Below are 57,671 nucleotides of genomic sequence, written 5' to 3' on the forward strand. Positions count from 1 at the left end.
GGGCCCAGCGCACAAAGCGCTTGTGCACGGTCTTGTACTTGCCATAGCGGTCGGGAAGGTCGCTCCAGCGCGCTCCGGAACGCAGCACCCACAGCACGCCGTTTACAAAGATACGGTTATCGGCTGCTGTGCGGCCCACATGCTCCTTGCGTCCAGGCAGAATATCCTTGATCCGCTCCCACTGCGCCTCGCTTAACTCGTACCGGCTCGCCATACTTACACTGCAGCAGCTCGACCAACGCACGCAAAGTGTATATGTCGATACAGCCTAGTCCCTAGTCCCCAGTCCCTTTTTCCCGTTGACCTTTCCCCCCAATTCTCCGTCCAACCGCCAGTCACGTTCGTGCATCGGGAAGCAGGCTTTTGGGACCCAGTTTTCCACCGCTCGAACGGGCTAGCTGACTGGTAAAACAGAAAATCGCTTCTGTTTAGCCATCAGCACCCTCGGAAATTAGGCACAACGTACCCTCGGCTTTTACAATGCAGCAGGGACCCTTCCCACCCAGCCTCTGCTAGGGAAAGAACACATACTTGGCGGCGCATGCCTTGAAGAGCACGCCGGGCCAGATGAAGGAATCGCATGAAGTTCAGGAAATTCGGCAAGGCCCTTCTGATGGGCGCACTATCACTCGGTGTCGTCCTCAGCGTTACGTCTTGCGTTCAGAGCTATACCGTTGGCTTTCTTTATGTGACCGGAACACAGACCTCCGGCACCACTGGTCAGGGCATTATCAGTGGCTTCAGAATCGACCACAATACCGGCCTATTGCGGCCTATCAACGGCATGCCCGTCAGCTCGGGAGGCTCTTATCCTGGCCGCGCCGTGCTGCTGCTCGGCAGCCGCTTCCTTTATGTCCTGAATCAGGGCGGCAACGACTGCACCACTAACACCACCGACTCGAATTGCGGCAAGGCCAACATTGTCCAGTTCTCGGTGAGCGGTAACGGTGCCCTCACTCCTCAGCAGACCTTCTTCACGCAAGGCAAGAACCCCTTCCGCCTCATTGCGGACTCCACTGGCGCGCATATCTACGTTCTCGACCACGATGTTCCGGACCCGTCCTCCTGCGCACTGGCGCTGGGTAAGGGAGTCACCTCCTGTGGCGACATCACGGCCTTTAACGTAGACCCGACCACTGGCCGCCTGAGCCTTCTGGTCAATGCACAGGTTACCTCTGCCAGCGGCACGCCACTCTCTTACTTCCCGGTTCCGTCTGACCCGATCGACTTCATTCTCTCGTCGAACTACGTTTTGACGCTCAGCGGCACGCCTAACTGCACTTCCAATTGCAACTACGTCTTTCCGTACGCCTACACGCTCGGCACAGGGCAGTTGACCGTCAGTCAGAACAGCATTCAGCCGCTCAACATCGCCAAAGCTACAGCGATCCAGGCTGGCAGCTCCTATGTCTATGTACTGGACAACGAGCCGCTCACTTATACGCCGAGCAACAGCAACTCGGCTGTGACGGTCCCGGCGCAGATTTTGCCTTACAGTGTAGGCACCGGCGGTGCACTGCAGTCGCAGACTGGCGGCGCAGTGCCTGATGTTCCGGCACAGAGCAACCCGCTGTTCCTGCTCGCCGAGAGCAAGAACAAGTGGATTTACGTTGCTAACGCCGGCGATAACTCCGACGCGACCGTCACTAACACGCAGAGCGGCATTGCCGGTTACGTGATTGACACCAGCTCGCACCAGTTGACCACCATGTCCGGCAGCCCCTTCGGTTCCGGCGCTGGTCCGGCCTGCCTGGTGGAGGATCCGTCGAACCAGTTCATCTACACGGCAAACTTCAACGACTCCTCTGTTACCGGCAAGGTGCTGGATCAGAATGCGGGTACGCTGGCGAACCTGCCCGGCTCGGCGAACAAGACCTACTCGCTGGACGGTCCGGCTGCCTATTGCCTCGTCAACGGGCGCACCAGCTAATAGCCCGGCTGTTCAAGCTTTCCAGTGCGGGTATGGCGCTTCCCTGCCAACCCGCACTGGAATCGGGTTCGGAATCCCGGGAGTATTCGGGTTCTTACAGATTTCCAGTGAGCTCCAGTTATGGCGCCCTTAGCCCTTCCGGAGCTCCTTTCAAAATAAGAAATTGCAGGCCAGCCGTTTGGCCCGCGGATGAAAGATGCGCATGAAGTTGAACAAAACAGGCCAGCTATTTGGCGCGACCGCCCTGAGCCTTGCCGCGGCAGGTCTTCTTTGCTCCTGCGCAACACTTACGCAGGACTTTGTCTTTGTCTCCAGCGCTAAAGCTGCCGGAGCCAACAATTACGGCGAAATGGACGTCTTTGAGGTCAACCGTGAATCTGGCGCAATGCGCCAGATTCCCACCTCGCCCTTCCCTTCCGGCGGCCGTAACCCCGTCGCAGAAGCCGTTTCTACCGACCAGCTAAATCTCTATGTCGTCAACCGTGACGACAACAGCATCGTCCAGTTCATCATTGGTAATGACGGTAAGCTTTATCCGCAGAACACCGTAAACACGCCGGGCATCTTCCCCATTGGCGTCGCCGTTGCCGGCAACAATCTCTTTGTTATTGATACCTATCAGCCGCTGCCCCAGTGCTCCACGCTCTCGCCCTGCACCGGCTCCATTGCCATGTATCCGGTCGAGTCCAGCAAAAACACGGCAAGCAGCACTGCAGACGTAGATGGCACGCTCGGTTCTCCTGCGGTTAACTCCACGCTGAATACCAACTACTGGCCTCTCACACTGCCTTCTGCGCCCAAGGACATCATTCTTCCCGTTGCAGTGACCGCCAACGGCAACTACGCGTATGTGGCTGCCTATGACACGACGTCAGGCCTGGGCTATGTCTTTGCTTTTGCTGTAGAGAACAATACGCTCTCGCCAATCAACAGCGGCATTCCCGTCCGGGCTGGCGTGTACCCCTCCGCGATTACCACGGACCCCACTGGCTCCTACGTCTACGTAACGGATTCCAGCAGCAGCAACATTCAGGGCTTTGCCTCCAACTCCGGCAACCTGACCACTCTGAACGGCAGCCCTTATGTTGCCGGCAACAAGCCTTCCGCCATCGTTGTGGATGCGAGCGGCAAGTATGCCTACGTTGCTAATGCGCAGGACTCGAATATCACGGCATATACCCTTTCGAGCGGCGTGCTGACACGCATTTCCTCTTACACCACGGGAACTCAGCCGGTAGCCATCGGCATCGATCCCTCGTTGAACGAGTATCTGTATACCGCCAACTTTCTGGCAGGCACGGTTTCCGGCTTCCAGATTCAGTCGGATGGTTCGCTGATTAACTCCAAGGGCATCACCTACACCGCGAACGCCAACCCGACTGCAGTAGCAGCCGTTCCGCACCAGAGCGTGTCTAAGCAATAGCGCGCTCTGCAGGGTACAGAAGTAGAAATTCCCCTGACGGGCTTTTACAATCCGTAAGGGACAACTGAAACAGATTTTCCTGAGAAGCGACAAAGGAAGCGCATGAAGTTACGTAAAATGAGCCAGCTTGCACTGGCCTCCGGAATCGGCCTGGCAGTGGCTGCAACCCTCACGGCGTGCCAGCTCGTGACCGTCGATTATGTCTTTCTAGCAGGCTCCGAGGGCATCCAGAGCTTTGCCGTTGACTCTCAATCCGGCGCTCTGCGTTATGCCAACGGCACCGGCACCAAGCCTATCTCCACCGGCGGAAACCCCGTTGCGCTGGCCGTAAGCGGCACCTATGCCGACCTGTACGCCGCCAATTCGGATAACAACACCGTGGTGCATTTCACCATTGCCACCACTGGCGAACTCACCAAGGCTGACTCGATCACCACGAGCGAAGTTCCGGTGTCTCTCGCGGTCTCTCCCGATGGCACGAAGCTCTTCGTCCTGAGCGGAACCGACTCCGCCACGCTGACCGAGTACTCGGTTTCCTCTGGCAAGATCGGCTCTGCGGTTGCGACACAGGCCCTTACGATTCCCAGCTTTGCGGGCGACTCCGTGGTTCCCACGTCCCTCGCCGTGCTGGCCAACGGCTCCGCAGTTTACGCCACCGTCTATGACAAGTCGGCTTACAACCCCGGTGGGAGCACCACCAGCACGGCTAACCCTGGCTGGGTCTTCGGCTTCGGCATTGGCAACGGCGGCGCTCTCTCGGGCACGGCCAACAGCCCCTACCGCGCAGGCGTCAGACCCTCCGCGATTGTGGCGGAACCGGCCAACCGCTTCGTCTACGTCACAGACTTTGCCTCGAACCAGTTGATTGGTTACAGCATCACGTCGGGCACTACGCTGAACTTCCTCATCAGTGGTCCGTACAAGACTGGCAACCAGCCCTCAGCCGTGGCTATCGACCCGCGTGGTAAGTTCCTCTATGTCACCAACGCACTCGATTCCACCATTTCCGCCTTTGCGATTGACCTGACGACCGGCATTCCTTCGGCAGCCATCAACACCACCGGCACCACCAGCAACGGCTCGGACACGCAGCCGAACGCGGTGATTGTGGAACCGGCGGAAGGCCGCTATGTATACAGCGCCAACACGCTCGGCAACTCGGTCTCCGGCTTCCGGCTGAATCCGAATACTGGTGTAATTGCTGCAACACAGGCTACTCCGTATCCTTCACAAAAAGCGCCCACGGCCATCGTTGCCGTGCCACATGGCAACCACTCGCTGCAGGTTGTGGCCGATTAACTCGCAACTCGTTTGCAAGCAAAAAGCCCAGCCGACTGGCTGGGCTTTTTGCTTCTTCTCTTCCCGCAATGCGGGCTCAAATCAAGACGAAATTTAGTCTCCTCCATCCCCTGGTCCCTCAGTCCCTTCGCCTGTTATGGTCAGTAGGGAAACACATGAATCCACCACCAGGAATCCGCACGGCATGCTCAAGCGTTGGCGAACTCGAATACTGCTGTTTCTCGCCGTGCTCGGCCCCGGATTTATTACCGCAAACGTAGATAACGACTCGGGCGGCATCCTTACCTACTCGCAGGCTGGCGCTACCTACGGCTACGGCCTGTTGTGGACTATCCTTCCTATCACTCTTGCGCTCATCGTGGTGCAGGAGATGTGCGCGCGCATGGGCGTGGTTACCGGCAAGGGACTCAGCGACCTTATCCGCGAGGAGTTTGGGCTGCGGCTGACGTTTGTGCTGATGATTCTGCTGGTGATTGTGAACTACACCAACGTAGTCACGGAGTTCATCGGCATTGCAGGGTCGCTGCATCTCTTCCATGTCTCAAAGTTCATTGCCGTGCCGCTCTGTGCCCTGCTCGTCTGGTTCATGGTGACGAAAGGGGATTACAAGAGCACGGAGAAGATATTTCTCGTCGCGTCGGTTGTTTACATTGCCTATATCTTTACGGGGGTGCTCTCGCAGCCTAGCTGGCACGACGCGCTGCTGGCGACCGTGCAGATGCCGCCGGAACGCATCTGGCGCAACAAGGACTACATCTACATGGCCATCGGCATTGTCGGCACGACCATTGCGCCTTGGATGCAGTTCTACCTGCAGTCGTCGGTGGTTGAGAAAGGCATTCGCGTTAAGGATTACCCTGCTTCGCGGCTGGACGTTATCGTGGGCAGCATGTTTACCGACTTTGTAGCGTGGTTCATTATTGTGGCCTGTGCGGCTACACTCTACGTGCATGGCATGGGAGAGATTACTGTAGCTTCCGATGCTGCTGAGGCTATGCGACCGCTGGCTGGGGATTACGCATTTGTGCTCTTTGCCTTTGGGCTCTTCAATGCGTCGGTTTTCTCGGCGTCGATTCTGCCTATCTCTACGGCTTATACCGTTTGCGAGGGGCTTGGGCTTGAGTCCGGCGTCAACAAGACCTTCCGGCAGGCTCCGTTCTTCTATTGGCTCTATACGCTGCTGCTGGCTGGCGGCGCTATTACCGTGCTGCTGCTGCCCGACTCCACGCTGATTAACTTCTCGGTGATGTCGCAGGTACTGAACGGTGTGTTGCTGCCTGTGGTGATTATCCTGATGCTGATGCTCATCAATCGCAAGGATCTGATGGGGGCACACAAGAACTCGCGCCTGTGGAACGTGATTGCGTGGGGAACGAGCATCATTGTTATTGGTATGACGATTGTGATGCTATGGGGATTAATGCCGGGGCACTAGGGCGCGTTGGGATAGCGCGATGTGTGGTGATGTTGGAATTTCTCCGTGGAATTCCTGTGGAGGCTCTTTCCTGAAGTGGTTTCCTTTGTTGAGGTTGTGCAGAAATGCACTAAAAAAGGAGCATGATGCCTTCTATTCTTAATGTTTTGTTGCTTATAAATCTCTCGCTGTGGATACACAACGCTGCAAAAGCATACCTCAGGGGCCTAAAGGCCCCTACTTATTCTTGTTGGCTTGATTGCCGGGGCTAAAGCCCCAGCCTACCTATTCCACGCTTCCAGCTTGTATGTTCGTACGGCATTATGTGTCCGGGCTGTCATTTCGCCGGAAACAGAACGGCCCGAATCCATGGGGATTCGGGCCGTTTTCTCTACTGATTTAAGCTTAGCAAATTCGAGATAATTGAGCGCAAAACTGGAGATGGATTTTGCACAATGGAATCAATGAGTTAGAAAATATTTTCAGTCAAAGGGCTTGACAGAGAGTTTTCCACAGGCAGCCCGTCAGTCCAGAACTACGCTCAATCCGCCATCCACAATCTTGCTTGCGTAGACCGTTGCATGCTCGGAGGGGTTCAGCTTCTCCGTGCCAGTCAGCGGGTCGAAGGACCAGCCGTGCCACGGGCAGACGATGCGGCCCTCTTCGATGGTGCCTTCGGCGAGCGGGCCTTCCTGGTGCGGGCAGACGTTGTTGAGCACGGCAATCTGGCCGTTGATGCGGGCTACGCAGAAATCGCCGCCGCCGGTGATGCACTCACGTAGCTCGCCTTCTTTGGGCAGCTCGCTCTCAGGCAGAATTTGGACCAGTCGGAACATTGTTCTCTCGCAATCTGTTTGGAATTTGCAGACATGTATTCGGATTGCGGCGGGAGTTTCCGGGTTGCCTCGGTGCCGGACAGTATCTGACAAATCCGGTTCGGGTGTATCGAGAAGAAGTCCGAGCCTATATTCAGGGGCCTGAAAGCCCATGCTTCCCCTGAGAAATCAAACTCTGATCGTCAATCTCCGCGGTAGACGCAGCCGCTTGTGCAGGTCTCTTTCACCACGACTTTGCTGAGCAACGGCAGGCCCGGCTTAAGCTTTTGCCAGAGCCAATGGGCCAGATTTTCGCTGGTTGGGTTTTCGAGGCCGGGAATGTCGTTGAGGCAGCGGTGGTCGATTGTGTCCTCAATTGGCTGAAAGGCGGCCTTCAGGTCGGCAAAATCCATTACCCAGCCGAGCTGTGGCTCTACCGGGCCGGCGACGTGAATCTCAATATGAAAGCTGTGCCCGTGCAGGCGTTTGCATTTGTGTCCTTCCGGCACGTTGGGCAGCCAGTGCGCTGCCTCAATCGAAAACTCTTTGAATATTTCCATTACCTGATTCCTACAATTTTGTGCGTCTGCAGGCTGAGCCGCCATTGCGGATGCTCCATGCAGAAGCGGACTGCCGCAGCGGTATTGGCCGCCTGAACCGGGCCGTCCATAGGCTGTAAAAAGAAATGGCGGAAGCTGAGGTCAGCAAACTTTTCCGGCAGCGCCTCCGGCTGCGGGTAAACCAGCTTCAACTCATCGCCTTCCATTTGCACCAGTGTTGTACCGGACTTGGGGCTGACGCAAACCCAATCGATATCTGCCGGGGCTGCCAGGGTTCCGTTGGTCTCGACTGCAATCTCGAAGCCTCTGTCATGCAAAGCGCAGATCAGCGGCTCATCCAACTGCAGCAGAGGCTCGCCGCCGGTGCAGACGACGAGGCGCGTGCCGCCGGAGTCCTTTGCGACCCACTCGCGGTCGATTGCGTCGGCAAGCTCGGCTGGCGTCTCGTATTTTCCGCCATGCGTGCCGTCGATGCCGAAGAAATCCGTGTCGCAGAACTGGCAGATGGCTGTGGCGCGGTCCGACTCGCGGCCGCTCCAGAGGTTGCAGCCGGAGAAGCGGCAGAAGACCGCTGCGCGCCCGGCTTGTGCGCCTTCGCCCTGGAGAGTGAAGAAGATTTCCTTTACGGCGTAGCTCATTTGACGGTCCCGGCTTTCTGGGGCTCGGCGTTGGCGTAGCTCACCGGGTCGGAGATGCCGTTTTCGCGGAAGCCCTTTTGCCGCAGAATGCAGGCGTCGCAGGCTCCGCAGGGGGTTCCGTCGGGTGCGGGGTCATAGCAACTGCAGGTGAGCGAATAGTCCACGCCCAGAGCAAGCCCGGCACGGATAATCTGCGCCTTGGTCAGTTGCATAAGCGGTGCGTGAATCCTGAGCTTCTGGTGGCCTTCCACTCCAGCCTTGGTGGCAAGGTTGGCCATGGCTTCATAGGCCGCGATGTACTCAGGGCGGCAGTCGGGATAGCCGGAGTAATCCAGCGCATTGACGCCGAGGAAGATGTCGCTTGAGCCCAGCACCTCTGCCCATGCCAGCGCGAAGGAGAGAAAAATGGTGTTCCGTGCGGGGACGTAGGTGATAGGGATGCCGTGTTCGATTTCATCCTCTGCGCGGTCTTTTGGCACGGCGATGTCCGCCGTGAGCGCGGAGCCGCCGAAGATGCGAAGGTCGATTTGCGCTACGCGATGCTCCACCGCGCCGAGCGACTGCGCTACGCGCTTTGCCGACTCAAGCTCGACAGAATGCCGCTGTCCATAAGAAAACGAGAGCGCGTAGGGCGCATATCCCTGGCTGCGCGCAATGGCCAGTACGGTCGCGGAGTCCAGCCCGCCGCTGAGCAGGACTACAGCGGGCTTTGGTGCAATTTCGTTCATATATTCATGGTAATTCAATGGGATTTTTGGTGCGCCGCTGGCACTGTGTTTCGGCCCGGGGCGATTATGCAAAGTTTTTGCAGAAAATCTTCATGGTTTTGCAATCTTTGGAGATGGTATTGTAATTTCGCGTCAAAACATCCTTATCAGGAGTTCTCTATGTCGCGTACGTCTTTTCGTCTACTTGCCCTTGCCGCACTGGCCGCGCTTCCCGCAACGCTGGTCAGCGCGCAAGTCGTGCTTGCGCCAGCCACGCCGCAAATCGGTTCCTCCAATCCTGCTTCCGCAGAACCCACTGTTCCCCGCCCCTCTACCAAGCCCTGCACTGTGCAGCTTTTTGCGAACCAGGAGTTTGCCGACTTTAATTTGAAAAGTTTTACGTATACCCCGCCCGCCGCCTGCTCCGGCCCTTGGGCGAAGGTTGTGTTTACCGCGGACTTTACCGTGACTGCCGGAGTTCAATACGACCGCAGCGCCGCGTTTTATCTTGGCAAGGCGAATATCTACTACGGCACGACTTCTGAGCCTACGTCGAACCTTAGCCCTTCGTGGCATGTGGAGCGCGACGTTACTGATTTGTCGCCGATTTTCAAGGCCGCGCAGACGGGTGAGGCTAATCTTGGCAACATCTTCAACTCCACTTATAACGGCGATATCTTTGCGAGTGCGGCGCTGGAGTTTTATCCAGCCAACTTTGTGAATCCTGCACCGGTTACGCCGGACATTGTGGTGCCGGTGAATGGCAGCGGAGGCGATGCGGGAACGCTGAACACGACCAGCGACCGGATTACGCAGACGCTTAATCTGCCGGAGAATGTCTCGAGCGTTTATCTCGACGTGATTGCGCAACCGCAGAGCAGCGATGAGTTTTACTACTTCAACGTGCCGAATGACCAGACCAACAACCTGGTGAGCAATGGCGGCACGGCCTTCCGCGAAACGGAGATTTATATTGACGGCAATCCTGCTGGTGTGGCGCCGGTTTATCCCTTCCTCTTTACCGGCGGCATCGATCCTAACCTGTGGCTTCCGATTACCGGCAACCAGACACACCAGTTCCAGCCGTATCGCGTGAACCTTACGCCGTTTGCGGGACTGCTTTCGGATGGCAAGGCGCATACGGTTTCTGTTGGCGTGTATAACGCGAACTCGTACTTTCTTGCTACGGCCAACCTGCTTGTTTACCAGGACCACCTGAGCAAGAAGGTTACGGGCGGCATTGTTGCGAATACGCTGGCGGCTGCGCCGTCGCCAAAGGTGAAGGAGAACATTCAGTACAACTCCACCACTGGCGAATATACCGGCAGCATTACCAACACCTCTTCGCGCGACTTCCTCATCAAAGGCTTTATCAACACTTCGCATGGCCGCGTGGATACTACCGTTGCGCAGAAGGTCAACTTCACCAACACGCAGGAGTTTGACGTTAATCCCACTACCTACGCACCGGATATTCAGAATGCGAAACAGAACACGACTGTGGATTCGCTGGTGACTACGCAGCAGGGATTTTTCACTTCGACAAGCGCGCAGCACTTTGCGTATCCGCTGACTGTGAACTTTGCTTATGGGTCCACATCGGACGGCGGCGTTTATGAAAATGTCAGCGTGGACCAGCAGTACCAGGCCACTACGACGAATGGCGGGTTTGGCTTTGGCTTCCTGCCTTCTGTCACTTCCACGTTTGAAGAGACCAAGTCGCAGGATGACCAGGCGGTGGATGGCTCGGGGAACTATACCGATGCTTCCAAGGCTTCGCAGACTTATCGGTCGTTTGGTCCCTTTGGGCAGTGCTACGATGTGACGCTTACGGCGGCTAATAATGCGCTGACGAACATTACCAAGGGCTGCGGCAAAAACAAGTAATCGACAACACCTTTGATGGAACAGCGCTCCGTATTGAAGAACGAAATGCGGAGCGCTGTTCTGTTCAATTCTGCAAATGAGTTGGTAATATTCCGACAATGGAGAAAAGCACAGCCGGCGTTCCTGTTTCCGAGCATGCAATCGCGTCGGCTCTGAAGCATCTGTATGACATCGAAGCGGAACAAGTTTGCAGCCTGGCGTTGGGTCATGCCAGTGAAACGTGGACATACCGCGCTATAGCGCAGCAAGACTGCTATTTTGTGAAATTGAAAAAGGTTGTTCCAGAGGCAGGCTTTGCCGTTTCGCAACTGCTGGAAGCATCCAGCTTACCTGTAGTCGCCCCAATCCGCTCAACACGCAGTAATGCGTGGGAAGAGATAGGGCAGTTCTCACTTCTTGTTTTTCCTTTCGTAGATGCAAAACCTTTGATAGGTCTATCCTGCAGGACTCGTCATGGACCAGGCTTGGAGAAATTCTTCGTGCTGTTCATAGGACAAAACTCTCCGATGCGCTTAGAAGCAAGCTTCCCTTTGAAACCTTCACCCCTTGTGGATATGAATTTTTCCAGGAAATAGACTCTTCCCTCCTGAAGCTTGATTCGGCAGAACCCTATCAAGCGAAATTTCGCCGTCTATGGGAAGCCAATCACGGACTATTCCTCGACTTCTTTTCGTTGGTTCAGCAAGCAGGCGCGAGCGCTCAACATTCAGGGCCACAATGTTGCTTATGCCACGGCGACTTTCAAGCAGGAAACATTCTTCAGTCCGCGAACGAAGACTTCTATCTTGTTGATTGGGACTCGCCAGCGTGGGCGCCACCGGAGTTGGATTTAATGTTCGTTGCACCTGATATTCCGCCTGCATTTGAAGCTGGTTATGGAAAAGTGTCCCTCAACAAATCCGTGATGGAATATCTACATTGGAATTGGCTTCTGCAGGAAGCGCTTGATTGTGCAGACCGCATTCTTTTCAGACAGCCCCCCACTGAAAAGCAATGGGCAATGAATATGCTCGAATCACTCGTTACAAAGATGAGGGATATTCTTTCTCTGAAATGAAGAAACGCTCATTTCCTTCTGTGGTGGCAATCTGATAGCGTGGGAGCACCCATGGCGATGCTTCCCGCTTCCGATTCGCAGGCTGTCTCCGTCTCGCATCCACCTGCTGTTTTTGCCGGCTTTTCTAGCTGGCTTATGGATGCTTTTGACTTCTTCCTTGTTACTTTTACGCTGACTGCGATGGCGCATGAGTTCGGCAAGAGCGATGCGCAGATGGCGCTGGTCATTACCATGACCATGCTTTGCAGGCCGATTGGAGGATTTATCTTCGGGCTGCTTGCGGACCGCTATGGGCGCAAGATTCCGCTGATGATTAACATGAGCGCCTATGCGGTGGCGGGCATTCTGACGGGCTTTGCGCCTAGTTACACTTCACTGCTGATTATTCGGGCGGCCTTTGGCATTGTGATGGGCGGGACATGGGGCGTGGGCACTTCACTTGCGATGGAAGGGGCGTCGGCGAAGCATCGTGGCCTGTTGTCCGGTTTGTTGCAGGAGGGGTATGCGGCAGGCAATGTGCTGGCGGCGGTGCTGTTCTTCTTCTTTCATGGGCTGGGATGGCGGATGCTCTTTATCCTTACGAGCCTGCCTGCAATTCCGCTGGTTTTCTTTATCCATTTCAAGGTGCGCGAGTCTGCCGTGTGGCAGCGTACGGCCTCGGTGCGGGTGCCGTGGGGTGAGCAGTTTCGCGAGATTACGCGGCACTGGAAGCTGTTTGCTTACCTGCTCGTTTTTATGACGATGATGATGTTCTCCAGTCACGGCACGCAGGATATGTATCCCACGTTTCTGCAGCGGGACTGGCATCTTGCGTCGCCGCAGCGGGCGGCGATTACTGCTATCTCCGGCGTTGGCGCGATTCTGGGCGGCATTGTTATGGGGGCTTACTCCGACCGCAAGGGGCGGCGGCGGGCTATCATCACGGCATTTGTGCTGGGTGTGCTGGTGATTCCGCTGTGGGCTTATGCGCCGAACCAAGCTCTGCTTGTTATTGGGGCGTTCCTGATTCAGTTCATGGTGCAGGGGGCGTGGGGTGTGATTCCGGCACATCTTGCGGAGCTATCGCCTAACTCTGTACGCGCGCTGTTGCCGGGGTTTGCTTATCAGCTTGGCGGGGTGATAGCCAGCTCCGTTGTTTATATTGAAGCGCTCTATGCGAGCCATACGAGCTATGCAACGGCGATGGCGTTGACGGCGGTTACGGTTTTTGTGCTGGCGTCAGTGATGGCGCTGCTTGGTAAGGAAAAACACGGCGAACAGTTTGGAAGTTAGGCGACAGGCTGTGGCGAATAGCGCTGTTATGGTGCTGAGAGCAAAGTTATAAAAGCATGCCTCAGGGCCTAAAGGCCCACTCATTCGACTGAGCCTATTGCCAGGGCTGAAGCCCCGGCCTACCTTTTGCGCATCCGAGCTGTAATTGCGGCAAATGAGTCAGTGCTGCGCAAATTACCGTGACCTGTTCCCTGTTTACTTCAGGAAGTAATATGGGTCGGGATACTTCACGGAATACTCGGCTATGGGCTTGCCCTGCAGATCGCTCCACTGATCGCCTACGTTGAGCACGATGCGATAGCCTTCGGCGCGGATGCGGCTGCGGGCGGCTGACTTGTATGCGACGGCGGTTGTGCCTTCGTCATTCTTCTGGCGCAGGACAAGTTCCTGCCAGTTGTCGAAGCCTGCCGCACGCAGGTTCTGCTCGGTGGATGCGCGCTGGCTCTCTTTGCGGCCAGTGATGAAAAACATGTGTACGCCTAACTGCTGCGCAGCTTTGTAGAGGCGCAGGGTTCCGGGGATGGCTGGGGCCTTTGCGGAATCTACCCATGCGTTGAACTTTGCATCGTCATAGGCAAAATCCACGCTGGACATCTCTTGATAGTTTGAGAGTGTTGTCTCGTCGATATCTAGCACGAGCGCCAGCTTGTCTGCGGCTTTTGCGTGCTTTACGCGGCGGTTCAGAAATGCTATTGCGCGATTGGCCTGCAGGTCGAGGTCGCGCTGATAGCAGACACTGGATGAAGTGCAATCGTGGTAGCTTTTCAGCTCGGCTTTAAATTTATCGAGGTTGCGGATGCGCTCGCCGGGGGCGACCGGGCTGACCTGCTGTGCAACGGAGACACTTGCAAAAAGAAGCAGCGTGAAAAGCATTTTCATGGCGCTTAGTCTACCGCAAGGATTGCTTAGAGCGTGGCCTGGCACGCGGTAGACTCGGGTTATGATCCAGGTTCAACGCTCCATTCCCGTAGATAAACTCAAGCTGCTTGTTTTCGACCTTGACGGAACGCTCATCGACTCGGCACGCGACCTTGTTAACAGCGTTAACGCCGCGCTCGACCACATGGGCCGCCCGCATCTCACCGACGAGATTATCTCCGGCTTTGTGGGCAACGGCGCGACCATGCTTGTGCGCCGTTCGCTTGCCGCGGAAGAAAATATTCCGCCGGACGAGGTGCACGACGATGAGATTGCCCGCGCCTATGCTTTTTTTATCGAGCACTATCATGAGCACAACCTGGATAACACCTATGCCTACTCCGGCGTGCTGGAAGCGCTGAAGGCGTTGAGCACGCGCTTCCGCATGGCCGTGCTGACAAACAAGCCCATCCGTCCGGCGCTGCATATCTGCGAGGGGCTGGGCCTGTCGCCTTACTTCACCACTATCTATGGCTGCGACAGTTTTTCGCTTAAAAAACCGGACCCGATGGGCCTGAATGCGCTGATTGCCGAGGCCGGGGTGACCGCAAACGAAACACTGATGGTGGGCGACAGCAAGGTGGATGTTCTGACGGCCCGCAACGCCGGAGCGTGGAGCCTGGGATGCGAATTTGGCTTCGGTCCGCAGAATTTGCACGAAGAGATGCCGGATATCCTGGTGGACTCCGCGAGCGACTGGACGGCGGCTCTCGATCCTGTAAAAATAAAGTAGCAATCAGGCGCGATTGGAATTCTGAATCTTAGCGGCGGCAAGCTGCGTCAGATATCCAATAGATACGCCAAAGGCGATTCCCTCATAGATGGGGAACCCAGTTGTTTTTTTATATTTGTTCGGGCAGCATCAGCAAGTGACCAATCCCCTACGGGAAGTAAACCTTTCCAGAATTGTGGAAGGGGACGACCGTTTGTTGTCTGGAGTCTTTTGATGAATCACTCTTTTGCGCTTGTTTTTTGCCTGGCTGCGCCTGCTGCGTTTGCAGCGGCACCTTATAAGCCGGCTAATTCCCTGCCCACCAGTTCTTCCGCTTCGGCTGCTCCAGCCCCTATTACAGGCGTTGTGGCGGACCCTACTGGCGCGATTGTGCCCAATGCGCAGATTGACCTGGTGGACGCCAACGGCGCGGTGGCCGGCACGTTCCATTCAGGCGGCGACGGCTCTTTCCAGGTGCAGCCTCCGCGCACTGGGAACTATACGCTTGTCATCTCTGAACCCGGCTTCGACACTACCAAGGTTCCGGTTGTTGTCAGCGCTCCACTTGCCGCCTCAAACCCGGTAGCCACGCCCTTTGCGGCTGCTCCGCTGCATGTTGTGCTGTCGATTGCCACGCTTTCCACCAACGTCCACGTCAGCGCGGAAAGCAACCAGGACCTTACTGCTTCAGAGGACAACCACGACACCAGCAAGCTAACCTCCAGCGACCTGAAGCAGTTGCCCATCTTCGACAACGACTACTCCAGCGCCATGGGCGCTTTTATGGACTCCAGCGCTACCATGACCGGCGGCGCGGGGCTCATTGTAGACGGCGTGGAGAGTGGCCGTGCAACCGTTTCGGCCTCCGCTGTGCAGGAAGTGCGTATTAACCAGGAGCCCTACTCCGCGCAATACTACTGGCCGGGCCGTGGGCAGATGGAAATCATCACCAAGTCTGCCGCCGACCACTATCACGGCCAGTTCAACTTCTACTTCCGCGACAACTCCATGAACGCGCAGAACGCGCTGGCTCCCAGCAAGCCCTTTGACCAGCGGCGCACGTACGAAGGCCATCTCACCGGCCCTGCGTTCTTCTGGAAAAACTCCAGCTTTCTTGGCTCTTTCAACCGCGCCGAAGAAGATTCCAATGCCGTGATTGACGCGACCGTTGCGCCGACGCCGGAAAACCCCAGCGGTATTTTGCAGGAGAATGCGCCGTCCCCGAATCGCGACTCAGAGTTCAGCATTCGCCTTGCGCATAAGTTCAGCGATACCGAATCTGCCTACGCGCAGTACAGCTACCAGGAGCAGACGTCGAAGAACTCCGGTATTGGCGGACAGACTCTCCCTGACGCGGGCTGGAACAGCGAAACGCACGAGGACGACTTCACCATCCACGTGGATTCGACACTTTCGCCTACCATGATTAACCAGTTCTCCGTGGTCGGCGAGCACTCGCAGAACGGTAATGTGAATACCGCTGAAGCGCCGCGCATCAACGTCAACGGCTACTACACCAGCGGCTCGGGGCAGAACGACGACTTCTTTACCACCTACAACTTCCGTCTCTTTGACATGGCGACCTGGACCCACGGCCATCACTTCATCAAGATGGGTATTGGCGTTCCAAACTTTGCGCGCAAGTCAATGGACGACAACACCAATGCGCTTGGCACCTACAGCTTTGCGCCTACGCTGGACGCCAACGGCAATGTTGTTGACACAGCCCTGGACAACTTCACCAACAATCGCCCTTCCGGCTACTCCTCTGGCTACGGCGACACGCACTTCATCTTCCACCTGCAGGAGATGGGGGCCTTTATCCAGGACCAGATCAAGGTTACGGACAGCTTCTCCATTACGCCGGGCATTCGCTACGACTGGCAGAACTTCCTTGCTGAAAAGCGGCTTGGCTTCTCGCCACGTGTCTCGTTTGCTTACGTGCTCGACCAGGATTCGCGGATGGTGCTGCGCGGCGGCGGCGGCATCTACTATGACCGCTTCGGCTCCAGCCCGATTCTTGACCTTGCTCGCTATGAAGGCGACAAGCCGCGCCGGCGCACGGTCAGCCTCTCGCTCAATCCTGCCGACCAGGCAAACGAAGGCTGCTACCCCATCTCGAACTGCTACGACATCACCACGCTGCCGGTAAACCGCGTTGAGCTGGCCGAGAACGCGCGCCTTCCCTACCAGACGCAGTATGGCTTGTCACTGGAACGCGGCGTTGGCGAAAAGGCTACCGTCACTGTCAGCGCCTATGCGGTGCGTGAAATTGGCGTCTTCCGCTCCGTGGATGTCAACGCGCCTACGCCGGAGTCGAACTACACCGAGCGCCCTGACGCTGACTACCTGCGCATCCGCCAGATGCAGCCCGCAGGCTTCATGGAAGGCGACGGCATGGATATCTCCTACGAAGGCCGCTTTAACAAGTGGTTCTCCGGCTGGGGACGCTACACCTGGTCGCACTTCGCATCTAACGCGGGCGGCATCGGCTGGTTCCCACAGAACCAGTACGACCCCAGCGATGAGTGGGCCAACACTGGCTGGGACCGCCGCAACCGCCTCGGGTTCTACGGCGTCTTTAATCCCAAGAGCGTCTTCAATCTCTCGGGCGGCATCTTTGCCAACTCCGGCTCGCCGTGGACTATCTCTACCGGCACCGACCCCTATGGCGACGATCTGTTCAATGCTCGGCCCGATGGCATAGCGCCGTACACCGAAAGCCTGCCGCCATATGTGGATATGGACCTGCGCTGGGGGCACGACTTCGCCATTACAGCCAACAAGGACGACGAAGCGCCGCACGTTGGCTTCTCCGCTTCGGCCTTCAATGTGCTCAATCATCCCAACGTCAGCGGCGTGGATACCACGGAGTACACGCCCGGTTTTGGCGAGGCTACTTCGGTCAACGCGCCACGGCGTATCCAGCTTGGCATGCGGCTGGAGTTCTAAAAAGCTGGGACAAGGGAAGAGGGACAAAAAAACACGGCCCGCTCGAATCACTTTCGAGCGGGCCATGTTTTTCGGAGGTGTGCATCCTAAAGCATTACGAAAGCGCATCGCAGCCTTGTTCCTCGTCCCTCGGAACTTTTTCTTTCCTGCCAGCGTATACTCCTGCACAAAGGGGAGACCTATGCGCCTACGCCTGCTCAGCCTCTGCCTGCTTGCCGTTACGCTGTTTGCCGCAGCACCTATGGCCCATGCCGACGATAACAACTCCGTGCAGTTTTTTACCAGCATGCACGTTGAGCCCGGTAGAACGGTGGAGAATGCCGTCTGCTTCTTCTGCTCCGTTGAAGCTGAGGGAGAAGTCAATGGCAACCTGGTGATTTTCTTCGGCAATGCGCGAATCGGGTCAACCGTTCATGAGAATGTGGTGAGCTTTTTCAGCGATGTGACGGCACTTCCGAATGCTTCCATTGAACAGAATTCGGTGAACATCTTCAGCGCGCTGCACCTGCGCAATAACGTTCACGTCGGCCAGAATGTCGTAGCCATGTTTGCTTCAACGGATATCGACCACTCTGCCGCCGTAGGCGGCAACCGCGTGCTGTTTCCCTTCTGGCTGTTTGGGATTCCGGCGCTGCTTATCGGCTTTGTAATTTATGCCATTGTGAATGGCATCCGGGAGCATCGCTACCGGGCGCACATGGCGAGCTATCCGTATCCGCCGCGGGTGTGAGGCAGGCCTTCCCTTTCGCGCAAGGAATTATTCCGCACGCAGAGCCTGCATCGGCTCGATTGCAGCGGCTCGCCGGGCCGGGAACAGGCAAGCGGCGGCTCCAACGACAAGCAGCACGCCAATGGCTCCAACAGCCAGCACTGGGTCATACGGACTCACCTGAAAGAGAAGGCTGTTGACCAGGCGCGCTGCCCCGAAAGCCAGTGAGACACCCGCAACCGCACCAGCCGCAACTGGAAACAGCCCATCGCGGAGCACCAGTTGATAAACATTTGCACGCTGCGCTCCCAGTGCCATGCGCAAACCAATTTCTCGGTGGCGCTGCGCTACCGAGTACGTGATTACCCCATAGACTCCAAGCCCGGCGAGAAGCAGCGCGCTGGCGGCGAACAGGAGCAGCAGGTTCCTTTCAAAACGCTGGTTCGCCACGGAGTCCGCAAGAATGCTGCCTAGTGCGCGCACGGTTGGAACCGGCACGTTGCGGTCAACACTCCAGATGGCCTGCCGAACCGCATCCGCCATCTCAGAGATATCCAGATGCGTTCGCACGACGATCCCGGCCTCTGATTCGCAACGGTACCAGTACGGGACATACACCATCATCGGGTCCGGCTTTGCCAGGGAGACAGTGCGGGCATTTGCGACAACACCCACGACCGTAAAGGGCTTTTCTGTGGCCGGGTCGCCGCGGCTGAACTGCTGCCCAATGGGGTTCTTGCCAGGCCACAGTGTTTGTGCGGTTTTCTCTGATACGAGCGCGAGATTTTTATCCCAGTCGCTTGGACCGAAGACCTGCCCGGCAATCAGAGGCAGATGAATTGCGGAGAAGTATTCCGGGCTTACCGAGCGGAAGCTTTCCAGAGGTAATTGCGTGAACGGACGGCTGTCTCCCGCAACCCGCGCCATGTCTCCCCAGCCGTCGCCGCTCAGCGGCAGAATACTGATAAACGCGGCATGGTCCACTCCGGGCAAATGACCGATGCGTTCGAGAACTTCCCTGTAAAACGCTGCGCGATGCTGTCCGTCTACGTAAGAACTGGACGGTAGGTTCATGGCGGCTGTGATGGTTCGCTCCGTAGCGAATCCGCGGTCTACCTGCATGAGCTTTGCCATGCTTGTGGCCAGTAATCCCGTCATCAATACAAGTACGACGCTGACGGCGACTTCAATCCCCACCAGCAGCCGACGCATGCGCCTGCTTCCGTGCGATTCACTGGCCAGACGCGCCTCACTGTGCAGAACTTCCTGCGGCGCTGTGCGGGAGACCATCCACGCCGGCGCTGCGCCTGCGAGCAGCGTTGCCAGCACGGCCAGAATCAGTGCGCAACCGGCTCCGGCCCAATCCAGATGTAGGGAGCCCCGAAAGTCCAGCGCCGGCGGAAGGTACTGCCGCATCATGGGAACAATCGCCGCTGCCAGCGCGATTCCTGCTCCGCCACCCAATACGGCCAGCACCGCGATTTCGCGAATTGCCATGCGGACCAGTTCGGCGCGACGTGCGCCCAGCGCAGCAGCGATGGCCATTTGCTGCCGGTGTCCAACAGCGCGGGCAAGCAGAAGGTTGGTTACATTGACGCAGCCCACAAGCAGGAGACCCGCCACAGCCGCCAATAGCATCAGCAACGGTTTCCGGTTGTTTCCTACCAGCATCTGCTGGAAAGGTACCAACGCGGCGGAGAGTGTCGCCTTTTCATCGGCGGGCAGATTGGCGCTGATGGAGTGCTGCAGCGCGTTTAACTCTGCCGTTGCCGCACTCACGGATACTCCTGCTTTCAGCCGGGCCAGTCCGAAGTAATTCAGGTCGCCCATCTCTTCTGCCAGCCTGTCTTTCGAGAAGGTCAGCGGCACCAGAACTCCGGCAGGCATTACACGGCTTTTGTCGCCAATTGTTGCCAGCGTGTTGATGGACGGCATTCGGAACGACCGGGGCATCACTCCGACCACTGTGTAAGAAAGACCGTCCAGCAGGATGGTTTTGCCCACAACACCGGGGTCGCTGCTGAACTGCTCACGCCACAAGTCGTACATCAGAACGGCTACATGATCGTTGCCGCGCTGCCCTTCACTCTGAGAGAAGGCCCGGCCCAACTGCGGCTGCACCTGGAGCACAGAAAAGATTCCCGGCGTGGCCCACATTGCACCGACCTGCGCGGGATGGTCTCCGGTGCCGAGTGGAATGGAGCCCTGCTCGATAAGCGCCATGGAGTCGAAGCTGCGATTGTTTCGCTGCCAGAAGGTGAAATGATTTGCGCTCACTGGCAGGGTTGGATAGAGATTGCTCCACTCCGCTACCTTTTCTTGCACGGTGACGATGCGGTCCGCCTGCGCGAACGGCAAGGGGCGTAGCATCACGTCGTAGACTAGCGTGAAGATTGCTGTTGTTGCGCCAATGCCCAGGGCAAGCGTGAGCACGATGACGGCGCTGAATCCCTGCGACTTCCATAGCTGACGGGTGGCGTAACGAAGGTCCTGAAGCAGATGTTCAGCAGGAGCCCATCCCCATGCCTCGTGAACCTGTTCGCGAACCAGAACCGGATTGCCGAATGCGCGCCGGGCAGCGTAGCGTGCCTCTTCGGGCGACAGGCCGTTTTCGCGCTGCTCTTCTTCTTCAAGCTGCAGGTCAGACTCGATTTCCCGCGCAAGGTCCGCATTTCGTTTTCCGGCTTGCCACCATCGCATACTCAGCCCTCCTCTGCGACGGGCCACATTACGCGCGCCACGGCTTCCGTCATCTGCTTCCACTGGGACTCTTCTACAACGAGCTGTTTTTTGCCTTTCTCTGTCAGGCGGTAGTACTTGAACTCGCGATTGCGGTCCGAAGCCATCTCCCACCTGGAAATGACCCAACCACGCTCTTCAAGGCGATGCAGAGCCGGATACAACGAGCCATGCTGCATCTGCAGGAAGTCGTTTGTGGTCCGCTGAATGTGCTTGCCAATCTGGTGGCCGTGCGCGGGCCCGTAAAGGAGGGTTCGCAGAATGAGCATGTCCAGCGTGCCCTGCAGGAGATTTGCGCGTTGCTGTTCTTTTTTCGCCATGGAAGACATTCGACCCTTGATGAGAAGCGATAGTAGATATTCGACCATGGATTGTCAAGCAGCCTCCTTTCAATTTTTCGCCTAATTTTCGCTTTTGCTGTATACTAATTGGGCAATGGACTTCCAATTAGTCACACAGTACAAGCCTCGCGGAGACCAGCCCAAAGCTATCGATGAGCTGGTTGGCGGCCTTGCGGCGGGAGAAAAGCACCAGGTTCTGCTTGGCGTTACCGGCTCGGGCAAGACCTTCACCATGGCCAAGGTAATTGAGGAGTGCAACCGGCCTGCGCTTATCCTGGCGCACAATAAGACGCTGGCGGCGCAGCTTTATCACGAGTTCAAGCAGTTCTTCCCCGGCAACGCGGTTGAGTACTTTGTCAGCTATTACGACTACTACCAGCCTGAGGCCTACATTCCCGCCGGCGACCTCTACATTGAAAAGGAGGCGACCATCAATGAAGAGCTGGACAAGCTGCGGCTTTCTGCTACGCGCAGCCTCTTTGAACGCCGCGACACGATTATCGTCAGCTCGGTAAGCTGTATCTATGGCCTAGGTTCGCCGGAAGCTTATTACGGCATGTTGTTGCTGCTGGAAAAAGGCCAGCGCATCAGCCGGAAGGATATTACGCGGCGGCTTGTTGAGATTCTCTACGAGCGCAACGATATGGACTTTCGACGCGGAGCGTTTCGCGTGCGTGGCGATGTGATTGAGGTTTATCCGACGTATGACGAGAGCGCTTACCGGATTGAGTTGTTTGGTGACGAGATTGAATCGCTCTCGCAGATTGACCCGCTGTTTGGCACGGTGAAGCAGAAGTATTCGCGGTTGCCTATCTATCCGAAGAGCCACTATGTGATTCAGCCGGAGCGCAAGCTGGAGGCTATCGACTCCATCCTGAAGGAGCTGAACGAGTGGGTTCCGCAGCTTGAAACGCAGGGGCGCATGGTGGAGGCGCAGCGCGTTAACCAGCGCACGCGCTTTGACCTCGAAATGATTAAGTCGATGGGCTACTGCCACGGCATTGAGAACTACTCGCGGCACTTCAGCGGGCGGCTGCCCGGCGAAGCTCCGCCGACGCTGCTGGACTACTTCCCTCGCGACTTTGTTCTCTTTATTGATGAAAGCCACGCGACGATTCCGCAGGTACATGGCATGTGGCACGGGGACCGCTCGCGTAAGCAGAACCTTGTGGATTATGGATTCCGCTTGCCTTCAGCCGTGGATAATCGCCCGCTGAAGTTTGAGGAGTTTGAGAACCGTATTCATCAGTCCATCTACGTCTCGGCGACGCCGGGACCTTATGAGCTGACACGCTCCTCCGGCGTTGTGGTTGAGCAGGTTATCCGGCCCACTGGGCTTATTGACCCGGAGGTTGAAATCCGCCCGGTCAAGGGACAGGTTGACGACCTGCTGGCTGAGATTCGCGACCGCGCCAAGAAGAACCAGCGCGTGCTGGTAACCACGCTCACCAAGCGCATGGCGGAAGACCTTGCCGGGTATTACACCGAGGTTGGCGTGCGCTGCCGGTACATGCACTCCGAGATTGAAACGCTAGAACGCGTGAAGCTGCTGCAGGGGCTGCGCAAGGGCGAGTACGACGTGCTGATCGGCATCAACCTGCTGCGCGAAGGGCTTGACCTGCCGGAGGTTTCGCTGGTCGCCATTCTGGATGCAGATAAGGAAGGCTTTCTGCGCTCTTCCGGCTCGCTCATCCAGACCATCGGACGCGCCGCACGGCATGTACATGGACGCGCCATCCTATATGCCGATAAGATGACCGACTCCATGAAGCGGGCTATCGGTGAAACTGACCGCCGCCGGGAAATTCAGAAGGCTTACAACGAGGAGCACGGCATTACGCCGAAGTCCGTCATCAGTTCCATGGAGATGGGACTGGCGCAGATTCTCAAGTCGGAATACGGCGAAGTGCTGGAAGAAGAAGCAGCCGGAATGCCGGAATTTGCCTCGCAGGAAGAGGTGGATGCCCACATTGCCAAGCTGGAAACCGAGATGCGCGAGGCGGCCAAGAAGTTCGAGTTTGAGAAGGCTGCAAAGCTCCGCGACACCATTAAAGAACTGCGAGAAAAGGAGTTCCTGTTCGGCTAAGCTCCTTGACTTGCTCCTGCCGGTGCGCCTGGCCTGAAAACGGGCGCACCGGCTTTGTAAAAGACTCCCCCAAAAAGCCCGGCTATCCCGCCCCTCCCGCAACCCTTTATCTTCTCGATACCTGCGCGAACCCCCTACTTAAAACGATTTAATTTGTTTCAGACTAGCAACCTTTTGCTACCTGGCTGGCATCGGAATAATCAGGGAGCGTAGTGTATTGAACGCAGTTGTAAAGCCTTGGGCCCTTGCCCCTCAATCCCCGGCAATTCTGCTGGTTGATGACGATCCTTTCCACTCCCATGCAAGGACGGCGGCGCTTGAGTCCGTCTACCATCGCGTGGTGCGTGCGTCAGGAGCGGCTGAGGCTTTCATTCTCGTTGACCAACCTCTCTTTGCCCGTGATCTTGCGCTTGTGATGGTGGCTCTGCATATGCCCGGCCTCTCCGGCCCGGCCTTTGTCACCGAGCTTGCTAGCCGCGCCCCGCGCGTGCCTGTACTGGTGCTCTGTCGCAAGGGCGAGTGTTCTGACCAATACGGCTCCGAGAACGTCCAACTGCTTCCCGCCACCTCTTCCACACAGGAAATGCTCCACGCTGTACGGAATATGCTCCAGCAACGCGAACTGCGCATTGCATAGAAAAGCTTTTCCGCCTCTCTCCACCAAAAGTCCGACTCGCTCTCATAGCCCCGCACTTTAATATGGTTGCGCCATCTTCCGCGCTTGCGGCAGGTGGATGAAGATGCCCTGTGATAAGGCGCACAGGGCTGTGTGCGGTTCTCCCGCTAAGCTAACTTTGCGTTGAACCGGCAAATAGAAAAATCTAGTTGCCGCGCGGAGTACCGCGCGAGTCTGCGAAAATCGAAACTGGAGTCCCGATGGCAACTTTTGGTAGTTTTGCACTGCTTGTAGCCCTGGCGCTCGCGGCCTACAACCTGCTGGCCGGAATTGTGGCCTTGCGGCTCATCGCCACCGGCCAGCCGGCGCGCATCTCGCCGGAAAGGCTGGCCGACACCGCCCGCCGCGCCGGCATCGCCAGCTTCGCCGCCGTCACCTGCGCAGCCTTCGCGCTGGTCTGGTCCGTCTTCGCCAATGATTTCTCCATCCTCTATATCCTTGAGCACTCCAACCGCGCACTGCCCGCGGCCTACAAGTTTTCAGCATTGTGGAGCGGCCAGGAAGGTTCGCTGCTCCTCTGGGCATGGCTTCTCGCGGGCTACGGCTTCATCCTCCGCCTCACGCATAAGAATGACGTCAAGCTCTACGCCTACGCCGGAACCATCCTCTCTGGCATCCAGGTCTTCTTCCTCGCGCTGCTCAACTTCGCCGCCCCGCCCTTCTCAGTTCTGAAAGGCGAGATTCCTCCGGATGGCAACGGCCTCAATCCTCTCCTCCAATACCCGGAGATGGTCATTCACCCGCCGATGCTCTACCTCGGCTACGTAGGCTTCTCCGTTCCCTTCGCCTTCGCACTCGGCGCGCTCATGATGCGCTACCCCGGTGAAAAGTGGATTCGCATCACCCGCGTCTGGACAATGGTCACGTGGACCTTCCTCACCTGCGGCATTTTCCTCGGCATGCACTGGGCTTATGCGGTGCTCGGTTGGGGCGGCTACTGGGGTTGGGACCCGGTAGAAAACGCCAGCTTCATGCCCTGGCTCGTAGCCACCGCATTTTTGCATTCGGTAATGATGCAGGAAAAACGCGGCATGATGAAGGTCTGGAACGTCTGGCTCATCTTTGCCACCTTCATGCTCACCATCGTAGGCACGCTGCTCACCCGCGCCGGACTCGTCAGCTCCGTCCACGCCTTCGCGCAGTCCTCCATTGGAACCTGGTTCTACGTCTTCCTCGGCATCGTCCTCGCCGTCTGCCTCTTCACCTTCATCCTGCAGAAAGACCACCTCAAAGCCGACAACCAGATTGAATCGCTCGTCAGCCGCGAGTCCAGCTTCCTCTTCAACAACATTGTTCTGCTCATCGCCTGCTTCGTGATTCTCTGGGGCACGCTCTTCCCCGTTCTGAGCGAATACGTGCAAGGCACCAAAGTCACCGTAGGCGCACCGTTCTACAACAACGTCGCCATCCCCATCGGCCTCTTCCTGCTCTTCCTCACCGGCGTAGGCCCGCTGCTGCCGTGGCGCTCCGCATCGCTCCGCGCCATCCGTCGCAACTTTGTCATCCCGTGCATCGCGCTCTGGGCAACAGTCATCGTCGCAATCATCGCGGGCGTCCGCCCGTGGAGAGACGGCGAATTCCAGACCGGCACCTTCTACGCACTGGTCGCATTCGCCTTGGCTGCAGCCGTACTCACAGCCATCACCAGCGAATTCCTCCGCAGCGCCGGAGTCATCTCCAAGCAGACAGGTAAAAACCTCTTCGCCTCCCTGTTCCTGCTGACCCGCCGCAACACGCGCCGCTATGGTGGCTACCTCATCCACATCGGCCTGGTCATCTCCATCATTGGCTTTGCGGGTACAGCCTTCAATCGCAACATCGAGCAGGAAATGGGCCTCCACTCCAAGATCAACCTCGGCCCCTACCAGCTTGAGTGCCTCGGCTTCTCGCAGGACTCGAACAACAATTACAACTCCGAGTTCGCCATCCTCGACGTCACCTCCAACGGCAAGCACGTTACGCAGATGACGCCGGAAAAGCGCGTCTATCTCGCCAGCCAGCAACCGCAAACCATGGTTGCCATCCGCTCCACGCCCGAGTGGGACCTGTACGTCGTCTATGAAGGCGTCAATCCCGACACCAGCCAGCCCATCATCAAAGCGATCTTGAATCCGCTCGTAGGCTGGATCTGGTTCGGCTGGACAATCATGGTCGTCGGCTCACTCATCGCACTCACTCCGTCACTCTCGCCATCCACCGCTGCCGTTCGCGCAACCGCACCCCGCGCAACCGCCACGCCCGCCCTCAAGGGAGGCGACTGATGCACGGGATTCGCAGTCAAGCCTCTTCCAAAACAAGCGTCCTCAAAACAGCTCTGGGTGCCCCATTCGTGTTCACTCATTTTGTGAACACGAATGGGAAAGCACTCCCCTACGCTCTCATCAAAGCCACACAGGCCGTCGCATTAGCGGTAGCCATCTGTTTCACTCTCGGCGCATCCAGCGCCGGCGACCGCTTCAACGACCTCGGCCGCCGCATGATGTGCACCTGCGGCTGCGCGCAGCTTCTCGGCGAATGCAACCACGTTGGCTGCCCCGACTCCGGCCGCATGCGCGACGAGCTTGCCCAGTCCATTCAGGGCGGCCAGACCGACCAGCAAATCCTCGACAACTTTGAAGGGAAATACGGCGCCACCGTTCTCGCCGCGCCCACCACCAAGGGCTTCAACCTCGTCGCCTGGATCGCGCCTTTCGCAGTATTCCTCGCCGCCGTGCTCGGAACACTGCTGGTAGCAAAGCAGTGGGCCACCAGCCGCCAGCAAACCGCGTCGCTTGCGACCGATCCAAGCCCTGAAGCCGCAGCCCTGCGCGATAAAATCCGCCGCGAAACCGGCGGGGATGGAGGTTTCTAACCCATGTCCTCAACTGCCGGACTCCTTACCGGACTCCTCTTGCTCCTCGGCACCTTCGTCTACACCTTCTGGCCGGAAAACAGCTTCGCCGCACAGCGCCAGAAGACGCGTCTCGACTACCTTCTGGAGCGCAAAGAGCAGCTTTACGAAAACCTGCGCGACCTCAACTTCGAATACCGAGCCGGAAAGTACCCCGAAGAAGATTTCGAAGCCCAGCGCTCCGCTCTCGAAAACGAAACCGCCCAACTGCTCGCCGAAATCGAGCACCTGCAACAGGCATAAGCGACAACGTAAGAAGGATTGACCGACACACAATGAACTCTTCCCGCTTCGCACTGGCCGCTGTTTCTCTCGCCCTTTCCGCCGCATTTGCGCACGCCGCCGCCACCTCCGGCACGGTCAACAACAAGACCACCGGCAAAACATCCTCCGGCGACACCGTCGAGCTCATCGACGTACAGGCGAGCATGAGCACTGTTGCGAAAACGACCTCCGACTCCAAGGGCCACTACACCCTCAACATGCCCGGCGCAGGCCCGTACCTGGTCCGCGTCACGCACCAGGGCGCGCCCTTCTTCATCGCCGCCGGCGGCCCTTCCGGCGACGTCAGCGTCTACGACGTGAAAGCCAAGGTAGACGGCGTCTCCATTGAAGACCAGATCTTCGGCATGGAAACCCAGAACGGCCAGCTCGTCGTCACCGAGCAGTTCGTCGTGCACAACACCAGTTCGCCCGCCGTCTCGCAGTTCAGCGACAAGCCCTTTGAATTTGCCCTCCCCGAAGGCGCCGTGCTCGACGCCGCCGAAGCCACGCGCCCCACCGGCATGCCCACCATGGCTATGCCCAAGCCGCTCGCGGAAAAGAACCACTACACCTTCACCATCCCCATTGACCCGGACGCCAGTGAAAACAAGATGACCATCTTCCAGGTCCAGTTCCACCTGCCTTATTCCGGTTCGTACACCTTCAAGCCCACGCTCTCGCTTCCTGTCGATAACTTTGTCGTGCAGCTCCCCAAGGCCATGAGCTTCAAGGCCGCCGACGGCCTCAGCTTCCAGCCCCTGCAACGCGACCCGTCCTTTCAGATCTTCCTGCTGAAGAGCGCAAAGCCCGGCCAGTCCATCTCCTTCACAGTCAGCGGCGAAGGCTCCGTCCCCCGCGAAGCCCAGGGCGGCGGCAATGACTCGCAAGCAGCGCAGCAAAGCGGCCCCGGCGGCGGCATCGGCGAGCCCAACAACCAGCCCGACCCGCTCACAAAGTACAAGTGGTGGATTCTGGGCGGTGTAGGCCTCCTTCTCGCAGCCGTAGCAGCCTTCCTGCTCCGCAAGCCCGCAGGTGCGCCCAACACACCCGCCACTACCGCACCCACAGCAGCCTCCGTCCCCACCCCCACCACGCCCGCGACCCAAAACGCCGCCCTGCTCACCGCACTCAAGGAAGAGCTTTTCTCCCTCGAAAGCGCCAAACTCTCCGGCACCATCGCCGAAGATGAATACGCCCAGCAGAAAGCCGCACTAGAAACCGTGCTGAAAACCGCCCTCAAGCGTAATTCATAATACAAATAGGCAAGCCGTTGTCTTTCCGGAGGGAGCAGGGGCCTTCAGGCCCCTGAATCAAGCACAAAACAAGACGTGGCTTTAGCCACGGGCCTTTCGCCCGCTCCCCACAAAAGACGAAGCCGGATGCCCCACTCATGCGCAGCTTTTGGCGCATGGGTGAGAAGGCACTCCCGCCCGTTCTCCCAATCCAGGTTCACCCGCAAAAAATAAGCCGTGTCATCCTGAGCGAACGGGGCCGCGAGCGCATTTCAGCTCGGGGGTGGTGAGTCGAAGGACCTGCTTTTTTATTTGCGATTCCACATCTCCCGCCCCGGAAACGTGGAATCACACATCCATTCCCATGCCACGAACCGCGCCGCTGGCGCAGTCCGCCGCACGCGCAGTGCTTGATAAACTAGAACTCAGTCCACACATCGGAGCCCCCGTGCACACAGCAGTCGAAGAACGCATCATCCGCCCGGCGCGCAACATTTTCGGCACCCTGCGCCTGCCCGGCGACAAGTCCATCAGCCACCGTTACGGCATGCTCGCCGCCTTCGCCGAAGGCACCTCCCGCTTCTCCAACTTCTCCACCGGAGCCGACTGCGCCAGCACCCTCGCCTGCATGCAGCAGCTGGGCGCAAAGGTCAACAAACTCGGCGACGGCGTTGTCGAAATTACAGGCGTAGCAGGAAAAGTATCGCCGTCCGCGCAGGACCTCGACTGCGGCAACTCCGGCTCATCGATGCGCATGATCTCCGGCCTCCTCGCCCCGCAGGAAGGCACCTTTACCCTCATCGGCGACGCCTCGCTCTCCAAGCGCCCCATGGGCCGCATTCAAAAGCCCCTCGCCGAAATGGGCGCAAAACTCACCCTCACCGAAGGCCATGCCCCGCTCACCATCCACGGCGGCCCGCTCCAGGCCATCGACTACACCACACCCGTTCCCAGCGCGCAGGTCAAAAGCGCCATCCTGCTAGCCGGCCTCCAAACCGCCGGAACCACCACCGTTCGCGAAGCCATCCGCACCCGCGACCATAGCGAGCTGGCCCTCCGCGCCTTCGGAGCCAACGTCGAGCGCACCTCGAACTCCATCTCCATCTCCGGCCCGCAAAAACTCCACGCCATCGAGTCCGCCGTCCCCGGCGACATCTCCTCAGCCGCCTTCTTCCTCTGCGCCGCCGCGCTTTTCCCCGGCTCCAGCCTCGTCCTCGACCTGCTGGGCCTCAACCCCACGCGCGCCACGCTGCTTGATGTCCTGACCGCCCTCGGCGCGCACATCGCCGTCCTCAATCTCGAAGAGAAAAACGCCGAGCTGGTCGGCACTGTGCAAATCACCGCCCCACCCGAAGGCCTCAGCTCCACCAGCATCACCGGCGGCCTCGCCGCGCAGCTCATCGACGAGCTCCCCGTCCTCGCCGCCATCGCCCCTTACACCAGCGGCGGCATCCGCATTCGCGACGCCAAAGAGCTCCGCGTAAAAGAATCCGACCGCATCGCCCTGGTCGCGCAGAACTTGCGTGCGATGGGCGCAGAGGTAGAAGAGTTCGAAGACGGCCTCGACGTTCCGGGCGGGCAGGCACTGCATGGCGCAACCATCGACTCCGGCGGCGACCACCGCATCGCGATGGCCTTCTCTGTCGCAGCTCTCCGTGCCGAAGGCGAAAGCCGTATTGTAGGCGCGGAATCGACGGCTATCAGCTTCCCTGAGTTCTTCACGCTGCTCGACCAGGTTGCGGAGCGGTAAAGACAGCTTCTAGCTGTTAGCTATTAGCCCAAAAATGAAAAAGCCCGGCTTGCGCCGGGCTTTTTCATTTCGTTTCACGTTCTATCGCGTCTGCTTAGCAGGCAACAATCCCGGCACCAATGGAGCTGCATTGACCTGTCCCGCAGCGGCATCGTTCAGATTGATTCCGTAGTGGTCCAGCGTGCTAGCCAGCAGTTGATAGAGCAGCGCACGGTCTTGCGCATACTGCAGGTTCGCCGCAATCAAGCTGTTCTCCGCCGTAGCCAGGCTGCTCTGCTTCTGCAGCACCGTCGTCGATGTCGAAGCTCCATATTGCAACTTCTTCTTCTCCGCATCCAGGCTCTGCCGCGCATATTCCTGCGCCGCCTGTGCCGCCTGCACCTTGGCGCGGTCGTTGGTCAGCGCATACTTCTGGTTCACCACCTGCATGCGAATCTGCGTGTAAAACTGCTCCAAGCGCAGTTCCGCCTGCCGATACTCAATCAGGGACCGTGCCTGGTCCGCCTGAGCCGTCCGGTTGCGAATCGGAATATTAAACGTGAACGCAACACCCTTATCGGGCGCGCTGCTGTTACCCAGGTTCTGCAGGACACTGCCATAACCAATCGTAGGCACCGTGTTCGGATCGCAGGGCTGACCCGTCAGGAGGTCGTAGCAGTTCGGGCTTTGCGAGCCGCCATACGCGCTGGCTCCGTAGAAAGCCTGCACGTTCAACGTTGGCAGCAAGGCATTGCGAGCGCCCTTCAGCGTAATCTCATCCTTCTTGATGGAAAGCGCAGCCTGCTCCAGCTCCGGACGGTTCTTGAAGGCCTCCTGCACCAGGTCTTCCGCACTCTGGCCCTCTTCCGGCAGTTCAGCAAGGCTCACGCGGTCTGTGGGGATAATCGGCGCAGCCACCAGCGTGGGGTCGTTCAGGTTGCGCGCAATCGCCTGCTTCAAGACAAGCTGCTGGTAGTTCAAGTTGCTCTGCGAGCTAATCAGGCTCTGCTTATCCGTTGCTACCGTGGACTGCGCGTTGACCACATCCAACGGAGCCATGGTGCCGATCTGCAGTTGCTTCTGCGTATCGCTCAATACCTGCGTGCTCTGGTCCAGCTCTTCCTGTTTGGCCTGCACGTCTTCATAGGCGCTCACCACAACCCAGTAGATGTTCTCCACCTGGTTGACCGTGGTGAGAATCTGCTGGCGGAAGGTGGAGTCTGTAATGCGACGATTAATCACAGCTTCATACATGAACCGCTTGTTGATCCACGTGCCAAAGCCCTGTAACAGCGGCTGCGTAACCGTAGCCCGGAAGTTGGAGCTGAGCTGCGGGCTATAGCTGTTGAAGTAGTTGTTACTCGTAATGCGCTCGTTGTTCCAGGTAATGCCGAGCGTCGCGCCGGTAACAAATCCCTGATTGTAGGTAAAGTTGTACTGGTCGGTATTGGTCGAAGAAGCCGGCTGCAGAGCGCTGACCGTGGGCGACGATGCTCTCTCCAACTGAATGGTCCCGGTAACCACCGGGTCACGATTGGTAGGAGCCGGTCCCGCGCCATCGCTGGTAATCACAAGACCGGAAGAACCGGCCGTAGCGCCTGCAGTGCTGCCTGGAGCGCCGCTCGTGCCCAGCGTCTGCGAAGTACCGCCGATGGTGTTCTGCAGAACCGCCGCGCCAACGCCCTTTAATCCAGAACCCGCCTTGGCACGCGCATAATCCAGATCCGCGATGTCCAGGTAATAGCGCTCAATCGCAATGTCGTAGTTGTTCTCAATCGCCAGCGCAATTGCGTCGGAAAGGCTTAAGTAAATCTTCCCGTCCTTCACTAGGTCGGTCAGACGCACCGAGTTGGCGAAGTTCGCCTTATCCACGGTGGTCGGCATGTAAGGCTTAATGGGATTTCCCAAAAGCGGTCCGGCGGGCTTGGTAAAGTCCCGCGAAGAAGGCCGCAGCCATAGTGGCTCGGTGAGCTTGGGCTGCGGCTCGACCGGCAGCGCGGAGGCCTGCTTGTCGGCAGGCGTCGTAGCAGCCTGCTGCTGGGCGTATCCGCCCGGCGCTCCCGAGGCCAATGTCAGCATCACAAGAGCCAGAGCACGCAGCTTTTCCACCGGCTGATAGTGTTTCAACACACCCGTACCTTTCAAATTCATGTTTCCTCTCCACAAAATTGTTAAGGCATGTGGGGTGCCATTCGTGAATGCGGCGGAAAGGCTTCTCCGGCCACAAAAACTCTCCCATCGTAAGCGCCAGTGCGCACCGCAGCCGGTAGCTTGCCGAGTGCCTGCTTCCCTCATCCATACGCGCCGCAACTGGGTTTCGTTCCCGAAATTTTGCAGCCGATTTTCCCCAAGAGAAGCGGATAGTTGAGTATATCCCAGTGCCGATTGCTTTACGGGAAGCAGGATCAACAGGATATTGCTGAACTTTGGACGTTGAAATTCAACAAAATCGGCGATTTTTTTAATTGACTTTCTCTGAAGCCCGATAAACCTCGCGCCCACCAACCACCGTACTCAGCACCCGCGTCTTCAAAATCGCCGGCGCATCCACCGTATACAAATCGCGGTCAACAAGGATGAAGTCCGCCTCAAAGCCCGGAGCCAGCTTGCCTCTGCGCTTCTCCGCAAACTCCGCATACGCCGAGCCCTGCGTGTAGGCATAGAGCGCCTGCCCGCGTGTCAGCTTATTCTCCGGGAAATAAGTCTTCGTGCCCGCCTCATTCATGCGAGTCACTGCGGCATAAAGTCCGCGGAAGGGCGTCACCGGCTCGACGGGATAATCTGTTCCGAAGGCAAGCGACACACCGGCATCCAGAAATGACTTCCACGCGTACGAGTAGGCCGCCCGCTGCAGTCCCAAACGGCTCTCCGCCCAGTTCATGTCGGTCAACAGGTGGTTCGGCTGCATGGAGGCGATTACGCCTAACTGCTTGAATCGTGGAATGTCGGCAGGATCCACCACCTGCGCATGCTCGATGCGGTTGCGCGCTGACGTCGAAACTCCGGGCTGCGAAAACGCATCCAGCGCCATTGCCGCGGCCTTGTCGCCAATGGCATGAAAGCCCAACTGAAAGCCGGCCTGCGCCCGCTCCACTGCAAGTTTGTTCAGCTCCGGTTGATTGAAACGCGCGAGCCCGGCGTTCTTCGCATCATCGGCAAACGGCTCCTTCATCGCCGCTGTACGCGAGCCGAGCGAGCCATCCATAAATCCCTTCAGCATGCCGGTATGCAGCAGCGGGTCATTCGCGTCATGATGCGCCCGCATCTTCTTCAGCGTGTCCAGCGGAAGCTCAAACGGTAGCCATTCCGAGATGCGCAGGCCAAGCTTGCCTTCCTTCTCCATCCGCTCAAACACGAGAAAGTCTTCCCAGTCCGACAAGTCCTGAACCGAGCTCACGCCATGCGAAAGCGCATCGTCAATGGCCAGCTCATCTCCGTGCCTGCGCTCCGCAGCGGTAGGCGGCGGAACCAGCCTTGCCAGCAGCGCCTTTGCCGTCTCGCGCAAAATCCCCGTAGGCTCACCGCTAGCATCGAGGTCAATCTTGCCGCCCTGCGGAGCGATGGTCTTTCCCGTAATCCGCGCTGCTTTCAGCGCAGCCGTGTTCGCAATTGCAATGTGCCCGTCAATGCGTTCGAGATACGCCGGATGATTCCCAGTAACTTTATCCAAATCCTGCCGCGTAGGCAGCACCGCAGGAGTCCACAAAGTATGGTCCCAGTTGCCGCCCGTCAGCCAATGCCCTGCTGGAGCCGCATCGGCAAACTTCTGCACCACGGCCAGCATCTCCGCCAGTGACTTCACGCCCGTCAGGTCCACATTGAGCTTGGTCTGCCCCGCGCTGCCCAGGTGCGTATGCGCATCCTCAAACCCCGGAAACACATACACACCCGTCCGAGCCGTATCCACATCATGCAGCCGCGTATGCGCATCCGCCAGTTGCTTGATTTCGCCGTTCGCTCCAGCCGCCACAACCTTGCCACCTGCAACAGCAATCGCTTCGACAACTTCCGGCTTGTCTTCCGCCAGTCCGTTGCCCGTGTAAATACGGGCGTTGAAATAGATATCGTCAGGGGCCGGTGTCCTGGGCGCAGATTGCGTCGACACCGTTACAGCAGCAAGCAGCAAGGCAGAAATTCGCATGCGCAAAGACTAGCAGAAAGTGACTCTCACATTGGTCACAAACAATTCTGGCAATCAGGCATCGGCTTCTGAACCCTGTTTACTGCTCTGAAGCCCATTCCGTCATCGTCAACAGCAGCAACAGAATCCGCCGTAGCGCAATCTCGCGGTTCTTATCCTCGTACCACTCCGCCAGCGTATGCGCTCCGCCGCCATCGCCGCCCGCGCCCAGCGACATTGCCTGCACTCCCCGCGACAACGGCCAGTTGGCATCGGTCGAACCAAGCCGCAGCGAAGTTGCCAATCCCAGATGCCGGTCCACAGCACGCAGCGCTATCAGCAATGCGCTCTCTTCCGGCAAACGCGCCGCAGGACGGTTTCCAATGCGCTCAATCTCAAAGGTCAGGCTGCTGCGAGCTTTCAACGCACGCTGGTTCGCATGGTCCACGGCATCTTCCACGGCGCGATAGAGAGCAACCTCCAGCCGCACCAGTTCCTCCGCGCTTGTCGAACGGAAATCAATCGCACCCGTCGCAGACTCCGGTATCGAATTCACGCTGGTACCGCCGTGAATCGTGCCAAGGTTCATCGTCGTCCTCGGTTCTTGCGGCAACCTAGTGCGCGACACATCAGCAAGCGCATCGGCAAGCGCTGCAATCGGGTTCGGCGTACCTGCATCGGTAAAGCTATGCCCACCCGGCCCTTTCATGGTCACGCGAAAACGCCTGCTGCCCAGCGCCTGTGTTACCGCACCATCCGTGCCTGCGCCATCCAGCACCACATGCGCGGCCACTCGTCCGGCCAGCTTGCTCTGCGCATAGAAATGCCGCACGCCGCGCAGGTCGCCCTCGCCCTCTTCGCCCACATTGCCAAGAAAGACCAGCGGCGCGGGCAACTGCGCTCCAACGGCGGCCAATGCATGCGCAATCGCCAGCATGCCTACAATACCTGCGCCGTTATCGCTTGCGCCGGGAACTTCCAGCCTGTCCGTGCCCTCAATGCGCCGCAAAATCGGATGCAGCGGAGTATCTGCCGGAAAGACCGTGTCGAGGTGCGCTGACAGAACGACAATCGGCCCCGTGCTCTCCGCGCTCAAATGTGGTGCGGGCAAAAAGCCAAGCACGTTGCCGACTTCATCTATCTGCACATCGACGAGCCCCGCTTCGCCAAAGCGCTCCGCCATCCATTCCGAGCGAGCCTTTTCTCCAAACGGCGGCGCGGGAATCGAAGACACTTCCGCCTGCCAGTCGAGAATCGTCTTGGGGTTCGCGTGAATCCACGCAAAGGCCGCATGCACAAAGCGTTCAGCGGCCAATGACGTCACGCGGGAAAACATAGCTGCGGCAGAATTCGGCATGCGCTCTGTCTTCAGGTTAGCAGCCATGCTTACTCCGCATACTCCACCGAATGCATAAACAATCCCCGCGCAGGAGCCGTCGGCCCGGCAGCCGCACGCGCACGCGCAGCAATCATCCCCGCAATCTCCTCAGCCCGCGTATACCCGCGCCCCACATCCAGCATTGTGCCCACCATATTCCGCACCATGTGATGCAAAAACCCGCTGCCACGCACGCGATAGATCATCAGCAGGCCATCCGTGCTCCGCTCTTCATGCCACGCCGATCCCCATACCGTGCGAATCGCGTTCTTTATCGGCTCGCCATCTTCATCCACAAGCAGGCCACGCTCCATTTGCTCGCGGCTCGCCTGGTCCGGATCCGTCGCGGTAAAGCTCAAAAAATCATGCGTGCCGAGAAACGCCTTCGCCGCTTCATTCAACGCAGCTAAATCCAAAGGCCACGGATACGCCAGCACATAGCGCGACAAAAACGGAGGACAGATGCGCCTCGGCTCATCGTTCACGCGCTCCGCAAAGACACGATACTCATACGTCTTCGCAGTCGTCGAATGCCGCGCATGAAACTCCGCCGCCACACGCTCCGCTGAAATTACGCGAATCGACTCGGGCAGCGTGCGGTTCAGCGCCCGCTGCAGATTCTCTTCCGGAATCCGTGCCTGCAGCTCAAAGCTGGCCACCTGAGCCATTGCATGCACGCCCGCATCCGTGCGCCCTGATCCTTGCGGCAGCGGAGCTTCGCCCGTCACGCGGCCCAACGCTTCCTGCAACTCGCCCTGAACCGTAACCTGCCCCGGCTGCACCTGCCAGCCTTTGTAATCCGTGCCGTCATAGGCAACAATCAGCTTCCAGTTCTGTGCCGAGGGCTCTTCCGTCAATGCCAAATCACTCACAGTTCCAGACTATCTGACCGGCTCACGACAGCAAATTACGCATGCTTTCCTGTACCCTGTCCCCTGCACCCAGTCCCCTACTCTCCGGCATCTCAATCCGCAGCGTAGGCAGCGCCTCGGGATACTCCCGCCGCAAAAACTCAATCATCTTTTCGCGCACCAGGCAGCGCAAATCAAAGTTCTCCGAAGACCCGCTCGAACTCACCAGGCAGCGAATCTCCATCGTGCGCTCGGTCAGATTCGTCACCTGCAAAACGCAAACCCGCCCATCCCAAAGCTGCGTCTCGCGCACAATCCGCGCCAACTCTTCACGCATCGGCTCCACGGGCACCATGTAATCCACGTACAAAAACGCAGTACCCAGAATGTCGGCGCGCTTCCGAGTCCAGTTTTGAAAAGGATGCTCAATGAAATAACTCAGCGGCACCACCAGCCGTCGCTCATCCCAAATCTTCACCACGACATACGTGCTGGTAATCTCCTCAATCTTTCCCCACTCGCCCTCGACAACCACCACGTCATCAATGCGAATGGGCTCGCTCATGGCAATCTGCAGGCCTGCCAGCACGTTGGACGCCGTGGACTTGGCCGCCGCCGCCAGCACCAGCGAAGCCAATCCTGCCGAAGCCAGCAACCCTGTGCCCCACTTCCACAACGTCATGTCGTGAAAGCTCCACAGCATTCCCACGGCGCCCAGCACCACCACGCCGCCAATCAGCATGCGCCGGATGAACTGCATCTGCGTATGCACACGCCGCGCGCGCAGGTTGTCCTTCACCGTTACGTCAAAACGGCGCAGCGTCAGCATTTCAAAGAGATAAATGCCGGAGATTGCCAGCCACCCCAGTGCCAGCACCAGCGCAATTTCAATGCCCTGCTCGGTGCGGTCCTTCCACAGTGCCGGCACCTGCGGCACAAACGGCAGCACAATGCGCAGACCCATGATCACAAAGACAAGCCGCGCCGGCCGCGTCAAAGACTTCTGTATCTCAACAAACCGCTTCAGGCTTTCCTGCTGGTTTCGCTTCAGCAACTGGAAAACAAGCGTGTGGATCATGTTGCTGAAAACCAGCGCCGCGCACAGCAAAAAGATGACAAACAGCCAGTCTTGCGCGGAAAAGGCTATTCTGTCCATTCGCTCCACTCCTCCTCTAATCTAACGACTTCCACGCAGCAAATATAAGACGCACAAAAAGATAGACGGGCTGCCTGGGGAACCAGCACGCCGCCCCTTTTTCAAAGGCGTTGAAACATATTGACACGAAACGGCACTACTGGGTAGAGCCAAGCGCTGGGCTCCAGCCAAATTCCAATCTTTAGTTCGCTCGTAGAGCTGCCCTCCGAAGGCGCTGCGGGATATACGCCTGTCCAGGAGGATTATTGTGAAATTCATCTCTCGTCTCTGCCTTTCTCTTGCCTGCGTGCTGGTTCTGTGCGGCCTTGCCGCACACGCAGCCACGGTAGGCCAACTCTCATGCTCGGATAACGTCAAGGCCAACCTCAGCTTTTACGACCTCGCCTTCACCAACACGTCCAACATCGGTTCGCAATCCAGCGGCGCGGGAGCGGGCAAAGTCACCGTCATGCCGCTCCGCATTCACACGTCGCTCGTGAACTTTATTCCCTTCTTTCAACTGGTCACCACGGGCAGAAATCTGGAGACCTGCAAGCTCACCGTCCGCGCCAACGGCGACACCATCGTCTACACCTTTACCGACATCCTTGTGACCAGCGTGACGGCAGGCGGCAAAAGCTCACCCTCCTTCGGCCAGCAATCCACTTCTTTCCTCGACGTGCAACTCAGCTACGGAAAGATCGAAGTTGAGTCCAACGGCCAGGATGACGGCGGAGTAGATATGGACCCCAGCAGCGGCGGATGGAACGTTATCAACAACCGTCCCGTATAAACACAACGTACCGCCACGAGCCCCGCGCCTGTCATGCTGGCGCGGGGCTTCTGTTTTGCGCGGCGTAGATGCAAAAATAAGCTATCGATGAAACTGCGCGCCTATCTGCTGATGACCTTCGTTGTCGCCGTCTGGGGAACCACGTTTGTCCTCGTCAAATCCGCGCTCGCCGACGCATCACCCGCCATCTTCAACCTCATCCGCATGTCGCTGGCCTCGCTGGTGCTTCTCGCGGCCTACCGGCACACCCTGCGCGGCATCCGCTCGCGGCAAATCGCCGCTGGAGCCATCGTTGGCTTCTTCCTCGCAGCCGGATACCAGTTCCAGACCATCGGCATGCTCTACACCACGCCTTCGCGCTCGGCATTTATCACCGGCCTTGTCGTCGTGCTGGTGCCGCTCTTCAGCATCGTGCCGGCTCTGCGCTCGCCAGGCTCCCGCGCTCCGCGTTGGAACGCCTTTCTCGGCGCAGCATTCGCCTTTGTAGGAATCATTCTGCTGACCACACCGGCGAGCACCGCATCGCTGCTGCCGGACTGGTCCGCTATCAATCGTGGCGACCTCATTACCTTCGGCTGCTCCGGCGCCTTCGCCTTGCACTGCATCACGCTCGGCCACGCATCTCCGCGCATCGACTTCCGTCCGCTGGCCGTGCTTCAGGTAGGCTTCTGCGCAATCTTCATGGCGTTGAGTTTGCCGCTCGTCGAACATACCCGCTTTAGCCTGACGCCACGGCTCATTCTCGCTTTGCTCATCACGGCTGTTCTGGCGACAGCCGCGGCCTTCTCCATCCAGAGCTGGGCGCAATCCATCCTGCCGCCCTCGCACACCGCCGTCATTCTCACAGTGGAACCAGTCTTCGCCTGGCTGACCTCGTTCCTCATCATGGGCGAACGGCTGGCGGCGCGGTCTGCTGTTGGAGCACTGCTCATCCTTGCGGGAATCGCGTTTACAGAACTGATGCCGCAGCCTCACCTTGCAACCGCCCACGAAGCCTGAGCCAATACTTATTGCACAGTTTTAGTCGGGGCAGACTGGCTGGCCGAAGTGGTGTAGAGGTGGCAGCCGCCGGTAGTTTCCTTGAACCGGAAATAGGGGTGCATGAAAAGCAGCGCACGCGCATCACCTGAGCCTTCACTCAAGTCGTTGAGCCACACGCCATCCGGCTCCTGGTGATTGTGTACATGCAGCCAGAAGCCTTTATTCAGGCTGCCAATCACGCCGCCGACAATCTTCACATCCTTCACTGACTTGATGTTCATATCCATCAGCACACCCGTCTGCTCATCCAGCGAGATGGTTCCCTGCATGACGGTGGCAAAACGCTGATACATGTTCTTCGCCTGAAAGCTGGGATTGGGAACAATGTTGTAGAAGAGCACGCTGCGGCCATTTACCTGCTCGCGATGGCCATTGGCCAGCATCATGGCGGAGAGAATGTCCTCGGCCTGATGCTCCTGCTTGGCTGCCTCTTTGTCTGCCGTGGCCTTGTCGCTATACTTCACAGTCTCTTTCATCACGCGCTCATCTTCCTTGCGCGTCTGCTCCGGCGTATAGACCTTCCCGTCTTTGGAAAGCGTGCGCTCAATGGGAACGCTATTGACGTAAAACTGCTCTTTTACGGTTGTGTTCTGGTGTTTGACCTTGCCGTTCTTATCGGTCTCCGCGCCTTCGTCGAGGATGCGGCACTCGTAGCGCTCCTGCTGGGCGGCAAGTTTCTTCTCGCTGGCAAGAGCGCGCTCAAAAAGCTGGCGCGAATCCGGCAGCGGAGCATTGGCGGAAGTCTGCGCATGGAAGACAGCGCTGGAACCAAGCATCAGCAAGCAGACAGTAATAGAAATGCGCATAGAGCCTCTGCTTCCATAAGACGCAAACCATGCGCTTACGGTTCCACTGAAGAGTAAACGTCAGCCTTTTGCCGGGGCCTTCAGCCCAAGCTCCCGCATGGCAATCTGCAAGTCTGCCCAGGCTTCCTTCTTCTGCCGCGGGTCGCGCAGCAGAAACGCCGGATGGTAGGTGACAATCAGCTTGGACTCGCGCCACGCGTGAATCCGCCCGCGCAGCCCGGCAAGCGGCTGCCGCTGACCTAGTAGATACGTCGCCGCCGTAGCGCCCAACGCCACAATTACCTCTGGCCGCACCACATCAATCTGCCGGAACAAGAACGGCGAGCAGGTATGCGCCTCTTCGGGCTCCGGCGTGCGGTTTCCCGGCGGACGGCACTTGACCACATTCGCAATGTAGACCTCTTCACGCTTAAGGCCCATTGCGGAAATCATGTTATTCAGCAATTGCCCCGCACGGCCCACAAACGGAAGCCCCTGTGCGTCCTCATCGGCACCCGGTCCTTCACCCACAAACAGCAGCCGTGCCGTAGGCGAGCCATCGGCAAAGACAAGCTTGTTGCGCCCCTTATGCAGCGCGCAGCGGGTGCAGTCGCCAATCTCATCGCGAATAGCTTGAAGCGCGGCAATACGATCCCCCGGCGCAACAGCCGGAGCAATCGCTGGTGGAGCGGGAAATGGCTTACGAGGCGGAATATCAGTCTCCTGTGCTTCGCGCAGTCCTTCGCGGACGGCGGGTGGCGCTTCGCGCGGTTCTTGCCGGGTTGGAGGCTCAGATTCCACCCCAGCTTTTGCAGTCGGCAGAGAAGTTTCGGCGGACTGAGCGGCAACCGGAGCAAACTCCGCAAGCTTTGCCAGCAAAGCCTCATCCACAGGCCGCTGATAAAGCTCCGTCAGCCCAAGGTCGCGATAAAAACGCAGCCGCGCAGCCAACGCCTGCCGGGTTGCAGCATCGAGCGGAGCAGACATACGCTACTCCACAACAATCTGGCGAGGACGGCCAATCGTCTCGACAACATGCTGCTGCATGCCGCCCAACTCCATCACCATCTGCTTGGGCCTGCGCAGCGTCAGAATCTCGTCGAGAATGCGGTCAGCCAGCTTGCGCTTCGGCATCTCCGGCATCTCAATGGCTGTGGAAAGCGTCAGGAACGTTGCCGCGTTGTTATCCGCATCAATGCCCACGCTCTTCGCGGCTACATCGTTCACCACAATCGCATCCGCACCCTTGCGCAGCAGCTTGGCGCGGCCATTTTCAGCAATGTTCTCCGTCTCCGCCGCAAAACCAATAATCAGTTGCCCTGGATGACGGCGACGAACCACTTCCGCAAGAATGTCCTCGGTAGGCGCAAGCTCCAGTGTCATGGGCCCGGTGCGCTTCAGCTTTTGTTCCGAGACGACAATCGGACGATAATCCGCAACTGCCGCGGCCTTAATCACAATGGAAGCCTCGGCCATGCGGTTCAGCACTGCATCGCGCATCTCATCGGCTGTGGTAATCCGCAGCATCTCAACATTCACAGGAGGATGAATGTTCGTAGGTCCGGTAATCAGAATCACTTTCGCTCCGCGAGCCTGCGCAGCCTCGGCAATGGCATAGCCCATCTTGCCGCTCGAACGGTTGCCAAGAAAACGCACCGGGTCCAGCGCTTCACGCGTACCACCGGCGGTTACAAGAATCGTTTCGCCGGAAAGATCATGCCGGTGCCCTAGTGTATTCAGCACTGCTTCGGCAATGGTCTGCGGCTCCGCCATGCGCCCCGCGCCCACCATGCCGCAGGCCAGATCGCCGGTGCCGGGGTCAATTAAGTGCACGCCGCGATCAGCCAGAAGCCCAAGATTTGCCTGAGTCGCCGGGTGCTCCCACATGTTCACATTCATGGCCGGAGCCACAAGAACAGGAGCCTTGGTCGCCAGGTACATCGTGGTCAGAAAATCATCCGCAATGCCATGCGCAAACTTGGCAAGAATGTTGGCAGTTGCGGGAGCAACGATCAGCGCCTCGGTCCACAGCGCCTCGTCAATGTGCTCCATGGGAGCATCATTGCCCTCCCAGAGCCCGGTAATTACACGATGCCCCGAAAGCGCTTCAAACGTAAGCGGCTGCACAAAGCGCGTGGCGGACTCGGTCATAACAACATGCACTTCCAGCGCCTGCCGCTGCAGCGCACGGACCAGTTCCGCAGCCTTGTAAGCAGCAATCCCACCGGAGACACCGACTGTAACTCGCATAGATAGATTTTAGAACGAGGGACTTAGGGACTAGGGACTTAGGGACTAGGAAAATCCACGATGCAGTATCATTCCCGCAACACGCAGACTGCAGGAGAAACGGCATAAAAACAGGCTTCAGAAACGCCGCTCTAGTCCCTACGTCTCTGTTTTTAAGCCATTATCGCCAGTCCCGACTCATCCACCGGCGGCTTCATGACAGGAACGTCTTTTTTGATATAGCCAATCTTGTCTGCCTCAATCTCATCCTGGGCAATGCGGCAGAACTTCGTGGAGTGGCTGGGAACCAGCGCGCTGGTTCCGCTCTGCAACTGGCGTGCGCGGCGCGCGGCTACAAGCACCTTGCGATAGTTGGAATCGAACTTGGTCTCTACCTGCATCGGGGAACTCTCCTTGAATCAATCAAGACTCATTCGACTCAGATCCCGCCCGGCACGTTATTCCTCGTCCACGTCGGTATCTTCGTCAAAGTTCAACTGCTGCTGGCCGTTAGGATTCAGAATCCCAAAGGCTTCGAGAACTGGTTTCAACCGCTCTACCGAGTTGTTCTGGCGGCAGGCCGCAGCCACCTCCAGCACCCTTCGCGAGCGAAACGCAATCGGTTCGCTATTGCGATAATACCGCTCGGCCAGCACAATCGCCTCCAACTGCGCTACCGCCCGGTCAAGGATGTCGTTGACGAGAATATATCCGTATTCGCCGTAATTCTCAATCTCTTTGCTGGCCTCGGAGAGCCTGCGGTATAACTCCGCCTCGTTTACCTGGCCCTCGGCACGGCTCCGATTGCGCAGCCGGGTCCTTAGAACCTTGGGGTTAGGCGGCATGACAAAGATGCTCACCGCCTCCGGCATCGTCTTGCGCACCTGCATTGCGCCCTGCACATCAATGTCCAGAATCAGGTCATGCCCCTGCTTACGCGCCTCTTCCAGCGACCGCCGGCTGGTGCCATAGTAGTTGCCAAAAACCTCGGCATGCTCAAGAAAATCGCCCTCGGCAATCATCTGCTCAAAGGTAGCGCGGTCGGTAAAGTGATATTCGCGGCCATTCTCCTCTGAGCCGCGCGGCTGGCGCGTGGTCCACGAAATGGAGAACTCCACGCCGGAGACCTGCTTGCGCAGCTCGCTCACCAGCGTGCTCTTACCGGAGCCGGAAGGGGCCGAAATGATAAAAAGAATGCCTGCCACGTTAGGTTCTTACTGATTCCTTTCCTGAATTCTTCGGCAATGTAACCAGTCTGATCAATAATGCCTGACTCACCAGCGCAACCATGAGCTCCGACAACAAGGAGGGGCTCATGCCCTCACCATAATTGCACTGCTAACCGATGAGAATGGTTTTACTCAATGTTCTGAATCTGCTCGCGAGCCTTTTCAATCTCGGCCTTCATCGCCAGGCCCAGTTCGGTAATATGCGTGCCCTTGCCGCCCACGCCGCCTGTCTTGGAAAGCAGCGTGTTCGCCTCCCGATTCATCTCCTGCAGCAGAAAGTCGAGCTTCTTGCCTGCTTCGCCGCCACCGGAAAGCAATTCGCGAAAGTGGCCGATATGCGTGTTCATCCGCTCCAGCTCTTCCGCAATATCGCTGCGATCCACCAGCACGGCAACTTCCTCCAGCACGCGCTGGCGGCTGAACTCTGAACCCGCCGCCGCACTAAGACGCTGCGTCAACCGCTCCTGGTAACGCTGCTCCACCTCAGGCCGCAACTGCGCCACGCCTTCCACTGCTACGGCAAGCCTATCAAGCGCCGCATTCAAAATTTGTGCAAGCGATTCCCCTTCGCGTGCGCGCATTGCCTTGAGCTGTTCCAGCAGCGGGCCAATCTCCTTCAGCACGCTGGCCGTCAGCGCTTCCGCTTCCTCGTCGCCACTGCTGCGATGATTCGACTCAAGCGCCCCCGGAATGCGCAGAACGGTATTCAAATCCGGCTCGCCCGCAAGCGAAAACTCCTTCTGCGCCGCACGAAACGCATCCAGGTACCCCGCAACCAGCTCGCGATTGAACCCCGTGGCCTGTTGCGCGGCACGCTCGACTGAAAGCGTCAGCTCCACATGCCCGCGCACGAGATTGTCCTTCAACGCACGGCGCAGCTCCATCTCCAGCGCATCCAGGCCATTGGGCAAACGCAACTGCACATCGAGAAAACGATGGTTCACGCTCTTCACGCTGAGCGTATAGCTTGCCTGGTCGTTAACCCGCGCCTGCACGCGTGCAAATCCTGTCATCGAGTAGAGAGGCATTCTACAAATATCCTTTCAAAGCGCGCGCTCAAACGGCCGCAATCGGCTCCGGCACATCCATAAACTGCAGTTGATACAAGCGGCGATACGTTGGAGAAGTATCCAGCAACTCTTCATGCTTGCCAATCGCGGTGATGCGGCCATCTTCAAGAACAGCGATCCTGTTGGCGCGGCGAACAGTCCCAAGGCGATGCGCAATCACAACAACCGTACGATTCTGCATCAAGTTCGACAACGCAGTCTGCACCAGCGATTCACTCTCCGCATCCAGCGCGGAGGTAGCTTCATCCAGAATCAGAATCGGAGCATCTTTCAGAATGGCGCGCGCAATCGCAATGCGCTGCCGCTCGCCACCGGAGAGACGAAAGCCCTTCTCGCCAATTACCGTGTCATAGCCTTGCGGCATCTTCAAAATGAAATCATGCGCAAGAGCATTGCGCGCCGCCTGCTCTACCAACTCATGCTTCGCATCCGGCTGGCCATAGGCAATGTTGTTGCGCACCGTGTCATTAAAGAGAATCGTCTCCTGCGTGACTTGAGCAACCTGCTTGCGCAGCGAAGCCAGCGTAACATCGCGCAGATCGTGCCCGTCGATGAGGATGCACCCCGAAGTGACATCATAAAAACGCGGAATCAGATTCACCAGCGTAGACTTGCCCGCGCCGCTCGGCCCCACAAGCGCCAGCATCTCGCCTTGCTGCACGTCGAGGTCAACGTTATGCAGAATCTGGTGCTCGCCATCATCGCTGGAATATGCAAAGCCCACGTCTTCAAACTTCACAGACTTCTCAAAGTGCTTGAGTACCGTAGCGCGATGCCGCTCCTTCACCTCATCCTTGGTATCAAAGAACGCAAAGATGGAAGTCGAAGCGCCCATCGCCTGCTGGAAGCTGTTGTAGTACGAAGCGAAGCGCCGCACGGGGTCGTAGAGCTTGAAGAGCGCAATGATGAACGGGATAAAAACTTCCGCCGTCATGCGCCCGTGCTCAATTTCATAACGGCCAATCCAGAGCAGCATCGCAATCGCAACTGCGCCAATCGTATCCATGAGCGGTGAGCTGATGGACTGAATCCGCACGCTGTGCAGATTGGCGCGGAAGAGGCGCGTAGCTGCATTTTCAAAGCGAAGAATCTCCTGCAGTTCCGTGTTGAAGGCCTTCACAATGCGATGGCCTGTAACGGTTTCATGCAGAATGTTTTGAATTTCGGCGAGTTTGTCCTGCCCGGTGCGAGTGCGCGTGCGCACAGAGCGGCCAATACGCCGCGCCGATGTGATGACCACCGGGACAAACAGCAGCAACAGCCAGCTAAGCCGGCCTCCACAGAGGATGACGATGACCGCTGTAAAGAGGAAGGTGAAGAACTGCTGCAGGAAGTCACCGAGCACCGTACTGACGGCCATCTGCACCTTATCCACGTCATTGATGAGCGTAGAGAGAATCAGGCTGGTGGGGTGCTTCTGAAAGAAGCTCGACGAGCGGCGCAGCGTGACTTCATAAAGTTTGTTGCGGAGATCCGTGATGGTGCCGAAGCCGGCGTAATTCACGAGATACGTTCCAGCGTAATCGCAAATGCCCTTGAGAACCGTGGAGCCGATGAGCGCGAAGGCCATGATGGACCACGCATTGCCGTCGTGCATCTGCGGCGGAACAAGATGCCGCATATCGAACTGCCAACGCGGAGGCGCAAAGGGAAAAAGCAGCAAAGGTTGCGAAGGGCCCCCCGGCTTAAGCACAACACCAAGAATGGGGACAAAGAAAGCGACGCGGGCAGCATCCAGCAAACCAACCGCCGCAAGCAGCAGCACACCCGGCAGCCAGTAAAACGTATACGGCAGCCCGAAGCGCAGAAGCCGGAGAAATCCCTTCATGCAGTGTGGCCCGCCTTAGGGCTCAGCGGCATCCAATCGGAGAGCCCGGCCTGCGCGGAGTGGATGCATAGTTCCATCTACGTATTGTATCCGGGCACAGCCTTGCCGAAAGTCTATTTTTAGTACTTGCGCAGGTCCACAATTGCTTTGAAAATCTTCTCCGGCTGCGGCAGAATCACGTCTTCCAGAATCGGCTGGTAGGCAACGAACGTATCCATGCCCGCCACACGCTTTACTGGCGCGTCCAGATCCTCAAAAAGCTCATCGGCAATGCGCGCAGCAAGCTCCGCGCCAAAGCCCCAGCTCTGCATATCTTCATGCGCCACAATCACGCGACTGGTCTTGCGGACAGACTCCGCAATCGCTTCCCAGTCGTAGGGATTCAGCGTGCGCAGGTCAATCAGCTCGACGTCGATGCCGTGCTCGCGCTTCGCCTTCTCCGCCGCCTGCAGCGCACGCGGAACCACTGCGCCGTAGGTCACCAGCGTCAGGTCCTTGCCGGGGCGCACAATCTTCGCCTTGCCAAAGGGAATCGCAAAATCCGGCCCCGGGTACTCCGCGCGGCCATAGGTTTCGCGATACAGCCGCTTATGCTCCAGGAACAGCACCGGATCATCGCAGCGAATCGCCGTGCGCAGCAAACCATTCGCATCCAGAGCATTCGACGGCATCACGATCCGCAGCCCCGGAATATGCGTAAAGATGCTCTCGCCCGACTGCGAGTGATAAATCGACCCGCCCGTCAGATAACCGCCAATCGGCACGCGAATCACAACAGGCACAGCCCATGTGCCGTTCGAGCGCCAGCGCATGACGGAAAGCTCATTGCGAATCTGGTGCGTCGCAGGCCAGATGTAGTCAAAGAACTGAATCTCGACAACCGGCTTCATGCCGCGCGAAGCATACCCAATCGCCCTGCCCACAATATTGGCCTCGGCCAGAGGCGAGTTGAACACGCGCTCCGAGCCATAAGTCTTTTGCAGCCCGGCCGTGAGCTTGAAGACGCCGCCCTTGCCCTTAGCTTCTTTCAGAGCCTCTTCGCGGCTGGCATCCGCCACATCTTCGCCGTAAATCACAATGCGAGGATCACGCGCCATCTCATCGCGCAGGCACACGTTGATAAGATCCGCCATTGTGCGCGGCCCCTTCTTCTCCGTCGCGCTCTGCACGGGCTTTTCCGTAGCAAAGGCCGCGCACGTGGCATCAAGATTCTCCGAGTAAACGTGCTTCGTAATGCTCGCAATCTCCGGCAGCGGAGCAACAAGCGCACGATCCGCAGCCTCGGCAACTTCACGATCCCACCGGTGCTCAAACTCGGTAATCTGCTCGGCGGTCAAAATGCCTTCGCGCAGCAGCCGCATCTGCATCTTGGTTAGCGGATCGCGCAACGCATCGGCCTCGCGCTCTGCAGCAGAGCGGTACAGCTTGTCATCATCCGACTCCGAATGCGAATAAGGCCGCGTCACATGCCCATGCACCAGCGCAGGACCATTCCCGGCGCGGCAATGCTCCGCGGCAGCCTGAAAAGCACGCAGGCTCGCTTCAGGGTCCGTGCCATCCACTTCCGCAAAGTAGAAATTCGGAAAGTTCGCCACCAGCCGCGAGATGTTCCCGCCCGGCGTATTGACTTCCACCGGCGTGCTGATCGCGTAGCCGTTATCTTCCACGCAGAAGATAACTGGCAGCTTCTGGTTGGAGGACGTATTCAGCGCCTCCCAGAACTCACCCTGCGAAGTAGACCCTTCGCCCACGCACGTAAGCGCAATCTCGTCGCCGTGAAAGCTGACATGCGAAAATTCGCGGTAATCGCCAACAACCTTTTCAGCAGCTTCCGGATGACTGCTGAAGTAACGTCCCGCCTCCGCGCAGCCCACCGCGTGCAGCAACTGCGTCGCGGTCGAAGACGATGTGCTGACAATGTTCAGCTCGCGGCTGCTCCAGTGCGTCGGCATCTGCCGCCCGCCGCTGGCCGGGTCCGTCGCTGCACCCACGGACTGCAGCAGCATCTCTTCCGGCGTAACGCCAAGAGCATGCACCAGTGCGCGGTCACGATAGTACGGGAAAAACCAGTCATAGCCAGGCTTAAGCGCCAACGCCGCAGACACTTGCAGCGCCTCATGCCCTGCACCCGATATCTGGAAGAAGACCTTCTGCTGGCGCTTCAACAGAATCTCGCGGTCGTCGATGCGCCGCGACAGGTACATGAGCCGGTATATCTCGGTTAGCGCCTGCGGACTAAGTTCGCCGGTAAAAGAAATTGTCCCTTGCGCCCTATCAGACGCTCGAATCGTGGATACAGCAAGCCCCATTGGCGGACAATCCCCCTTTGCGAAAACCTGGATTCCTGACACATCTTTCCCATCAGAAAACCATCTCCGATTGTACTATTCTGGATGCCATCTTTGCGCCACCCTGATACACGCCTGTAGATTCCCCGGCCGCTACTGCCAGCTTTTCATAAGGTTTGGGGGGCCTGTCTCACTTGTCGCCGAATAGGTCATCCGCTCTTTCACATTGTGCGCCAGCTTCTCAATATCAGAGGCCATCTTCATGCGCTGCAACGCATTCAGCGGAGCACCTTCCGCCGTTACTCCAGCATTGAGTTGACGCGCCAGCGCAAGCAGTTTGTCCACATCGGAAACAATCGCACTTTGCCGTGCAGAGTTCAGCAGGCGCACACGGCGCATATCCTGCGTGACTTCCTGCTTTTCGATTGTGACCGTGCGGTCGGGAAACCGCTGACTGATTTGCGAAGGGTCAAAACTCGGCGGATGCGTCGGCGATTGCGCATGCCCCATCATCGTCGCAACCACAAAGAGAGCCAGCAGCCAAACCATACGCCCAACATGAACACGATTCTTTCGCTGTCCAGTCATCGCTCTTCCCTCCTTGTGTTCAGTTGGCCGCCGCTTCCGCACGATATTTTTCCTTCACGCCACGCGCCGCACGCTCCACCGCTTCCGCCTTGCGAATCACGGCCACCGAGAGCGTGTCCTTCGTGGTCTTGTCCACCTCGACCTTCAGCTCCGTCGCTAACTTCAGCAGTTGCGCATCCTCATCGGCAGCCTGTTTTTTATCGGAATCACGCGAAGATGGCTTATCCGCCACAGGTTCAGGAGTCGCGGGAACAGCATTGGCCCGCGCAGTATCCGCATGGGAAGTATTTTGCTGGCCCTGGCCGCAGGGAGTAGCGCCAGCGGCCAGCAAAGCCACCAGCACAAAGCCCGAAGCAACTTGCCATTCGCGACAAGTCCTTGCAATAAAATGCCGGTTCGGTTCCAAGCCCATGACAGACCTCCAGGTTCCAGCCGAACCGCACGCAAACCTAATGCCCAGACTCCGCATCAGATGGCGGAAGGCCCTTTCCTACACTTGTACACCCGAAAGTGCTTTCGCAGCGTCAGAGATATTTGCAAACTGAAAAATAGATTTCATAACAAGGAGAACTTCCCGATGCCCCCCTTCGCACTTTTTCTTCTATTCCGCTACGGAATTTTCGCGGAAGGCCGCTTCATGGGCCGCGTGCTCGACGAATGGATGAGCGATGTTCAGGAGTTTGTTCACAAGCGCCTGCCACATCTCGTCGTCATGATCGTCATCGCGTTTGTCCTCAGCCGCATCTTGAAGATGGCAACCGCGCGAACCATACGCCTTGCAGAAAATCACAAGACGGGCCACATCCGCGCCGGGCAGGTTAAAACGCTTGCCGGAATTGTGCAGGCAACCGGCATGGCCGTCATCCTCACCTTTCTCGCGCTGCAGATTCTTTCTTCCATCGGCATCGACCTCGGCCCGCTGCTCGCATCCGCAGGCATTGCAGGGGTAGCCGTAGGCCTGGCCGCGCAAAACATCGTGAAAGACGTGCTGAACGGCACGCTGATTCTTGTCGAAGACCAGTTCAACGTCGGCAACGTGGTCACCGTCGCAGGACTCACCGGAACCGTGGAAACCATGACGCTGCGCAAAACCAGCGTCCGCGGCGGAGACGGCACACTCTACGTCATACCCAACTCGCAAATCACCACCGTAGCCAACCAGAGCGCGGACTTCTCCGTGGCCACCATCAATGTCAGCGTGGACTTCTCCGCCGACCCCAACAAGGTTCTGCCCATCCTCACCAGCATTGCCACAGATGTCCGCAACAGCCCGCAGTTCAAAGACCTCTTCCTCGACAATCCGCAAATCCTCGGCGTCGATTCCCTCAAAGGCTCGCAACTCATCTGCCCAGTCGTATTCAAAACCAGGGCGCAACAGCAGTTCGGTCCCGTGCGCGAGTTCCAGCGCCGCGTCCGTATCGCGCTCGAAGAAAACCACATGCTGCCCGGCGATCCGAACCGCGTCTTTCAGTCCTTCGGCGTCAATGACGATGCATCGCACAGCGTTGCGCTTACGCGTCCGACACAAAATGCCGTAGCACATGTTGACCCAACAACGCTCAAGCCGCAAGAGGTAAACCCCTTCACCGGCGACGTCTAAAACTCCCTGCCACGCAGTGCACATCATACTTCCAGCTTCATTCCGCTTGACACCCCTTGACTTCTAGGCATACTCTCACCCATACATAGAAGGCAAGGGGTACAACGTGGCGCGAAATGATTTACAGGGAAGCCTCGACCTGCTGGTGCTCAAAACGCTCTCGCAACGCGGCAAGCTGCACGGCTACGGCATTGTGCAGCATATTCAAACGGCCTCCGACGAGCTGCTGCAAGTGGAAGAGGGGTCCATCTATCCCGCCCTGCACCGCATGGAGCAAAGCGGCTGGATTGACTCCGAGTGGGCGTTGACGGACACGGGACGCAAAGCAAAGTACTACAAGCTGACCGCCGCGGGCCGCAAACAACTGAAGGCCGCAGAAGAGAGCTTTGAGCTGCTGGTAAAGGGCATTCGTGCCATGCTGCGCTACGCGTAAGGAGGCCCATGGGACTGGCTCGCAGAATCAGCAACCTTTTCCGGCGCTCAAAAGTTGACAGCGAAATTCACGCAGAGTTGGAAGCGCACATCGCCCTGCGCACGGAAGACAACATCGCCGCCGGAATGTCTCCAGCAGCAGCGCGCCGCGATGCACTGCTGCGCTTCGGCAATCCCGAGGTAATGAAGGAACAAACAACCAGCAGCGATGCCGCGCTGGGCCTCGACCGCCTGTGGTTCGACCTTCGCTACACCCTGCGGCAATTGCGCCGCGCTCCGGGGTTTGCAGTGACGGCGATTCTTACGCTCGCGCTGGGATTAGGTGCGAATACCGCCGTCTTTTCGCTTATCAATGCACTGCTGCTACGTCCTCTGCCTGTGCCGCATGCGGGCGAGTTGGCGGTGTTGCGCATAGACACTGATAACGAAGGGGAGTTTGGTCCGAACTATAGTTTCAGCGCGCCGCTGGTTCGTGCGCTTGAAAAGCGGCATGACGCTTTTGACTCTGTTGCGGGCTACACAGGAATGTCGCGCTTTCAGGTGCGCGGCACATCGGGCAGTATGAGGGTTCCCGGTTCCATTGTCACTGGGCAATACTTTCGCGTGATGGGGACGCAGCCGCTGATGGGCCGCTATCTGACGGAGCAGGACGACCAGGAGGGCGGCGGGCCGGGCGGATATGCGGTTGTCATCAGCGAGAGCTTCTGGCGCTCGTGGTTTAACGGTGCGCCGGACGTGATTGGCCGCAAGCTGACGATTGGGAATACGCCGTTTACGGTGATGGGCGTCATGCCGAAGAGCTTTATTGGCTCGGCACCGACATCGCGGCCGCAAATCTACGCGCCGCTGTGGGCCGACCCAGTGATTAACACGCCTTCGAGCGGGCTTGCCGGCGGGATGCGCTCGTGGTGGCTCACCATGGTGGCGCGACGTAAACCGGGTGTCTCGCTGGAGCAGGCGAATGCAGCATTGAGCGCTGCTACTGGCTCCGTTCTGGCGGAGGTAGCCTCGGATAAAACTGGCCACAATTGGCTGGATAATGTGCGCAAGCATCATGTGCGCTTTGCCGCCGAGCCGGGTGCTAAGGGTTACACGTTTCTGCGCAAGAAGTTTGTGAAGCCCCTTGTTGCCATCTTTTGTTTGTGCGGTGCACTGCTGTTGCTGGCTTGTTTGAACCTGGCAAGCTTGTTGATGGCGCGGGCCGCGGCGCGAGAACGCGAGTTGGCTACGCGACTGGCGGTGGGCGCGACGCGACGGCGGCTGGTGCAGCAATTGATGGTGGAGAGCCTGCTGATTGCGTTGCTTGGCACGGCTGCGGGAATTATCGCCGCGCCGTTTGTGAGCGGGTTGCTGGCCGACATGATTATGCCGCATTACATGGGCGGTGTAACGCTGGTGCTGGATACTACGCTCGACCTCCGCGTGCTGTTTTTTGTTGCGTTTACTGCGATTGTTGCTACGGCGCTGATTGGATTAATTCCGGCGTTGCGCGCAACGTCAAAGAACCTTAACGAGCAGATTAAATCTGGTTCGAACGCGACCACGACGCGGAAGCAGCAGCGGTTATTGCCGCGTGTGCTGATGGGGCTGGAAGTGTCCCTGGCTTTGATTCTCATTATTGGTGCGGGATTGCTGGCGACAAGCCTGACACGGCTTTATTCCACCGGGCTTGGCTTTGACGCAAAAGGCATTGTGCATCTTGACCTCGACATGGACAAGCAATCGCTGGATGGAGAAACACTGACTCGATGGTATGAGCAGTTTGGCGAGGCGCTGCGGCAGCTGCCGGGTGTGGAGAGCATAAGTTTCGCGGAAGTCTTTCCTATGAGCGGCAACGACTGGAATGACCTTTACTACACTTCCGCAAACAGGGCTGAGCGCGAGGTGCATTTGAATGCCATTTCTCCTGGCTATTTCCAGACGATGCGTATTCCTGTTCATGAAGGCCGCGATTTCACGTGGAATGATACGAAGGCTACCGGAAGAAAAGTCATCCTGAGCGAAACGGCGGCTAAGATGTTCTTTCCAGACCGTAGCGCGATTGGACAGACGGTGAACGAAACCGATGATGGGGTGACGTATCAGTATGAAGTCATTGCTGTTGTCGCAGACTCGCACTATCAATCGATTCAAGAAAGATCGCTGGCGCTGGCGTATCTGCCGATTGCACAAAGCGACGAGCACAAGCCCTCATATGCAGCGGTAATTCGCCTGGCAGGACCTGATGCTCTGCTGGCTGCAGCTGCGCGTACACTGCTTGCGCGCATGGCACCGGATGTTCCGGCTCCGGTGATGACGACGATGGACAGCCAGATTGATGCGTCCATCGGTTCCGAGCGGATGATGGCAATACTGGCTGTGTTCTTTGCGGTGAGTGCGCTGCTGGTTACGGCAATCGGTCTGTATGGCACGCTCGCGTATGCAACAGCGCGAAGGACGAGTGAGATTGGGATTCGCATGGCGCTGGGGGCGCAGCGCGTGCAGGTTGTCGCGATGGTCTTTCGTGAGAATGCCTGGGTGGCTATGTGTGGCTCTGTACTGGGATTGGGGATTGCGCTCTTCGCGGCGCGGGCGCTGGCTGCGTTTCTCTACAACACTTCGGTGCGTGATCCGTTTGTGCTGATTGGGTCGGTTACAGCGCTGGCATTGATTGCCAGCGCCGCTTCGTTGATTCCGGCAATTCGTGCGGCGCGGGTCGATCCAATGGCAGCCCTGCGCGCGGAATAAAACTGCCGCAAGATACACAGCAACCTCAGATTCCCCCGCCGCTCGTAAAGGGCGGGCAGCCTTCGCAGTCTTCTGCCAACACGCGAATCAGTTCTTCCGAATCCGTAATCGGCGGCAGGCATGTCCGTCCACGGCAAATCACGGCCCACACATCCGCATCCTTCGGCACCGGGATGTTCAACAACATCTCCGCAAGCGCATCAGGAATTCCGCCGGGAACTATCCGCCACGGGCCAATGCGAGTGACCGTCTTGTTCACCGCATAGCGCGCCACGGCCATTGCTTCAAGCCGTTCTGCTTCCGTCCCGGAACCCACAATCACCACGTCCACCGGATCAAGCAGGAAGCGCTCCAGCGCAAGACCATAGCTGCCCGCATAAAGTCCGAAATGCTCCACAATACCGGCAAACGAAGCAAGCGTATCTTCCGCAACCTCGCGGTATTCTTCCTTGCCGGAAAGCGCTTCCAAACGCAACAAAGCAGATACCGCAACGGGGTTCCCCGCAGGCGTAGGTGAGTCCTGCAGCGGCTTGCGCCGGGCCGCCAGCGCACCCAGCGGAACAGTTCCCTGGACCACATGCGCCGTATCATAAAACGCGCCGGAGGTACGGTCATAGAAGCGCGCAATCATCGCATCGCCAAGCTTCACTGCTGCCTGGTAATACTCCATACGCCCGGTAGCAAACCACGCATCAATGCACGCATGCACCGTGAACGCATAATCATCCAGCGTGCCCGCAACGTGCTCCGCCGCCGCTTGATTTCCTGCTGCGGGATACGCAATCACATGCGTCAGCGACGCCTCGCCATCCCACGCCTCCGCCAATAAACGCCGCAATGTCAGCAGGGCAAAATCCCGCGTCTCATCCAGCCGCAACACGCGCGCTGTTTCAAAATATGCCCGCACCGCCATCGCATTCCACGCGGTATACAGCGTGCGGTCGATGAACGGAGTGGGCCGCAGCTTGCGCGAAGCAAACAGCTTCGCCTTCGCGGATGCCACCAGACCCTTCACCTGCTCCACAGGCTTGCCCGTCTGCTTTGCCACCTCTTCCAACGTGAACTTCACATGCAGAACATTCTTCGCCGGGTTGTGGTGCATGTCGCCCAGCTCGCCAATGTCGTACCAGATAGAAGCAACCGCCAGTTCCTCGGCATCCAGCACGGCGCGCGCTTCATCGAGTGTCCACGTAAAGTAGTCGCCGTCATCATCCAGATCAATGTCGGCATCCTGCGAGGCATAGAACCCGCCGCGCTCGCGGTCCGTCATCGTGGAGTCAAGCCAGCCGAGAATCTCAAGCGCCGTCTGGCGAAAATCCTCGCGCACAAAACTCTGAAATCCGTGCACGTAATTCCGCAATAGCTCCGTGTTGTCGTAGAGCATCTTTTCAAAGTGCGGAACCACCCAGCGCTCATCCACGCTGTAGCGATGAAAGCCTCCGGCGAGCTGGTCGTAGACGCCGCCCTTGGCCATCTTTTCGAGCGTCGTTACAAACGCTTCACGCGCCGCATCATTATCGCGGTTCATCGCAATTTCCAGCAGCAAATCCAACGCCGCTGGATGCGGAAACTTAGGCTGCGAGCCAAAGCCGCCATACCGCGAATCAAACTTCGAGAGCGCCGAGCCCGCAATCTTGTCCACCAGCCCAAGCGTCAGTTCCCCACTGCCACGACCGGAAAAACTCTCATTGTGCTCAATGGCCGACATCACGCTGGCAGCGGATTCAAGCGCCTCATCTCGCCTGTCCTGCCACACGCTGGCCATCGTCAGCAGAACGCGCCCAAAGCCGGGCCTGCCATAGCGGTCGTCGCGCGGAAAATATGTGCCGCCAAAAAACGGACGTCCATCTGACGTCAAAAATCCTGTCAGAGGCCATCCACCCTGCCCGCTGATGGCAGAGACAGCCGCCTGATAACGCGCATCCACATCGGGCCGCTCGTCACGGTCTACCTTGATGGCGATGTAATGTTCATTGATGATCTTTGCCAGCTCAGGATCTTCATACGATTCGCGATCCATAACGTGGCACCAGTGGCACCACACCGCACCAATGTCCAACAGGATCGGCTTGTTTTCTGACTGGGCGCGGTCAAACGCATCCTGCCCCCATGCGTGCCACTGCACAGGCTGGTGTTGAGCAGAGCGCAAATACGATGAGCTGGAGTGCTGAAGCAGGTTCCGCTCATGCGTGGATGGGGAAGTATCCTCAAGCATGGCAAGAGAATACATGGGGATGCGCCGGGACACCAACCCATCCCCATGCAAAGCGACTTATGCTGCGAGTGCTGCCTCAATTGCAGCCGTCAGCGTGGGGTTCAACGGGTCTGTATCCGGCGCAAACCGCTTCACCACCTCGCCGTCCTTGCTGACGAGAAACTTTTCAAAGTTCCAAAGAATCTCAGGCTCAGGATTTGTTGCAATCCCATAGCCGGCCAGCCGCTCGCGGAAGGGCTTTTCGCCCAGACTCAGAGCCGCAGGCTGCGCCGCAATCAGTTCCGCGTAGAGCGGATGCTTCTCCGGCCCGACCACGGTAATCTTCTCGAACATTGGAAAATCCACGCCATAGTTCGCCGTGCAGAAGGTGGCAATTTCCTCTGCCGTGCCCGGCTCCTGCTGCTTGAAGTCGTTCGCAGGAAAGGCGGCAATCACAAAGCCCTTGTCCTTGTAATCCTTGTAGAGCTTTTCAAGGCCCTCATACTGCGGCGTCAGGCCACACTTGGAAGCCACGTTCACAACGAGCAAAACCTTGCCCTTGAACTCACCCAGCGATGCAGGCGCGCCGGCAAGCGTGTTCACCGGAATGTCATAAATCGATATGGACATAAAAAATCTCCTGTCGCCAGTTCGCGCGACTGCTCAGGATAACAGCCGCTTGCCTACCTGTACGTAAAGCTCCACCGCATCCAGCAGCTCTTTCTTTGCAATCCGCTCTTTCGGCGTGTGCGCCACATGAATCGACCCCGGCCCCAGCAGCATTGGCTCGCCCCACTTGGTAAGCCACGGCACATCCGTTGTAAACTTCGCAATCATCGTAGGCAGGCCCGGCACCGCCCGCATGCGGATAAACGGAATGTCCAGCGAGAAATCCACATCCACCAGCCCGTCGGCGGCTTTCAAAATCGCCTCGCGAACCGGCTCGGACGGCCCCACAAGCCGCGTCAGAATATGCGCCTCCGCCTTGTCCGCAATCACGTTCGGCGCATAGCCGCCGTGAATTTGCCCCACATTCAGCGTCGAAGGCCCTACATCCTCCGTAACGGGTAGCTCCAGCGCCAGAATCTTATCCACCGCCTCAACCAGCTTGTGAATCGCCGAGTCGCCCAGCT

At 58.1% G+C, this 57,671-nt stretch carries 49 protein-coding genes and 1 pseudogene (1 of these 50 running past the window's edge); 24 read left to right on the forward strand and 26 right to left on the reverse strand.

Annotated elements, in window-relative coordinates:
• Positions 1-214 (reverse strand): transposase (locus AC5S3R_RS17250; RefSeq protein ID WP_494268401.1); only part of this gene is annotated, 214 nt, incomplete at its 3' end.
• A 366-nt stretch (positions 215-580) separates the two neighbouring features.
• Between AC5S3R_RS17250 and AC5S3R_RS17255 the strand changes: the two genes are divergently transcribed.
• The 4 genes from AC5S3R_RS17255 (at position 581) to AC5S3R_RS17270 (ending at position 6,087) form a co-directional block, all read left to right on the forward strand.
• Positions 581-1,930, forward strand: a complete 1,350-nt coding sequence (locus tag AC5S3R_RS17255) for a beta-propeller fold lactonase family protein (protein WP_494268402.1) — start codon at positions 581-583, stop codon at positions 1,928-1,930.
• A gap of 202 nt (positions 1,931-2,132) precedes the next feature.
• A complete protein-coding gene (locus AC5S3R_RS17260; protein ID WP_494268403.1) occupies positions 2,133-3,353 on the forward strand; it encodes a lactonase family protein in 1,221 nt (406 codons plus the stop codon).
• Between the two features lie 102 nt (positions 3,354-3,455).
• Positions 3,456-4,652, forward strand: a complete 1,197-nt coding sequence (locus tag AC5S3R_RS17265; RefSeq protein WP_494268404.1) for a lactonase family protein — start codon at positions 3,456-3,458, stop codon at positions 4,650-4,652.
• Between the two features lie 184 nt (positions 4,653-4,836).
• Positions 4,837-6,087, forward strand: coding sequence for an Nramp family divalent metal transporter (locus tag AC5S3R_RS17270; protein ID WP_494268405.1), 1,251 nt, complete (start codon positions 4,837-4,839; stop codon positions 6,085-6,087).
• Positions 6,088-6,590: 503 nt separating this feature from the next.
• On the opposite strand, the gene AC5S3R_RS17275 is transcribed toward AC5S3R_RS17270, so the two are convergent.
• From AC5S3R_RS17275 to queC, 4 genes are all read right to left on the reverse strand, one after another.
• Positions 6,591-6,902, reverse strand: coding sequence for a Rieske (2Fe-2S) protein (locus AC5S3R_RS17275; RefSeq protein WP_494268406.1), 312 nt, complete (start codon positions 6,900-6,902; stop codon positions 6,591-6,593).
• A 182-nt stretch (positions 6,903-7,084) separates the two neighbouring features.
• Positions 7,085-7,441, reverse strand: coding sequence for a 6-carboxytetrahydropterin synthase QueD (gene queD / locus AC5S3R_RS17280; protein WP_494268407.1), 357 nt, complete (start codon positions 7,439-7,441; stop codon positions 7,085-7,087).
• Positions 7,441-8,079 carry a 7-carboxy-7-deazaguanine synthase gene (gene queE, locus AC5S3R_RS17285; protein WP_494268408.1) on the reverse strand — a complete coding sequence of 213 codons (639 nt, stop codon included), beginning with the start codon at positions 8,077-8,079 and terminating at the stop codon, positions 7,441-7,443. Before queE ends, queD begins: the two co-directional genes overlap by 1 nt.
• Positions 8,076-8,807, reverse strand: a complete 732-nt coding sequence (gene queC / locus AC5S3R_RS17290; protein ID WP_494268409.1) for a 7-cyano-7-deazaguanine synthase QueC — start codon at positions 8,805-8,807, stop codon at positions 8,076-8,078. The genes queE and queC overlap by 4 nt, the downstream gene beginning before the upstream one ends.
• Before the next feature lie 159 nt (positions 8,808-8,966).
• On the opposite strand from queC, the gene AC5S3R_RS17295 reads away from it, so the two are divergent.
• From AC5S3R_RS17295 to AC5S3R_RS17315, 5 genes and pseudogenes are all read left to right on the forward strand, one after another.
• Positions 8,967-10,673, forward strand: coding sequence for a peptide-N4-asparagine amidase (locus AC5S3R_RS17295; RefSeq protein ID WP_494268410.1), 1,707 nt, complete (start codon positions 8,967-8,969; stop codon positions 10,671-10,673).
• Between the two features lie 98 nt (positions 10,674-10,771).
• Positions 10,772-11,248 carry a hypothetical protein gene (locus tag AC5S3R_RS17300; protein WP_494268462.1) on the forward strand — a complete coding sequence of 159 codons (477 nt, stop codon included), beginning with the start codon at positions 10,772-10,774 and terminating at the stop codon, positions 11,246-11,248.
• Positions 11,146-11,481 (forward strand): annotated as a pseudogene (locus AC5S3R_RS17305) (phosphotransferase family protein); the annotation flags it as partial. The gene AC5S3R_RS17300 and the pseudogene AC5S3R_RS17305, both read left to right, overlap by 103 nt.
• A gap of 24 nt (positions 11,482-11,505) precedes the next feature.
• Positions 11,506-11,730, forward strand: a complete 225-nt coding sequence (locus tag AC5S3R_RS17310; RefSeq protein WP_494268463.1) for a hypothetical protein — start codon at positions 11,506-11,508, stop codon at positions 11,728-11,730.
• 51 nt (positions 11,731-11,781) lie between these two features.
• A complete protein-coding gene (locus AC5S3R_RS17315; protein WP_494268411.1) occupies positions 11,782-13,002 on the forward strand; it encodes an MFS transporter in 1,221 nt (406 codons plus the stop codon).
• Between the two features lie 195 nt (positions 13,003-13,197).
• Here AC5S3R_RS17315 and AC5S3R_RS17320 read toward each other — a convergent pair whose 3' ends face one another.
• Positions 13,198-13,881, reverse strand: coding sequence for an HAD family acid phosphatase (locus AC5S3R_RS17320; protein WP_494268412.1), 684 nt, complete (start codon positions 13,879-13,881; stop codon positions 13,198-13,200).
• 61 nt (positions 13,882-13,942) lie between these two features.
• On the opposite strand from AC5S3R_RS17320, the gene AC5S3R_RS17325 reads away from it, so the two are divergent.
• From AC5S3R_RS17325 to AC5S3R_RS17335, 3 genes are all read left to right on the forward strand, one after another.
• Positions 13,943-14,653, forward strand: coding sequence for an HAD-IA family hydrolase (locus tag AC5S3R_RS17325; RefSeq protein WP_494268413.1), 711 nt, complete (start codon positions 13,943-13,945; stop codon positions 14,651-14,653).
• A 213-nt stretch (positions 14,654-14,866) separates the two neighbouring features.
• Entirely contained in the window at positions 14,867-17,584 is a 2,718-nt protein-coding gene (locus tag AC5S3R_RS17330) for a TonB-dependent receptor (RefSeq protein WP_494268414.1), read from the forward strand.
• A 181-nt stretch (positions 17,585-17,765) separates the two neighbouring features.
• Positions 17,766-18,314, forward strand: a complete 549-nt coding sequence (locus AC5S3R_RS17335) for a hypothetical protein (RefSeq protein WP_494268415.1) — start codon at positions 17,766-17,768, stop codon at positions 18,312-18,314.
• Positions 18,315-18,341: 27 nt separating this feature from the next.
• Here the strand turns inward: AC5S3R_RS17335 and AC5S3R_RS17340 are convergent, their stop codons facing one another.
• Positions 18,342-20,993, reverse strand: coding sequence for an ABC transporter permease (locus AC5S3R_RS17340; protein ID WP_494268416.1), 2,652 nt, complete (start codon positions 20,991-20,993; stop codon positions 18,342-18,344).
• 2 nt (positions 20,994-20,995) lie between these two features.
• Positions 20,996-21,352, reverse strand: a complete 357-nt coding sequence (locus AC5S3R_RS17345) for a PadR family transcriptional regulator (RefSeq protein ID WP_494268417.1) — start codon at positions 21,350-21,352, stop codon at positions 20,996-20,998.
• Between the two features lie 115 nt (positions 21,353-21,467).
• Between AC5S3R_RS17345 and uvrB the strand changes: the two genes are divergently transcribed.
• The 7 genes from uvrB to aroA all read left to right on the forward strand — a co-directional run bounded on the left by uvrB (position 21,468) and on the right by aroA (position 30,271).
• Complete coding sequence (uvrB, locus tag AC5S3R_RS17350) at positions 21,468-23,459, forward strand: excinuclease ABC subunit UvrB (RefSeq protein ID WP_494268418.1); 1,992 nt, start codon at positions 21,468-21,470, stop codon at positions 23,457-23,459.
• Between the two features lie 217 nt (positions 23,460-23,676).
• The gene (locus AC5S3R_RS17355; protein ID WP_494268419.1) at positions 23,677-24,096 is read left to right on the forward strand and encodes a response regulator; all 420 of its coding nucleotides are present in this window, start codon (positions 23,677-23,679) and stop codon (positions 24,094-24,096) included.
• Between the two features lie 239 nt (positions 24,097-24,335).
• A complete protein-coding gene (locus AC5S3R_RS17360) occupies positions 24,336-26,396 on the forward strand; it encodes a heme lyase CcmF/NrfE family subunit (protein WP_494268420.1) in 2,061 nt (686 codons plus the stop codon).
• Positions 26,397-26,464: 68 nt separating this feature from the next.
• The gene (locus tag AC5S3R_RS17365) at positions 26,465-26,986 is read left to right on the forward strand and encodes a cytochrome c-type biogenesis protein CcmH (RefSeq protein WP_494268421.1); all 522 of its coding nucleotides are present in this window, start codon (positions 26,465-26,467) and stop codon (positions 26,984-26,986) included.
• A 3-nt stretch (positions 26,987-26,989) separates the two neighbouring features.
• On the forward strand, positions 26,990-27,268 hold the full coding sequence (locus AC5S3R_RS17370; RefSeq protein WP_494268422.1) for a hypothetical protein: 279 nt from the start codon (positions 26,990-26,992) through the stop codon (positions 27,266-27,268).
• A 32-nt stretch (positions 27,269-27,300) separates the two neighbouring features.
• Positions 27,301-28,542, forward strand: a complete 1,242-nt coding sequence (locus AC5S3R_RS17375) for a peptidase associated/transthyretin-like domain-containing protein (RefSeq protein WP_494268423.1) — start codon at positions 27,301-27,303, stop codon at positions 28,540-28,542.
• A gap of 427 nt (positions 28,543-28,969) precedes the next feature.
• A complete protein-coding gene (gene aroA / locus AC5S3R_RS17380) occupies positions 28,970-30,271 on the forward strand; it encodes a 3-phosphoshikimate 1-carboxyvinyltransferase (RefSeq protein ID WP_494268424.1) in 1,302 nt (433 codons plus the stop codon).
• Positions 30,272-30,352: 81 nt separating this feature from the next.
• Here aroA and AC5S3R_RS17385 read toward each other — a convergent pair whose 3' ends face one another.
• The 5 genes from AC5S3R_RS17385 to AC5S3R_RS17405 form a co-directional block, all read right to left on the reverse strand.
• On the reverse strand, positions 30,353-32,401 hold the full coding sequence (locus AC5S3R_RS17385) for a TolC family protein (RefSeq protein WP_494268425.1): 2,049 nt from the start codon (positions 32,399-32,401) through the stop codon (positions 30,353-30,355).
• Positions 32,402-32,711: 310 nt separating this feature from the next.
• Positions 32,712-34,391, reverse strand: coding sequence for an amidohydrolase (locus AC5S3R_RS17390; protein ID WP_494268426.1), 1,680 nt, complete (start codon positions 34,389-34,391; stop codon positions 32,712-32,714).
• Between the two features lie 79 nt (positions 34,392-34,470).
• A complete protein-coding gene (locus AC5S3R_RS17395; protein ID WP_494268427.1) occupies positions 34,471-35,754 on the reverse strand; it encodes a M20/M25/M40 family metallo-hydrolase in 1,284 nt (427 codons plus the stop codon).
• 2 nt (positions 35,755-35,756) lie between these two features.
• The gene (gene truA, locus AC5S3R_RS17400) at positions 35,757-36,620 is read right to left on the reverse strand and encodes a tRNA pseudouridine(38-40) synthase TruA (protein WP_494268428.1); all 864 of its coding nucleotides are present in this window, start codon (positions 36,618-36,620) and stop codon (positions 35,757-35,759) included.
• A 22-nt stretch (positions 36,621-36,642) separates the two neighbouring features.
• A complete protein-coding gene (locus AC5S3R_RS17405) occupies positions 36,643-37,755 on the reverse strand; it encodes a mechanosensitive ion channel family protein (protein ID WP_494268429.1) in 1,113 nt (370 codons plus the stop codon).
• Between the two features lie 247 nt (positions 37,756-38,002).
• Between AC5S3R_RS17405 and AC5S3R_RS17410 the strand changes: the two genes are divergently transcribed.
• Complete coding sequence (locus AC5S3R_RS17410; protein WP_494268430.1) at positions 38,003-38,527, forward strand: type VI secretion system tube protein Hcp; 525 nt, start codon at positions 38,003-38,005, stop codon at positions 38,525-38,527.
• An 87-nt stretch (positions 38,528-38,614) separates the two neighbouring features.
• The gene (locus tag AC5S3R_RS17415) at positions 38,615-39,526 is read left to right on the forward strand and encodes a DMT family transporter (protein ID WP_494268431.1); all 912 of its coding nucleotides are present in this window, start codon (positions 38,615-38,617) and stop codon (positions 39,524-39,526) included.
• Between the two features lie 8 nt (positions 39,527-39,534).
• Here the strand turns inward: AC5S3R_RS17415 and AC5S3R_RS17420 are convergent, their stop codons facing one another.
• The 10 genes from AC5S3R_RS17420 to AC5S3R_RS17465 form a co-directional block, all read right to left on the reverse strand.
• Positions 39,535-40,374: a hypothetical protein gene (locus tag AC5S3R_RS17420; RefSeq protein ID WP_494268432.1), complete on the reverse strand. Its 840-nt coding sequence runs from the start codon at positions 40,372-40,374 to the stop codon at positions 39,535-39,537.
• Between the two features lie 60 nt (positions 40,375-40,434).
• Complete coding sequence (locus tag AC5S3R_RS17425; protein WP_494268433.1) at positions 40,435-41,340, reverse strand: uracil-DNA glycosylase; 906 nt, start codon at positions 41,338-41,340, stop codon at positions 40,435-40,437.
• A 3-nt stretch (positions 41,341-41,343) separates the two neighbouring features.
• Positions 41,344-42,603: a bifunctional phosphopantothenoylcysteine decarboxylase/phosphopantothenate--cysteine ligase CoaBC gene (coaBC, locus tag AC5S3R_RS17430; RefSeq protein WP_494268434.1), complete on the reverse strand. Its 1,260-nt coding sequence runs from the start codon at positions 42,601-42,603 to the stop codon at positions 41,344-41,346.
• A gap of 152 nt (positions 42,604-42,755) precedes the next feature.
• Positions 42,756-42,983, reverse strand: a complete 228-nt coding sequence (gene rpoZ, locus AC5S3R_RS17435) for a DNA-directed RNA polymerase subunit omega (protein WP_494268435.1) — start codon at positions 42,981-42,983, stop codon at positions 42,756-42,758.
• A gap of 57 nt (positions 42,984-43,040) precedes the next feature.
• Positions 43,041-43,787, reverse strand: coding sequence for a guanylate kinase (gene gmk / locus AC5S3R_RS17440; protein WP_494268436.1), 747 nt, complete (start codon positions 43,785-43,787; stop codon positions 43,041-43,043).
• Positions 43,788-43,939: 152 nt separating this feature from the next.
• On the reverse strand, positions 43,940-44,839 hold the full coding sequence (locus AC5S3R_RS17445) for a YicC/YloC family endoribonuclease (RefSeq protein WP_494268437.1): 900 nt from the start codon (positions 44,837-44,839) through the stop codon (positions 43,940-43,942).
• A 28-nt stretch (positions 44,840-44,867) separates the two neighbouring features.
• Positions 44,868-46,709 (reverse strand): ABC transporter ATP-binding protein, encoded by a 1,842-nt coding sequence (locus AC5S3R_RS17450; protein ID WP_494268438.1) that lies wholly within the window; start codon positions 46,707-46,709, stop codon positions 44,868-44,870.
• Between the two features lie 119 nt (positions 46,710-46,828).
• Complete coding sequence (locus tag AC5S3R_RS17455; RefSeq protein ID WP_494268439.1) at positions 46,829-48,913, reverse strand: alpha-ketoacid dehydrogenase subunit alpha/beta; 2,085 nt, start codon at positions 48,911-48,913, stop codon at positions 46,829-46,831.
• Between the two features lie 237 nt (positions 48,914-49,150).
• Complete coding sequence (locus AC5S3R_RS17460; protein ID WP_494268440.1) at positions 49,151-49,585, reverse strand: hypothetical protein; 435 nt, start codon at positions 49,583-49,585, stop codon at positions 49,151-49,153.
• A gap of 19 nt (positions 49,586-49,604) precedes the next feature.
• Positions 49,605-49,997, reverse strand: coding sequence for a hypothetical protein (locus AC5S3R_RS17465; RefSeq protein WP_494268441.1), 393 nt, complete (start codon positions 49,995-49,997; stop codon positions 49,605-49,607).
• A gap of 165 nt (positions 49,998-50,162) precedes the next feature.
• Between AC5S3R_RS17465 and AC5S3R_RS17470 the strand changes: the two genes are divergently transcribed.
• The 3 genes from AC5S3R_RS17470 (at position 50,163) to AC5S3R_RS17480 (ending at position 54,344) form a co-directional block, all read left to right on the forward strand.
• Positions 50,163-51,185, forward strand: a complete 1,023-nt coding sequence (locus AC5S3R_RS17470; RefSeq protein WP_494268442.1) for a mechanosensitive ion channel family protein — start codon at positions 50,163-50,165, stop codon at positions 51,183-51,185.
• Positions 51,186-51,291: 106 nt separating this feature from the next.
• Entirely contained in the window at positions 51,292-51,618 is a 327-nt protein-coding gene (locus AC5S3R_RS17475; protein WP_494268443.1) for a PadR family transcriptional regulator, read from the forward strand.
• Between the two features lie 8 nt (positions 51,619-51,626).
• Complete coding sequence (locus AC5S3R_RS17480) at positions 51,627-54,344, forward strand: ABC transporter permease (RefSeq protein WP_494268444.1); 2,718 nt, start codon at positions 51,627-51,629, stop codon at positions 54,342-54,344.
• 25 nt (positions 54,345-54,369) lie between these two features.
• Here the strand turns inward: AC5S3R_RS17480 and AC5S3R_RS17485 are convergent, their stop codons facing one another.
• The 3 genes in view from AC5S3R_RS17485 to AC5S3R_RS17495 are tightly spaced (at most 42 nt apart) and all read right to left on the reverse strand, a layout consistent with a single transcriptional unit that may run on beyond the window.
• Complete coding sequence (locus tag AC5S3R_RS17485; RefSeq protein ID WP_494268445.1) at positions 54,370-56,574, reverse strand: thioredoxin domain-containing protein; 2,205 nt, start codon at positions 56,572-56,574, stop codon at positions 54,370-54,372.
• A 42-nt stretch (positions 56,575-56,616) separates the two neighbouring features.
• Entirely contained in the window at positions 56,617-57,168 is a 552-nt protein-coding gene (locus tag AC5S3R_RS17490; protein WP_494268446.1) for a glutathione peroxidase, read from the reverse strand.
• 33 nt (positions 57,169-57,201) lie between these two features.
• A protein-coding gene (locus tag AC5S3R_RS17495; protein WP_494268447.1) for a M20/M25/M40 family metallo-hydrolase crosses the window boundary here: on the reverse strand, positions 57,202-57,671 show its final stretch. The gene runs 562 nt beyond the window's last position; only the last 470 of its 1,032 coding nucleotides appear in the window; its start codon lies off the right edge, out of view; its stop codon occupies positions 57,202-57,204.

This window comes from Occallatibacter sp. FHG110214_02 (assembly GCF_059115385.1).

Coding starts and splice junctions, on each gene's coding strand:
- AC5S3R_RS17255 (WP_494268402.1), top strand. CDS start 581: ATGAAGTTCAGGAAATTCGGCAAGGCCCTTCTGATGGGCGCACTATCA.
- AC5S3R_RS17260 (WP_494268403.1), top strand. CDS start 2,133: ATGAAGTTGAACAAAACAGGCCAGCTATTTGGCGCGACCGCCCTGAGC.
- AC5S3R_RS17265 (WP_494268404.1), top strand. CDS start 3,456: ATGAAGTTACGTAAAATGAGCCAGCTTGCACTGGCCTCCGGAATCGGC.
- AC5S3R_RS17270 (WP_494268405.1), top strand. CDS start 4,837: ATGCTCAAGCGTTGGCGAACTCGAATACTGCTGTTTCTCGCCGTGCTC.
- AC5S3R_RS17275 (WP_494268406.1), bottom strand. CDS start 6,902: ATGTTCCGACTGGTCCAAATTCTGCCTGAGAGCGAGCTGCCCAAAGAA.
- queD (WP_494268407.1), bottom strand. CDS start 7,441: ATGGAAATATTCAAAGAGTTTTCGATTGAGGCAGCGCACTGGCTGCCC.
- queE (WP_494268408.1), bottom strand. CDS start 8,079: ATGAGCTACGCCGTAAAGGAAATCTTCTTCACTCTCCAGGGCGAAGGC.
- queC (WP_494268409.1), bottom strand. CDS start 8,807: ATGAACGAAATTGCACCAAAGCCCGCTGTAGTCCTGCTCAGCGGCGGG.
- AC5S3R_RS17295 (WP_494268410.1), top strand. CDS start 8,967: ATGTCGCGTACGTCTTTTCGTCTACTTGCCCTTGCCGCACTGGCCGCG.
- AC5S3R_RS17300 (WP_494268462.1), top strand. CDS start 10,772: ATGGAGAAAAGCACAGCCGGCGTTCCTGTTTCCGAGCATGCAATCGCG.
- AC5S3R_RS17310 (WP_494268463.1), top strand. CDS start 11,506: ATGTTCGTTGCACCTGATATTCCGCCTGCATTTGAAGCTGGTTATGGA.
- AC5S3R_RS17315 (WP_494268411.1), top strand. CDS start 11,782: ATGGCGATGCTTCCCGCTTCCGATTCGCAGGCTGTCTCCGTCTCGCAT.
- AC5S3R_RS17320 (WP_494268412.1), bottom strand. CDS start 13,881: ATGAAAATGCTTTTCACGCTGCTTCTTTTTGCAAGTGTCTCCGTTGCA.
- AC5S3R_RS17325 (WP_494268413.1), top strand. CDS start 13,943: ATGATCCAGGTTCAACGCTCCATTCCCGTAGATAAACTCAAGCTGCTT.
- AC5S3R_RS17330 (WP_494268414.1), top strand. CDS start 14,867: ATGAATCACTCTTTTGCGCTTGTTTTTTGCCTGGCTGCGCCTGCTGCG.
- AC5S3R_RS17335 (WP_494268415.1), top strand. CDS start 17,766: ATGCGCCTACGCCTGCTCAGCCTCTGCCTGCTTGCCGTTACGCTGTTT.
- AC5S3R_RS17340 (WP_494268416.1), bottom strand. CDS start 20,993: ATGCGATGGTGGCAAGCCGGAAAACGAAATGCGGACCTTGCGCGGGAA.
- AC5S3R_RS17345 (WP_494268417.1), bottom strand. CDS start 21,352: ATGGCGAAAAAAGAACAGCAACGCGCAAATCTCCTGCAGGGCACGCTG.
- uvrB (WP_494268418.1), top strand. CDS start 21,468: ATGGACTTCCAATTAGTCACACAGTACAAGCCTCGCGGAGACCAGCCC.
- AC5S3R_RS17360 (WP_494268420.1), top strand. CDS start 24,336: ATGGCAACTTTTGGTAGTTTTGCACTGCTTGTAGCCCTGGCGCTCGCG.
- AC5S3R_RS17370 (WP_494268422.1), top strand. CDS start 26,990: ATGTCCTCAACTGCCGGACTCCTTACCGGACTCCTCTTGCTCCTCGGC.
- AC5S3R_RS17375 (WP_494268423.1), top strand. CDS start 27,301: ATGAACTCTTCCCGCTTCGCACTGGCCGCTGTTTCTCTCGCCCTTTCC.
- AC5S3R_RS17385 (WP_494268425.1), bottom strand. CDS start 32,401: ATGAATTTGAAAGGTACGGGTGTGTTGAAACACTATCAGCCGGTGGAA.
- AC5S3R_RS17390 (WP_494268426.1), bottom strand. CDS start 34,391: ATGCGAATTTCTGCCTTGCTGCTTGCTGCTGTAACGGTGTCGACGCAA.
- AC5S3R_RS17395 (WP_494268427.1), bottom strand. CDS start 35,754: ATGGCTGCTAACCTGAAGACAGAGCGCATGCCGAATTCTGCCGCAGCT.
- AC5S3R_RS17405 (WP_494268429.1), bottom strand. CDS start 37,755: ATGGACAGAATAGCCTTTTCCGCGCAAGACTGGCTGTTTGTCATCTTT.
- AC5S3R_RS17415 (WP_494268431.1), top strand. CDS start 38,615: ATGAAACTGCGCGCCTATCTGCTGATGACCTTCGTTGTCGCCGTCTGG.
- AC5S3R_RS17420 (WP_494268432.1), bottom strand. CDS start 40,374: ATGCGCATTTCTATTACTGTCTGCTTGCTGATGCTTGGTTCCAGCGCT.
- AC5S3R_RS17425 (WP_494268433.1), bottom strand. CDS start 41,340: ATGTCTGCTCCGCTCGATGCTGCAACCCGGCAGGCGTTGGCTGCGCGG.
- coaBC (WP_494268434.1), bottom strand. CDS start 42,603: ATGCGAGTTACAGTCGGTGTCTCCGGTGGGATTGCTGCTTACAAGGCT.
- rpoZ (WP_494268435.1), bottom strand. CDS start 42,983: ATGCAGGTAGAGACCAAGTTCGATTCCAACTATCGCAAGGTGCTTGTA.
- AC5S3R_RS17445 (WP_494268437.1), bottom strand. CDS start 44,839: ATGCCTCTCTACTCGATGACAGGATTTGCACGCGTGCAGGCGCGGGTT.
- AC5S3R_RS17450 (WP_494268438.1), bottom strand. CDS start 46,709: ATGAAGGGATTTCTCCGGCTTCTGCGCTTCGGGCTGCCGTATACGTTT.
- AC5S3R_RS17455 (WP_494268439.1), bottom strand. CDS start 48,913: ATGTACCTGTCGCGGCGCATCGACGACCGCGAGATTCTGTTGAAGCGC.
- AC5S3R_RS17460 (WP_494268440.1), bottom strand. CDS start 49,585: ATGACTGGACAGCGAAAGAATCGTGTTCATGTTGGGCGTATGGTTTGG.
- AC5S3R_RS17465 (WP_494268441.1), bottom strand. CDS start 49,997: ATGGGCTTGGAACCGAACCGGCATTTTATTGCAAGGACTTGTCGCGAA.
- AC5S3R_RS17470 (WP_494268442.1), top strand. CDS start 50,163: ATGCCCCCCTTCGCACTTTTTCTTCTATTCCGCTACGGAATTTTCGCG.
- AC5S3R_RS17480 (WP_494268444.1), top strand. CDS start 51,627: ATGGGACTGGCTCGCAGAATCAGCAACCTTTTCCGGCGCTCAAAAGTT.
- AC5S3R_RS17485 (WP_494268445.1), bottom strand. CDS start 56,574: ATGTATTCTCTTGCCATGCTTGAGGATACTTCCCCATCCACGCATGAG.
- AC5S3R_RS17490 (WP_494268446.1), bottom strand. CDS start 57,168: ATGTCCATATCGATTTATGACATTCCGGTGAACACGCTTGCCGGCGCG.